The organism is Vibrio chanodichtyis (genome assembly GCF_028863985.1).
Classification (GTDB): domain Bacteria; phylum Pseudomonadota; class Gammaproteobacteria; order Enterobacterales; family Vibrionaceae; genus Vibrio; species Vibrio chanodichtyis.
The window spans coordinates 1-52,341 of sequence record NZ_JARBFT010000017.1; the positions used below are offsets into that span (position 1 = coordinate 1).

The 52,341-nt window shown below is 48.7% G+C and carries 41 protein-coding genes, 6 tRNA genes, 1 rRNA gene and 1 pseudogene; 17 read left to right on the forward strand and 32 right to left on the reverse strand.

Annotated features, from left to right (window positions below; translation table 11 throughout):
• Positions 1–25: 25 nt before the first annotated feature.
• From PUN32_RS12745 to radC, 7 genes are all read right to left on the reverse strand, one after another.
• The gene (locus PUN32_RS12745) at positions 26–439 is read right to left on the reverse strand and encodes a hypothetical protein (RefSeq protein WP_274723558.1); all 414 of its coding nucleotides are present in this window, start codon (positions 437–439) and stop codon (positions 26–28) included.
• Positions 440–561: 122 nt separating this feature from the next.
• Positions 562–1,566, reverse strand: a complete 1,005-nt coding sequence (locus PUN32_RS12750) for an NAD-dependent epimerase (RefSeq protein WP_274723559.1) — start codon at positions 1,564–1,566, stop codon at positions 562–564.
• A gap of 39 nt (positions 1,567–1,605) precedes the next feature.
• Complete coding sequence (gene mutM / locus PUN32_RS12755) at positions 1,606–2,442, reverse strand: bifunctional DNA-formamidopyrimidine glycosylase/DNA-(apurinic or apyrimidinic site) lyase (RefSeq protein WP_274723560.1); 837 nt, start codon at positions 2,440–2,442, stop codon at positions 1,606–1,608.
• A 76-nt stretch (positions 2,443–2,518) separates the two neighbouring features.
• A complete protein-coding gene (locus tag PUN32_RS12760; RefSeq protein ID WP_274723561.1) occupies positions 2,519–3,025 on the reverse strand; it encodes a hypothetical protein in 507 nt (168 codons plus the stop codon).
• A gap of 165 nt (positions 3,026–3,190) precedes the next feature.
• Entirely contained in the window at positions 3,191–3,358 is a 168-nt protein-coding gene (gene rpmG, locus PUN32_RS12765) for a 50S ribosomal protein L33 (RefSeq protein WP_166013921.1), read from the reverse strand.
• A gap of 13 nt (positions 3,359–3,371) precedes the next feature.
• A complete protein-coding gene (gene rpmB / locus PUN32_RS12770; RefSeq protein ID WP_000091952.1) occupies positions 3,372–3,608 on the reverse strand; it encodes a 50S ribosomal protein L28 in 237 nt (78 codons plus the stop codon).
• Positions 3,609–3,918: 310 nt separating this feature from the next.
• Positions 3,919–4,593 carry a RadC family protein gene (gene radC / locus PUN32_RS12775; protein ID WP_274723562.1) on the reverse strand — a complete coding sequence of 225 codons (675 nt, stop codon included), beginning with the start codon at positions 4,591–4,593 and terminating at the stop codon, positions 3,919–3,921.
• A 289-nt stretch (positions 4,594–4,882) separates the two neighbouring features.
• On the opposite strand from radC, the gene coaBC reads away from it, so the two are divergent.
• The 4 genes from coaBC to lpxM all read left to right on the forward strand — a co-directional run bounded on the left by coaBC (position 4,883) and on the right by lpxM (position 8,776).
• Positions 4,883–6,085 carry a bifunctional phosphopantothenoylcysteine decarboxylase/phosphopantothenate--cysteine ligase CoaBC gene (coaBC, locus tag PUN32_RS12780; protein ID WP_274723563.1) on the forward strand — a complete coding sequence of 401 codons (1,203 nt, stop codon included), beginning with the start codon at positions 4,883–4,885 and terminating at the stop codon, positions 6,083–6,085.
• 174 nt (positions 6,086–6,259) lie between these two features.
• A complete protein-coding gene (gene slmA, locus PUN32_RS12785) occupies positions 6,260–6,850 on the forward strand; it encodes a nucleoid occlusion factor SlmA (RefSeq protein ID WP_274723564.1) in 591 nt (196 codons plus the stop codon).
• A 5-nt stretch (positions 6,851–6,855) separates the two neighbouring features.
• Positions 6,856–7,803: a Kdo(2)-lipid IV(A) acyltransferase gene (locus tag PUN32_RS12790; RefSeq protein ID WP_274723565.1), complete on the forward strand. Its 948-nt coding sequence runs from the start codon at positions 6,856–6,858 to the stop codon at positions 7,801–7,803.
• Between the two features lie 10 nt (positions 7,804–7,813).
• Positions 7,814–8,776, forward strand: a complete 963-nt coding sequence (gene lpxM / locus PUN32_RS12795) for a lauroyl-Kdo(2)-lipid IV(A) myristoyltransferase (protein WP_274723566.1) — start codon at positions 7,814–7,816, stop codon at positions 8,774–8,776.
• 91 nt (positions 8,777–8,867) lie between these two features.
• Here lpxM and pyrE read toward each other — a convergent pair whose 3' ends face one another.
• On the reverse strand, positions 8,868–9,509 hold the full coding sequence (gene pyrE / locus PUN32_RS12800; RefSeq protein ID WP_274723567.1) for an orotate phosphoribosyltransferase: 642 nt from the start codon (positions 9,507–9,509) through the stop codon (positions 8,868–8,870).
• 92 nt (positions 9,510–9,601) lie between these two features.
• Positions 9,602–10,318 (reverse strand): ribonuclease PH, encoded by a 717-nt coding sequence (gene rph, locus PUN32_RS12805; protein WP_274723568.1) that lies wholly within the window; start codon positions 10,316–10,318, stop codon positions 9,602–9,604.
• A 289-nt stretch (positions 10,319–10,607) separates the two neighbouring features.
• On the opposite strand from rph, the gene PUN32_RS12810 reads away from it, so the two are divergent.
• Entirely contained in the window at positions 10,608–11,474 is an 867-nt protein-coding gene (locus PUN32_RS12810; protein WP_274723569.1) for a YicC/YloC family endoribonuclease, read from the forward strand.
• Between the two features lie 154 nt (positions 11,475–11,628).
• Here PUN32_RS12810 and fhuB read toward each other — a convergent pair whose 3' ends face one another.
• From fhuB to PUN32_RS12830, 4 genes are all read right to left on the reverse strand, one after another.
• Positions 11,629–13,590: a Fe(3+)-hydroxamate ABC transporter permease FhuB gene (fhuB, locus tag PUN32_RS12815; protein ID WP_274723570.1), complete on the reverse strand. Its 1,962-nt coding sequence runs from the start codon at positions 13,588–13,590 to the stop codon at positions 11,629–11,631.
• A complete protein-coding gene (locus PUN32_RS12820; protein ID WP_274723571.1) occupies positions 13,590–14,513 on the reverse strand; it encodes an iron-siderophore ABC transporter substrate-binding protein in 924 nt (307 codons plus the stop codon). Before PUN32_RS12820 ends, fhuB begins: the two co-directional genes overlap by 1 nt.
• On the reverse strand, positions 14,504–15,289 hold the full coding sequence (locus tag PUN32_RS12825) for an ABC transporter ATP-binding protein (protein WP_274723572.1): 786 nt from the start codon (positions 15,287–15,289) through the stop codon (positions 14,504–14,506). The genes PUN32_RS12820 and PUN32_RS12825 overlap by 10 nt, the downstream gene beginning before the upstream one ends.
• Positions 15,290–15,463: 174 nt before the next feature.
• A complete protein-coding gene (locus PUN32_RS12830; protein ID WP_274723573.1) occupies positions 15,464–17,569 on the reverse strand; it encodes a TonB-dependent siderophore receptor in 2,106 nt (701 codons plus the stop codon).
• A 133-nt stretch (positions 17,570–17,702) separates the two neighbouring features.
• On the opposite strand from PUN32_RS12830, the gene PUN32_RS12835 reads away from it, so the two are divergent.
• Positions 17,703–19,532, forward strand: coding sequence for an ABC transporter ATP-binding protein (locus PUN32_RS12835; RefSeq protein ID WP_274723574.1), 1,830 nt, complete (start codon positions 17,703–17,705; stop codon positions 19,530–19,532).
• A gap of 245 nt (positions 19,533–19,777) precedes the next feature.
• On the opposite strand, the gene recQ is transcribed toward PUN32_RS12835, so the two are convergent.
• Positions 19,778–21,613, reverse strand: coding sequence for an ATP-dependent DNA helicase RecQ (gene recQ / locus PUN32_RS12840; RefSeq protein ID WP_274723575.1), 1,836 nt, complete (start codon positions 21,611–21,613; stop codon positions 19,778–19,780).
• A gap of 161 nt (positions 21,614–21,774) precedes the next feature.
• On the opposite strand from recQ, the gene rarD reads away from it, so the two are divergent.
• The 3 genes from rarD (at position 21,775) to PUN32_RS12855 (ending at position 24,295) form a co-directional block, all read left to right on the forward strand.
• Positions 21,775–22,683, forward strand: coding sequence for an EamA family transporter RarD (rarD, locus tag PUN32_RS12845; RefSeq protein ID WP_166013933.1), 909 nt, complete (start codon positions 21,775–21,777; stop codon positions 22,681–22,683).
• A gap of 70 nt (positions 22,684–22,753) precedes the next feature.
• Positions 22,754–23,572, forward strand: coding sequence for an AraC family transcriptional regulator (locus PUN32_RS12850; protein ID WP_274723576.1), 819 nt, complete (start codon positions 22,754–22,756; stop codon positions 23,570–23,572).
• 60 nt (positions 23,573–23,632) lie between these two features.
• Entirely contained in the window at positions 23,633–24,295 is a 663-nt protein-coding gene (locus PUN32_RS12855; protein WP_274723577.1) for a LysE family translocator, read from the forward strand.
• Between the two features lie 754 nt (positions 24,296–25,049).
• On the opposite strand, the gene uvrD is transcribed toward PUN32_RS12855, so the two are convergent.
• Both uvrD and prlC read right to left on the reverse strand, forming a co-directional pair.
• On the reverse strand, positions 25,050–27,221 hold the full coding sequence (gene uvrD, locus PUN32_RS12860; RefSeq protein WP_274723578.1) for a DNA helicase II: 2,172 nt from the start codon (positions 27,219–27,221) through the stop codon (positions 25,050–25,052).
• A 137-nt stretch (positions 27,222–27,358) separates the two neighbouring features.
• Positions 27,359–29,401: an oligopeptidase A gene (gene prlC, locus PUN32_RS12865; RefSeq protein ID WP_274723579.1), complete on the reverse strand. Its 2,043-nt coding sequence runs from the start codon at positions 29,399–29,401 to the stop codon at positions 27,359–27,361.
• 308 nt (positions 29,402–29,709) lie between these two features.
• On the opposite strand from prlC, the gene PUN32_RS12870 reads away from it, so the two are divergent.
• Together PUN32_RS12870 and gorA are read left to right on the forward strand one after the other, a co-directional pair.
• Positions 29,710–30,549, forward strand: a complete 840-nt coding sequence (locus PUN32_RS12870) for a 23S rRNA (adenine(2030)-N(6))-methyltransferase RlmJ (protein WP_274723580.1) — start codon at positions 29,710–29,712, stop codon at positions 30,547–30,549.
• A gap of 118 nt (positions 30,550–30,667) precedes the next feature.
• On the forward strand, positions 30,668–32,023 hold the full coding sequence (gene gorA, locus PUN32_RS12875) for a glutathione-disulfide reductase (protein ID WP_274723581.1): 1,356 nt from the start codon (positions 30,668–30,670) through the stop codon (positions 32,021–32,023).
• A 70-nt stretch (positions 32,024–32,093) separates the two neighbouring features.
• Here the strand turns inward: gorA and msrQ are convergent, their stop codons facing one another.
• The 12 genes from msrQ to PUN32_RS12935 all read right to left on the reverse strand — a co-directional run bounded on the left by msrQ (position 32,094) and on the right by PUN32_RS12935 (position 41,365).
• Positions 32,094–32,696 carry a protein-methionine-sulfoxide reductase heme-binding subunit MsrQ gene (msrQ, locus tag PUN32_RS12880; RefSeq protein ID WP_274723582.1) on the reverse strand — a complete coding sequence of 201 codons (603 nt, stop codon included), beginning with the start codon at positions 32,694–32,696 and terminating at the stop codon, positions 32,094–32,096.
• A complete protein-coding gene (gene msrP, locus PUN32_RS12885) occupies positions 32,696–33,700 on the reverse strand; it encodes a protein-methionine-sulfoxide reductase catalytic subunit MsrP (RefSeq protein WP_274723583.1) in 1,005 nt (334 codons plus the stop codon). The genes msrQ and msrP overlap by 1 nt, the downstream gene beginning before the upstream one ends.
• A 152-nt stretch (positions 33,701–33,852) precedes the next feature.
• Positions 33,853–34,800 (reverse strand): SPOR domain-containing protein, encoded by a 948-nt coding sequence (locus tag PUN32_RS12890; protein ID WP_274723584.1) that lies wholly within the window; start codon positions 34,798–34,800, stop codon positions 33,853–33,855.
• A 173-nt stretch (positions 34,801–34,973) separates the two neighbouring features.
• Positions 34,974–35,912, reverse strand: coding sequence for an ABC transporter permease (locus tag PUN32_RS12895; RefSeq protein ID WP_274723593.1), 939 nt, complete (start codon positions 35,910–35,912; stop codon positions 34,974–34,976).
• 2 nt (positions 35,913–35,914) lie between these two features.
• Positions 35,915–36,892, reverse strand: a complete 978-nt coding sequence (locus tag PUN32_RS12900; protein ID WP_166013951.1) for an ABC transporter permease — start codon at positions 36,890–36,892, stop codon at positions 35,915–35,917.
• Between the two features lie 135 nt (positions 36,893–37,027).
• On the reverse strand, positions 37,028–38,584 hold the full coding sequence (locus tag PUN32_RS12905) for an ABC transporter substrate-binding protein (protein ID WP_274723585.1): 1,557 nt from the start codon (positions 38,582–38,584) through the stop codon (positions 37,028–37,030).
• A 96-nt stretch (positions 38,585–38,680) separates the two neighbouring features.
• On the reverse strand, positions 38,681–40,396 hold the full coding sequence (locus tag PUN32_RS12910) for a dipeptide ABC transporter ATP-binding protein (protein WP_274723586.1): 1,716 nt from the start codon (positions 40,394–40,396) through the stop codon (positions 38,681–38,683).
• A 356-nt stretch (positions 40,397–40,752) separates the two neighbouring features.
• Positions 40,753–40,829 (reverse strand) — tRNA-Pro (locus PUN32_RS12915).
• A 62-nt stretch (positions 40,830–40,891) separates the two neighbouring features.
• Positions 40,892–40,967, reverse strand: a tRNA-His gene (locus PUN32_RS12920).
• 70 nt (positions 40,968–41,037) lie between these two features.
• A tRNA-Pro gene (locus PUN32_RS12925) sits at positions 41,038–41,114 on the reverse strand.
• A 62-nt stretch (positions 41,115–41,176) separates the two neighbouring features.
• A tRNA-His gene (locus PUN32_RS12930) sits at positions 41,177–41,252 on the reverse strand.
• Between the two features lie 36 nt (positions 41,253–41,288).
• Positions 41,289–41,365: transfer RNA gene (locus PUN32_RS12935), tRNA-Arg, on the reverse strand.
• A gap of 288 nt (positions 41,366–41,653) precedes the next feature.
• On the opposite strand from PUN32_RS12935, the gene PUN32_RS12940 reads away from it, so the two are divergent.
• Positions 41,654–42,061, forward strand: coding sequence for a c-type cytochrome (locus tag PUN32_RS12940; protein ID WP_274723587.1), 408 nt, complete (start codon positions 41,654–41,656; stop codon positions 42,059–42,061).
• 74 nt (positions 42,062–42,135) lie between these two features.
• Here the strand turns inward: PUN32_RS12940 and rep are convergent, their stop codons facing one another.
• Positions 42,136–44,151, reverse strand: coding sequence for a DNA helicase Rep (rep, locus tag PUN32_RS12945; protein ID WP_274723588.1), 2,016 nt, complete (start codon positions 44,149–44,151; stop codon positions 42,136–42,138).
• A gap of 188 nt (positions 44,152–44,339) precedes the next feature.
• Here rep and PUN32_RS14140 point away from each other — a divergent pair.
• From PUN32_RS14140 to ubiK, 4 genes and pseudogenes are all read left to right on the forward strand, one after another.
• Positions 44,340–44,635, forward strand: a pseudogene (locus PUN32_RS14140) (TetR family transcriptional regulator); the annotation flags it as partial.
• A gap of 18 nt (positions 44,636–44,653) precedes the next feature.
• The gene (locus PUN32_RS12950) at positions 44,654–45,760 is read left to right on the forward strand and encodes an efflux RND transporter periplasmic adaptor subunit (protein WP_274723589.1); all 1,107 of its coding nucleotides are present in this window, start codon (positions 44,654–44,656) and stop codon (positions 45,758–45,760) included.
• A gap of 11 nt (positions 45,761–45,771) precedes the next feature.
• Positions 45,772–48,882 carry a multidrug efflux RND transporter permease subunit VexB gene (gene vexB / locus PUN32_RS12955; protein ID WP_274723590.1) on the forward strand — a complete coding sequence of 1,037 codons (3,111 nt, stop codon included), beginning with the start codon at positions 45,772–45,774 and terminating at the stop codon, positions 48,880–48,882.
• A gap of 119 nt (positions 48,883–49,001) precedes the next feature.
• The gene (gene ubiK / locus PUN32_RS12960; protein WP_166013958.1) at positions 49,002–49,253 is read left to right on the forward strand and encodes a ubiquinone biosynthesis accessory factor UbiK; all 252 of its coding nucleotides are present in this window, start codon (positions 49,002–49,004) and stop codon (positions 49,251–49,253) included.
• Positions 49,254–49,380: 127 nt separating this feature from the next.
• Here the strand turns inward: ubiK and ilvC are convergent, their stop codons facing one another.
• The gene (gene ilvC, locus PUN32_RS12965; protein ID WP_274723591.1) at positions 49,381–50,865 is read right to left on the reverse strand and encodes a ketol-acid reductoisomerase; all 1,485 of its coding nucleotides are present in this window, start codon (positions 50,863–50,865) and stop codon (positions 49,381–49,383) included.
• 138 nt (positions 50,866–51,003) lie between these two features.
• Here ilvC and ilvY point away from each other — a divergent pair, with 138 nt between their 5' ends.
• The gene (ilvY, locus tag PUN32_RS12970; protein WP_274723592.1) at positions 51,004–51,897 is read left to right on the forward strand and encodes an HTH-type transcriptional activator IlvY; all 894 of its coding nucleotides are present in this window, start codon (positions 51,004–51,006) and stop codon (positions 51,895–51,897) included.
• Between the two features lie 121 nt (positions 51,898–52,018).
• On the opposite strand, the gene PUN32_RS12975 is transcribed toward ilvY, so the two are convergent.
• Positions 52,019–52,109 (reverse strand) — tRNA-Ser (locus PUN32_RS12975).
• Positions 52,110–52,211: 102 nt separating this feature from the next.
• A 5S ribosomal RNA gene (gene rrf, locus PUN32_RS12980) occupies positions 52,212–52,327 on the reverse strand.
• Positions 52,328–52,341: the final 14 nt, after the last annotated feature.

Consider the following 52,341-nt stretch of genomic DNA (forward strand, 5'->3'; position numbering starts at 1 on the left):
ATAGGAAGAGAGAAAAATGGTAGAGTCAGGTGATCGGAATAAACCGAAACGAGCGATCGCAATCACCGAAATACGCAACATAGCTGCCATAAGTGAGGTAGTAGTAGTGATTAACAACACAGCCCAACACATATAAACACGCAATCACACTATGGTAGCTCACAGCAAAACGCTGCCAACGCAAGTAAGCCTTGCTCGAGCAAGCCGCAATCAAGCCACTCAGCAGGAGTGGGGCATAAGCAATCGCGGTAACTTTGGCATCAAACCGCATGCCAACCCAAAATGCGCGCCAAACATCATCATTTATTGCGACTTTAGGCAGTAGATCATCAATGTGCAGAAAAAATATTACGCGAGCGATCAGCAATAAGCTTATCGAGAACAGGCTAAACTGGATTAGTAACAGACAAAGCTGACGAAGGTGGGCTTGATACTTCATTTAGGCAACAACAAATAGATAACTAACGCTCAGCCAAACAAACTGGGCGCCAAATAGGATAAGAGGCTAGCATTTACAGCTCGGGGTACCAGCCCCGGCTGTAAATGGTGTGGGGAATATCGCTATACGATATAGAATTCTTTGTACCATTTCACAAAATTCGCGACCCCTTGCTTCACACCCATTTGTGGCTTGTATTGGGTTGCGTTGAACAGATCATCGGTATCAGCATAGGTGACATACACATCGCCCGGTTGCATTGGTAGCATGTTTTTATTGGCTTCAATTCCTAATGCCGACTCAAGCGCTTTGATGTAATCCATCAGTTGTACTGGGCTGCCATGACCAATGTTATACACTCGATAAGGTGCCGAACTGGTAGCTGGAGTACCGTTTTCTACCGTCCAATCCGCATTCGGCTGAGGGATCACATCTTTAATGCGCAATACCCCTTCCACGATATCGTCGATATAAGTGAAATCACGCATCATATCGCCATGGTTGTAGACATCGATAGGATCACCGTTAATGATCGCTTTGGTGAACTTAAACAGCGCCATGTCTGGACGCCCCCATGGGCCATAAACCGTAAAGAATCGCAGACCTGTAGTGGGTACTTGGTACAAGTGCGAATAAGTATGCGCCATCAGCTCATTGGATTTTTTGGTCGCGGCATACAAAGAAATCGGGTGATCAACACTGTCTGAAGTATTAAACGGAGTTTTACGGTTTAAACCGTACACCGAGCTAGAAGATGCATAAATTAAATGTTTGATCTTATGATGACGACAACCTTCCAGAATCGCCAAATGCCCCACCAAATTGCTATCTGCATAAGACATTGGGTTATCAATTGAATAACGCACACCCGCTTGTGCCGCTAAGTGGATCACCTTATCAAACTGCTCTGCAGCAAAAAGTTCCGCAACGGCGTTGCGGTCAGCAATATCCATTTTAATAAATGAAAAACGCTCATGGGCAGCTCGCTGGATACGAGCCTGTTTTAACGCAATATCGTAATAGTCATTAAGGTTATCGATCCCAACCACGTCATGACCTTCCGCACATAAGCGTTCAACCACAGCTGAACCAATAAAACCTGCCGCACCAGTGACTAAATATTTCATTACAATTTTCTCTTCTGATCGAAAGCTGTGCAGGTTATATCACAATTTTTCTCTACATTCTTGCCATTCAGGCTGGCACTCGGCGCAGAAAAAACTATTGCGCTGGGCAATTTTCTGCTCACACAGTGGTGCTCCGCAATTAGGGCAAGGTTGATTGGCCTTGCCATATACCTGTAATTCTTGGGCAAAATAGCCGGGCTTACCATCACTTTGGGTAAAATCTTTCAAGGTGGTTCCCCCTTGCTGGATCGCGACTTGCAGCACCTGTTTAATATTACAAACTAAGGTTTGCCACTCAACTAAGCTCAGTGAATGAGCTGGGCGCAGCGGATGAATGCGGGAACTGAACAGCGATTCATTGGCGTAAATATTGCCAACCCCGACCACCGCAGCGTTATCCATAATAAAAGCTTTAATCGCAATCCGTTTATTGCGTGCTTTGTCAGCCATATATTCAGCGGTAAAGGCGGCGCTTAGTGGCTCTGGGCCTAAACGCTGCAACACGGCATGAGTTTGCCCAGGCTCACACCATAACCAAGCGCCAAAACGGCGCGGATCGTTATAGCGCAGCCGTTTACCGTTACTCATCACCAGATCGACGTGATCATGTTTACCAGCCGGAAAATCACCCTCTAAAATCCGCAGCGAACCAGACATCCCCAAATGCACAATCGCGCTACCAAGCGCCGTTTCAATGATCAGGTATTTCGCCCGCCGCTCAATCGCTAAAATCGGCTGTCCTTCCAATTGCTTAAGCTCAGGCGGGATCGGCCAACGCAGCTTAGGGACGCGCAAGATGATCGATTGGATAATACCGCCCACCAGATGCGGAGAAATCCCCAACCGGCTCACTTCAACTTCAGGTAATTCAGGCATTGCGATTCTCTTCCTTACAGGATGATGCGATCAACGGCGCTAAACGGCTTATTTGATCAGCGCTTGCTTGGCCACGTTATTTATTCAGCGTGGAATGGACCGGCAAAGGTGCAGGAAACAGATAATTGGCTTCAACCGAGACGGCAATCCAGTGATCTTGCCAGTTTTTTAGCAACCAAAATTGTGGGGTTTGGTAGAAAGTGATCCGCTGTGGCTCTTCGCTGTCGGCGTACCACACTTCGATGGTCTGTGCGCTAGGTAACGTTGGTTGCAAGGCACGATAAGTGGCGTCCTCGACTTCGGTTCCGGTTAGCGCTTGCCAACGTTGCACTAACTGTTTACCACTCACGCTGAGTTCAGGGCTAGCAAACCACTCTTCACGGCTTTTCTCGAGAGAAAATTGCGGAAAATTCATCGCTTGTAATGTCGCAGCAGGTCGTAATAGTGTTGGAAAACGGCTAGTTGGCTGCGGCACCAGGTAGGTTTTAATCACCGTTGGCAGATTGAGAATCGCAATAAAACCGATCACCGATAAAATCAGGATATTATTCCAACGGCGACGTCGATGGGGAGAAACACGCATAATCACTCCTAGCTATAAGCCAACGCTCACAGAGTAGCAAACTGCGCTATCAGATCCTAGTGGGTAGGATCTCCGCTATCACACGGTAAACCCAAATTGCAGGCAGAAAAAAACCCAACCAAAGGCTGGGTTTTTTCACACACTACAAGAGAGAGATAAAATCAATTACTTGATTTTGCCTTCTTTGTACATAACGTGCTGACGAACTACAGGATCAAATTTCTTGATCTCGAATTTGCCAGGCATGTTACGCTTGTTCTTGTCAGTGGTGTAGAAGTGACCTGTACCAGCTGATGATACTAGGCGGATTTTTTCGCGAATGCCTTTAGCCATTGCTCAATTCCTCTTAAACGTTTTCGCCACGTGCACGGATCTCTACAAGAACAGCATCGATGCCTTTCTTGTCGATGATACGCATACCTTTAGCAGTTAGACGTAGTTTAACAAAACGTTTTTCGCTCTCTACCCAGAAACGATGAGTTTGTAGGTTCGGCAGAAAACGACGCTTAGTAGCATTTTTTGCGTGTGAGCGGTTGTTACCAACAGCAGGACGCTTACCAGTTACTTGGCATACTCGTGACATGAATGTCTTCTCCAAATCGTTTCAGCTCGATATCAACCTTGGTGGCCGAACCTCTCTCTTTCCGAAATCAGAAGTTGAGGGTAAAAACCGTTATGGAATACCCATACAAGGCTATCAAAGGTCGCGCATTATACTAACTTGCCGCACATTGCTCAAGACCCGAACAGATCCTTTTCGCAGGATTTGCTGATCTTTTTACGGTGCGAGCTGAATCAGGGTTAAAAAATGTCGGGGCATATTAGCAGATTCTCGCTAAGTCACAAGTTTAAAAATGCCGCACACTATTAGCTTTGACTATATCTAGCTTTGACTATATCCAGCCTCGTTCAGCAAAAGAGACCACTTCACCATCGCCCACCACAAAATGGTCGAGCACTCGGATCTCGACCACACTCAAGGCATCACGCAGTCGATCGGTGATCCGGCGGTCCGCTTGACTCGGTTCTGCCACTCCCGAAGGATGGTTATGCGCCAATATGACCGCGGCAGCATTATGTGCCAATGCATGCTTAACCACTTCTCGTGGATAAACGCTGGCGGCATCAATCGTGCCTTCAAATAAAATCTCATCGCGGATCACCCGATGTTGGTTATCTAAAAATAAGATATAGAAGGCTTCACGCTGGCGATCCCGCAACACGCTGGATAAATAAAGTTTGGTGTGCTGCGGGCTGGTCAGGGCATCGCCCCGTTTGAGAGTTTCCGCCAAATGGCGCTGCGCCATTTCTAATACCGCTTGTAATTGCACATATTTGGCTTCCCCTAGCCCTTTATGCTGACAAAATTCGGCTTGAGAGGCGCAAAACAGCGCGCGCAGCGATCCAAACTCACGCAGCAATAGATCCGCCAAGACGAGCACATTCATGCCTTGGGTGCCGGTGCGTAAAAAAATCGCCAACAATTCTGCATCACTTAATGCGTGTGGGCCACGTTGCAGCAATTTTTCGCGCGGCATCGATTCGGTTGGTAAAGATTTGAGATTCATAGTGCGCTCTGCCAAGGATTTGGTTTACACAAAGCAGAGAAGCCGACAACTCGCAAGCCGTGTGGCTTAAGTTTCGAACCGCCTCACGGGCTAATGTAATAAGGCTGCAGACAAAAGCTTAAACTTGCTAGCCTGCCCATCGCTTGGCGAAAGGCTATCAATCGTCGTTTTCGGCGAACCTCCAGCGCCACTTTACCACTGGCCACGCGCACGCTATCGTGCCGAGGTGGCTGCAATATTTCCCACTAACTGTGCTAACATAGCGCGCAGATTTTTTGAGGGTTTCGAAATGCAAACATTGGCAGGCAAAAAGATTCTGCTCGGTATCAGCGGTGGTATCGCAGCATACAAATGTGCCGAACTCACTCGTCGATTAGTGGAGCGTGGGGCAAGCGTGCAAGTAGTGATGACGCACGCTGCGCAGCAATTCATTACTCCGCTAACCATGCAAGCGGTATCGGGTCGCCTGGTTTCTACCAGTTTACTTGATCCAGCAGCAGAAGCGTCGATGGGGCATATTGAACTGGCCAAATGGGCTGATTTAGTACTGCTGGCTCCTGCCACTGCCGATCTGATTGCACGTATCGCGGCTGGAATGGGCAACGATTTATTAACCACGTTAATTCTCGCCACTGATGCCCCAGTGGTGATCGCACCAGCGATGAATCAGCAGATGTATCGTAACCTTGCCACCCAAGCCAATCTGGATACCCTTGAGCAACGCGGCTACTCAATCTGGGGCCCCGCTGCTGGTGAACAAGCTTGTGGCGATGTCGGCCCAGGGCGCATGTTAGAACCCATGGAACTGGTAGCGCGTTGCGAGCAATTTTTCACTCCCAAAATTCTGCACGGACAACGAGTGCTGATCACCGCAGGTCCAACCCAAGAAGCGCTCGATCCAGTGCGTTATATTACCAATCATAGCTCAGGCAAGATGGGCTTTGCGCTAGCCAAAGCCGCCGCGCAATTGGGGGCAGAAGTCACGCTAGTCAGCGGTCCGGTACATTTACCCACCCCAGCGGGGGTGACACGAATTAATGTGCAAAGCGCACTAGAAATGCATAGCGCAGTCATGACTGAAGCGACTGCGCACCAGATCTTTATCGCCTGCGCCGCCGTGGCCGACTATCGCCCACAAACCATGGCCGAGCAGAAGATCAAAAAGAATAGCGACAACGATATATTGACCATTGAGATGGTCAAAAATCCCGATATCGTTGCCGCAGTTGCAGCCCTGAGCGAACATCGCCCATTTACCGTCGGTTTTGCTGCCGAAACGCAGCAGGTGGAAACCTATGCTCGCAGTAAACTGCAGCGTAAAAATTTAGATCTGATCTGTGCCAATGATGTTTCACTGCCCGGACAAGGCTTTAACAGTAATGACAACGCCTTGACGTTATTTTGGCGAGAGGGTCAGCAAAGCTTGCCTTTAACCAGTAAGCAAGCGCTCGCTATAGCGGTGCTAGAGCAGATCCATCGATTAATGTCATAGTTCAGTAGCACAGCTAGGCGTTATTTTCGCCACCCAGTTCAACCATTTTTATCAACACGCTTCGAACCACCGTTGAGCTTAGTTAAACTTCATCGGTTTCATCACTACCCTCATTGCGCTGAGGGTAGGGTATTGATTGTTGATCCGCAGTGATAATAAAAAGGAAAACGGTGCATGGCCGGCAATAAAAAAATCAACCGACGCGAAGAAATCTTGCAAGCTCTAGCACAAATGCTCGAGTCGAATGAAGGCGCTTCACGCATTACCACCGCTAAATTAGCCAAACAGGTTGGCGTTTCCGAAGCCGCACTCTATCGCCACTTTCCCAGTAAAGCTCGCATGTTTGAAGGATTGATAGAGTTTATCGAAGAGTCGTTGATGTCGCGCATCAACCGTATCTTTGATGAGGAAAAAGATACCCTCAGTCGCATTCGGCTAGTGATGCAGCTGCTGCTCGCCTTTGCTGAACGTAATCCAGGTTTAACCCGCATTCTGTCTGGACATGCGCTAATGTTTGAAAATGAGCGCCTCCGCGATCGAATCAATCAGTTGTTTGAACGAATTGAAACCTCTTTACGACAAATTCTGCGCGAACGTAAAATTCGTGAAGGAAAATCCTTCCCGGTCGATGAAAATATTCTTGCCGCGCAATTACTCGGTCAGGTGGAAGGCAGCCTGAATCGCTTTGTGCGTTCCGATTTTAAATATCTACCGACCGCTAATTTTGATGAATACTGGGCACTACTGAGTGCGCAGATTGAGTAAGTCACATGAGTAAATCCAAATACAGCCAACCTTCATTTTCCTGCGCTTTATTGCATCCTAAATATTGGGGGGTCTGGCTCGGTTTCGGCCTGCTGGCGCTGCTGGTTAACCTGCTACCTTACGCGCTGTTACTGAACATCGGCCGCAGCATCGGCCAATTTTCCATGCGTTTCGGTAAAAAGCGGGTACACATCGCCAGACGCAATCTGGAACTGGCTTTCCCGGAGATGAGCCAAGCTGAGATTGATACTTTTGTGCTGGAAAATTTCAAAAATACCGGTGCTGCCTTAATTGAAACGGGCATCACTTGGTTTTGGCCAACTTGGCGTTTTAAACGGATTTTGATTAATCAAGATACCCAAGTGGTTCGCGACCATGCGCAAAACGGTAAAGGAGTGTTGCTGTGCTGTGTCCATGCGCTCAATCTGGAGATCACCGCGCGCGCATTTGGGGTATTAGGCATGAGTGGCTATGGTGTTTACCGACCACACAATAATCCCGCTTACGATTTTATCCAACATTGGGGGCGCTCCCACAATGGTAATCAATTGATTGATCGTAAAGATGTAAAAACGATGATTAAAGTCCTCCGCCAAGGTCACCGCTTATTCTATCTGCCCGACCACGATTATGGGCGTAACAAATCGGTATTTGTGCCTTTCTTTGCTGTGCAGCAAGCTTGCACCACCACCGGCACCAGTATTTTGGCTTACACTAGCCACTGTGCGATTGTGCTCGGCTCTGGCTTCCGTAATGCACAAGGGCGCTATGAGATTATCGCGGACACTTCGATTGAAGCGGACTACCCACAAAAAGATGAAACCGCTGCCGCAGCTTACATGAATAAATTTGTTGAACAGCTTATACTGCGCGCCCCCGAGCAGTGGATGTGGCTACATAAACGCTTCAAAACGATGCCGGATACAACCATGAACCATTCACGCTATCAGTAACGAGGCATTTGTGAGCGATAAAGACACCAGTATGGCGCGACATTTACACTCTCCTAAATTTGAGTGGCACTTTTTGCACCCCAAACATTGGGGAACTTGGATTGGAATCGCTTGTGCAGGGCTATTGGCATTTATTCCTTGGCGGTTACGCGATAAATTAGCGCAATCCTTAGTGCCACTGATCATCCGTAACAACGGTCGGATGGTGCGTCGGGCTCGGGTTAACCTAGGCCTCTGTTTCCCGCAGCTCAGCGAAGATCGCCGCGAGCAAATCTTGCATGACACCCTAGTGAAAGCCGCGCAGTTTATGCTGGGCTATTCTGAACTGTTGGTACGCTCAACTCGCTACAATAACGCGCGCGGTGAATTGATTGGTGAAGAGAATTTGCTGCCCTTGCTCGACCGTGGCGAACGGGTTATTTTGCTGGTACCGCACTCTTGGGCGATCGATTATGCAGCAGTCATGCTGGCCGCACGCGGTTATAAAGTCACCAACATTATGAAGCCGCAGCGTAATCCCATCACCGATTGGCTGATGCATGTCCAGCGTATGCAGTATGGTGGGCGAATCTTTAGCCGCGAAGCGGGTATCAAACCTTTTTTGCGCTCAATTCAAGCCGGTTATGTGGGCTATTGGGTACCCGATGAAGATCACGGCCCACAAAACTCAGTGTTTGTACCGTTTTTTGCCACTGAAAAAGCCACCCTCAAAGGCTTTGGCAAAATGGCCAAACTGTGTAAAGCGCAGGTAGTGCCTTTAATGTCATGTTACGACAGCGAATCGGGGCGTTATCAAGTGCACATTTTACCGGCGCTGCAAGATTTCCCAACTGGCGATGAAACCTGCGATGCGCGGGCTATGAACCAAGCGATTGAAGACTTAGTCACCCCGCGACCTGAGCAGTATATGTGGATTTTACGGCTGTTAAAAAGCCAACGTGATGGGCGTAAAACCTATCAAAATTGCCAGTAGCAACCGCTTAAAAACTGATCTCATCTGTAAAAAAACAGCCTCATGATTATGAGGCTGTTTTTCATTTTAGGCTTGGGTTATATCAATTTGCTTAGATGCCGTATTGTGCACGGTACGCTTTAACAGCCTCTAGATGCTCAGCATTACCACCTTGCTGCTCAAGGTAAGTGATCAGATCGCTTAGGCTGATGATCGAAATCACCGCACAACCGAAATCTCGCTCTACTTCTTGAATCGCCGACAGCTCACCCTGACCTTTTTCTTGACGATCAATCGCCACCAACACGCCAGCCAAATCGGCACCATTGGTTTGAATCAGTTCCATCGACTCACGGATCGCGGTACCGGCGGTGATCACATCATCCACCAACATAATCCGCCCAGCTAACTTGCTGCCAACCAGATTGCCACCTTCGCCATGATCTTTGGCTTCTTTACGGTTAAAGCAGTAAGGGGTATCCACCTCGTGGTGATCGGCCAGCGCAACGGCGGTGGTGGTGGCAATCGGAATGCCTTTGTAAGCTGGGCCAAACAGCACATCAAACTCGATGCCTGCATCCACTAATGCCGCGGCATAAAAACGCCCTAAGCGGGCCAAATCACGGCCAGTATTAAACAGACCAGCGTTAAAGAAATAAGGGCTTTTACGGCCTGATTTCAAAGTAAACTCGCCAAACTTTAGCACCTGTTTCTCTAGGGCAAACTCAATAAACTCACGCTGGTACGCTTTCATTACATCTTCTCCATATCTAAGTTTCTAGTTCCTAGACTCTAGTCCCTAGAAAGATAACTAAAAAAATAGCCCCCAACTGGGAGCTATCTAAATCAATTGGCTAATGCCGCCTTCTGCACCGCCACAATATCGGCGATGCCTTTTTGAGCCACGGCTAATAAACTCAATAACTGCTCATGACTGAATGGCTCGCCTTCGGCGGTGCCTTGGATTTCAATCATCTTACCTTCTTCAGTCATCACGACATTCATATCGGTATCGGCAGCAGAATCTTCCACATACTCCAGATCGCACAGCACTTCATCACCTAGTAGACCAACCGAAACCGCTGCTACATGGCCTTTCATTGGGTTTTTCTTCAGTTGACCTTGAGCCACCAAATGGGCAAACGCATCGGCTAGTGCGACGCTTGCACCCGTAATCGAAGCAGTGCGCGTACCGCCATCGGCTTGGATCACATCACAATCCACCGTGATCATAATTTCACCCATCGCTTGTAAATCGACCACTGCACGTAGGCTACGTGCGATCAGACGCTGGATTTCCATCGTCCGGCCGCCCTGTTTACCATTGGCTGCTTCACGGCGGGTACGCGAATGGGTCGCGCGCGGCAACATACCATATTCGGCCGTCACCCAACCTTTACCTTGGCCTTTTAACCAACGCGGCACACCTTGTTCAATACTGGCATTACACAACACTTTGGTGTTGCCAAATTCCACCAACACTGAGCCTTCTGCGTAAGCCGTATAGTGGCGAGTGATTTTGATCGGGCGAACTTGATCCGCAGCGCGGTTATCTGGGCGCATAGTTAAAAGCCTTGTGCGAAAGGGGAAACAGAATTGGGGCGCAATTATACTGGAAGTAGTGGCAAGATCCTAGAGCTGAGGCCGAGCAGCTAGGATCTGCCCCCTGTTTGCCGTATTATGGCTCGATTGCGCTATACCCAAACCACTTGGAGTTGCAGTTAGGCGGCAAGTGAGTGAGTCCCCATGAGCATAAGTAAACTATGTGATTGGGATGAGCGAACGTCGCCAACACCGCTGCAACTTCAAGTAGCAAGAGTATAACTAGCCGACTCAATTGAAGGATATGGTAATGATCTACAGCATGACTGCGTATGCACGTAAAGAAATCAAAGGTGATTGGGGCAGTGCCGTGTGGGAAATCCGCTCGGTTAACCAACGTTATCTCGAAACCTATTTCCGCCTGCCTGAGCAGTTACGCGGTTTAGAGCCTCTGCTGCGTGAGCGGTTTCGTCAGCGCCTATCGCGCGGCAAAATCGAGTGTCATTTACGCTTTGAAGCCAATCCTGCGGCACGCAGCGAGCTAACCATCAATCAAGCCCTTGCTCAACAAGTGATTAATGCGGCCAGCCAAATCATGCACATGACTGGCGAACTAAGCCGCATCAATCCATTCCAAGTTATGCAGTGGCCGGGAGTGATGGAAACGCCAGAACAGGATATGGATGCGATCAATCAAGCCCTACTAAATGGCTTTGATGAAGCAGTGAGTGAGTTTATCACTGCGCGTGGCCGTGAAGGTGACAATATGAAAGCGCTGATTGAGCAACGTTTACAAGCAATCAGTGCCGAAGTAGTGAAAGTACGCGCGCGGATGCCAGAAATTCTCGAGTGGCAACGTGAGCGTCTGCTGAACAAATTTGCAGAAGCGAAGATTGAACTGGATGCAAGTCGCGTCGAGCAAGAGCTGATCCTGCTCGCACAGAAATCCGATGTCGCCGAAGAGCTGGATCGCCTCGATTCTCACGTCAAAGAAGCGCGCGAAGTACTGAAAAAAGGTGGCTCTTGTGGTCGCAAACTAGATTTCATGATGCAAGAGTTCAACCGTGAATCAAACACGCTGGCCTCTAAATCCATCGCCACCGATATCACCGCTTCCGGCGTTGAGCTAAAAGTGCTGATCGAACAGATGCGCGAGCAGATCCAAAACATCGAATAGAATTTTGGCGTTACTTAAAGCTTAGTGACTTTATAATTGCCCCGCTTTGCCGGGGCTTTTGATGATCACTGGCTGCGGTTTTTCTTTTTTCAATCCAGCTATGTCGCTTATTTACCATTTGCAACAATAACCACTGCGCCGTAGCGCTTATCGATTAACGGGCGCGTTGGCTTAGTAGCAGCAATAGGAAATAACTGCCGCCAATGATGGCCACTAGAGTACCGGCGGCGATTTGTGCCGGAAACAGTAACGCTTGGCCTAGCCAATCAGCCCATAACAGCAGTGTGCCGCCGATCAATGCCGCGAGCAGTAATTGTGAATCCGCACGCTGCGCGCCGAGCATCAGCGCCATGTGCGGCGCAATCAAACCGACAAAGCTCACTGGTCCCATAGTAGCGGTGACTAACGCACACAACGTGGCAACCAACATCAGCAGCAATAAGCTCGCCCGACGTGGGCTTAAGCCGCGAGTGGCGGCAAAATCACGCCCAATCGAGAGTAACGTGAGCCAACGCGACCAACTGAGTGCCACCAGCCCACAGCCCACTACCGCCAAGCTGAGCAGCACCGCTTGCTCGCCAGTCACCCGATAAGTAGAACCCGATAACCACAGTAAAATTTGATAGCTGTCGCCACTCCCTTTGGCCAAGGTAAATTGCACTAACGCTTCAAGCAGCGCAGTTAAGGCAATTCCGGTGAGGATCAAACTGGAAGGCGCATAGTGATGGCGACGCCCGAGCAGCAGCAACACGACCAACACCGCCGCACTGCCGATCAATGCCGTTGCCCAGTGGGTAGTTTGCAAACTTTGCCCAAGAAATAGGCTCGCAAATACCAAAGCAAAAGTGGCTCCGGAAGAGACGCCCAAAATATCTGGGCTGGCTAATGGGTTATAAATCAACCGTTGTAGCACAGTCCCAGCCACCGCCAAACCAACCCCAGCAAACAGTGCGGTCAGTAATCGTGGCCAGCGTAGCGGCCATTGAAACTCATTAGGCAGCGCCCAGCTATGAGTTGGCATCTGCCATCCAATGTGCAGTGCCAAACCAAGCAATAACCCAGCCGCAATCCCAATCACAGCCCAGCGTGCTGGAGTAGATCGGCGGGTCGCTAAGCGAATCGACAGTGTATCTTGCGCTTTGAGCGGGCGACGACTAAACCAGATCAGTGCTGGCGCGCCAATCACCGCAGCCGTGATCCCGCTTGGTACCACTTGCTCGCTCCACGCACTAAGCGCCATCGCCAAAATATCGGTCGCCAGCAGCAATAACGCGCCCAGCAGCGCGCTGCTGTACAGCTCAACTTTCGGGGTACGCGCGCCGAAGGCGCGGGCAATATTGGGGGTCAAAAGTCCGATAAAACCGATCACCCCAACCGCGGTGATTGACGCCGCCACCAACCAAATACCACCAGCCATCAATAGCAAAAACGCAGGCAGTACAGCTAAGCCACGCGCCGCCGCCCCTTCATGCCCTAAACGCAATAAGGTTAACACCCGTGGCGCAAACAGCAGTAACGGCACCAGCAAGGCCAAGCGAGGCAAAAGCCAGCTTAACCACTCCCAACCGTTTTGCGCTAAATCACCCGCGCCCCACATAAACACATTCTGGGCAAATTCTTCATGCAGCAGTACCAAAGCGGTCGCGATTGAACCGAGCAGGATATTAACCACCATCCCCGCCACGACCAGCGGTAATCCGGTCAGGTTACGCAACCCAGCAATCGCAATAATCAGCGCAAAAGCCAGCAAGGCACCAGCCATCGCCGCCAGCGCGCTGTAATCGGCCACCCAATCACTAAACCAGATATTAACGATGATCAGTCCAAGCCAAGCACCGGATGAAGTACCCAGCGTCAGTGGCGAGGTCAACCGGTTTTGCGTCAGTTGTTGCATCAAACTGCCGACCAAGCCAAGCACCGCACCCACCACCAGTGCCATCACCGCACGCGGCAATTGCCCGTACACGAAATTCACTTGAGCAAAATTGTGCGCCGCTTGCTTGCCAAGCACCAATTGCCACTGCTCAAGCAGCGTTAAATGGTGCCCGACTTGTACACTCAAAATCGCCACCAGCAAGGTCACCGCGGCCAAGCCGAAAAAATGCCATCCCCTCATCACTGTGGCGCTACCGCCAACAAACTTTCGGTGATCGCTTCTGCGCTATAGCGCAGCGACATCGCCCCGCCATAGCTCCACACCGCGCGCACCGAATTAACCTGTCCCGCTTGCACAAACGGCATCGCTCGCCATAGCAGTGACTGTTGCACTTTTTTCTCTTCGGCAAAGGGCAAAAAATACAGCACATAACCGTGCTCAACATGCTGCAAATCACTTAAGCGTTTTTGCACTATGCCCCACTCTTTGGCTGGCTGAGGCAAAGCCACCGACAAACCTAACTGCTCAACCACATAGTGCGGCGTTGAGTTTTCGGTATACAGAAAAACCGAAGTGGGGTTAGCAAAACGCATCGGCACGACCGCTGGTAAGCTTTCGCCAAATGCTTGTTGCAGGGAAGCTTTCAGCTCAGCAAAACGGGCCTGCATAGCCTGCAACTTTTGTTCGGCCAACGACTGCTGACCAAATAGCGTGGCTAAAGTAGTAAAGTGCGCAATCGCCACTTGCGCGGCGTTATCTTGCTCAGCAAAGTTAGGCAGATAAAGCACTGGAGCAATCCGCCCCAGCATCGGCAATAGATCTTGTTGCGGGCCGGCGGCTAAAATCACATCCGGTTGCAGCGCAGCAATTTTCTCTAAATTCGGTTCGTTGCGAGTGCCAATATCTTGCACTGAATGAGGCAGCGCTGGCTGCACCACCCACTGCGCATAAGAGCTCAACTCAGGCGCGCCGACGGGCTCCACTCCCAGCTCCAACACCTGCTCAAGCAGATCCCAGTTCAACACCACCACTCGCTGCGGAACGTTGGCGAAACGCTGCTCACCTTGGCTATCGGTGATCACGATTTGCGCCTGCACTGGCAGAGCCAATAAACTGAGCACCAGCAAGGCGCGGCCGAGTTTCGATAAACAGATTAAGCACATACAATCGCGACCTTATTTGTTGCAGAGTGAGCCAGCGGATGAGGATGATCGATCAAGCGGATTGGTGAATGATATAAATCCGATAAACGCTGCTCATCCAGCAGCAATTCGCTGCGCCCAGCAAAGGCCACCTTGCCCTGCTTGAGCGCAACAATATGGGTGGCATAGCGCAGCGCCAGATTAAGATCATGCAAAATCACAATCACCCCAACCCCTTGGGTTTGATTCAGCTCGGCTAGCAGCGCCATTAACTGATATTGGTGATGCACATCCAGCGCCGAGGTCGGCTCATCTAAAATCAGCACCGGCGATTGCTGCGCCAGTAACATCGCGACCCAAGCACGTTGCCGTTCACCACCAGAGAGGTCATCAGCCAAACTATCAGCAAACTGACTAACGCCGGTTTTTTGCAACGCCGCATCGATGATCTGCTCATCTTGCTGACGCCAGCGCCCTAAGGTACCACGCCACGGGAAACGGCCTAAACGCACTAATTCGCGCACGGTTAAGCCGGCACTGGTGGGCAATTTTTGCGGCAAAAACGCCACTGCCTTGGCGAGGGTTTTACTCGACAAAGCGGTGAGCGATTGACCGTTGAGCGTCACTTGACCACTGTCCGCCGCTTGTTGACCAGACAATAAACTGACTAAGGTCGATTTACCTGAACCGTTGTGACCCAGCACAACGGTTAGTTGATTGGTTGGAATGGTCAACTCATCGATGGCCAAAATAGTACGCCCAGCGCGCACCATTTGAATATCCGCCAATTGAAACATTGATCCCCTCATCATCACTGATCAACAAAAACAACAAATCCCGCTCTCAGCGGGAATTGCACTAGGCACTAGGCGCTAAGCCAATCTCAACCGCTCACGCCATTATCAGTCGCCGCTTGACCACTATCCTTAGCCCGATGACCAAGGATAGTGGCGAGTATCAGCAAGCCGTGATTACCAACGATAGTTGGCACTGAGCACCGCGCTGCGTGACTGGCCGTAATAGCACCAATAATCACAAGCTGAGACAAACTCGCGATCAAACAAATTACTGATATTCAGCTGCGCTTTCCAGTTTTCGGTAATTTCATAGCCCATCATCAGATCGACTAAGGTGACACTCGGTACGCTGCGATAGCTCGAACGTGGGTTATCTTTCGACTCGCCGATATAACGCACTCCAGAGCCAAACGTCCAACCAGAAAGGCCAAGCTGACTAGCATCATAATCGAGCCACGCCGAGGCTTGATGTTTCGGGATCAAGCCAACCTGCTGTGTACCATTTAGATTGGTTTCATCCGTTTTGGCATTGGTAAAGGTGTAACTGGCGGTCAGCTTCAAGTTATTGCTTAAATAACCGACCGTTTCAATTTCCACCCCTTGCGAGGTCACTTCACCAGTCTGAGTTGTCACGAAATTCTCAGGGTTCGTCACCAGTGCATTTTGCTGAGTAATATCAAACCAAGCGAGATTGAGATAACCATCGTACCACTGCGGTTGGTACTTAACACCGACTTCCACTTGCTCACCTTTGAGCGGCTTATACAGCTCATTGGTTGCACTATCAATGGTACTCAACACATCAAACGATTGGGCATAGTTCACATAAGGGGATAACCCATTGCTGGCCAGATACATCAACCCAGCATTCAGGGAAAACTCTGCATCATTGCGTTTTTTATGCTGGCCGGAGGTTTGGTTGTGGTTTTCAGTATCCACCCAATCCATGCGCCCACCGACGACCCCAATCCACTGCTGATCAAATTTGATTTGATATTGAGTGTAGAGGCTAGCTTGTTGTTTAGTGATGGTGCGATCCGCCGCATTGGCTTCATTGAGCGGCGTGTAGTTACCATACTCAGGATTAAATGGATTGATGGTGCCAAAACTATAGTCATCAGCCTCAGCGCCTTTGGTTTGATGGCGCTGCAACTCTAAACCGAGCAACAGAGTATGCTGTAGGCGCGCGGTATCCCACTTGGCCAGTGCTTTATTATCTAAGCTCAAGCTTGCGGTTGAACCATCACGAAATACCAAGCCTTGCACCAAGGTATCTTTATTCGGATCATCATTAGAAAAAGCATAACTACTGCGTAAATAGAGATCATTATTGCCGTAGTTAAAACTCTGCGCCAGCGCCCAAGTCTGATTCAGCTCATGCTCAAGCAGGTAACCCACCGATATTTGGCGGCGCTGATACTGATCGTAATCTGGCTGACCTAAGTTGGTTGATGGATCGATTTTGCCAAAGTTGGAGTCGATCAGCGTACCAGAAGCAGGGAAAAATGGGTTAGTCGGCACACCGCTATCGTCTAACAAGCTCGCGAGCAGAGTCAGCCGAGTTTGCTCAGAAATATCCATACTCAAACTTGGCGCAAGGTAGTAACGGCGAGCATAAGTGCCATTTAACTGACCATCGTTCTCTTTCACCATCGCAACTAAACGGTAGCGCATTGAACCGTCTTGATTGGCATAATCAGAAATATCCAGATTGAAGCTGCGCAGCGCATCGTTGCCGATTTGCACGCCCATTTCACCTTGCGGAGCATCCGTTGGCTTCTTCTGTACCGCGTTAACCACCCCGCCCGGAGGTGCCTCACCATACAAAATCGAGGCAGGACCTTTGAGTATTTCAATCCGCTCTAACGCGTAAGGCTCAACCAACCAAGTGTAGTAACCATCACGAAATAGACGGCTACCATCTTGATAAGTGGCCGCGTCAAAACCACGCACTTTAAGCCAATCAGTATCATTATCGGCTCCATAAGGCTGAGCCGTCACGCCCGCAGTATAACGCAGCGCTTCATCTAATTTTTGTGGTACGCGAGCCGCTAAATCTTGCTCTGTGACCATTGATAACGCGGTGGGCATTTCTTGAGCGGGTGTTTCCACTTTCAGTGCTGAAGCCGTCACCACCAGCGTTTCCAAGGTTTGGTTCTCGCTTGGCGCATCGTTGGCGGCGATCGCCACCGGAGCCGCCAGCCATAGCACTGAGAACCAGCGCCAATTCAGCGCACGACCAATCTGTTGTCCGAGTTGACTCGGGAGCCTATTACGCATAATAAAACCCACCATATGATATGAGAATCATTTTTATTAGTATTAATTTTACGCAATTTTAGTGATAATCGACTTAATTAAAAAGCAAAAAATTGCGACTTCTATTAACTTTATTCAGTGGGGCATCTTGTTCATGTTTCGATGGTTTGAAAAACTGACCGAACCTTTCCCGGCTCACGAGCCGGCAACGCCGCCGAATTCATTACTGGCATTTTGCCGTTATTATTCGCAAGGCTTTGAAAAACCACTGCTACTGATGTCACTGCTCAGTGGCTGTGTCGCACTCGCGGAAGTCACCTTAGTCCGTTACATGGGCGAAATTGTCGATATTCTCAGCACTCAAAGCCGGACGAATTTTTGGGAAATGCACGGTGAACGACTGTGGATGATGGCGGCACTGATCCTAGTGGTGATGCCGGTTTTGGCGTTAGTACACTCGATGTTGCTGCATCAAACCATTTTGGGTAATTACCCCATGGCGATCCGCTGGTCGACCCATCGCTACTTACTCAAACAGAGTATTGGTTTCTTCCAGCGCGATTTTGCTGGTCGGGTGGCGACCAAAGTGATGCAAAATGCCAATAGCGTGCGCGAAACGGTGCTGAAATTGGTCGATCTGTCGGTCTATATCGCGGTGTATATGGTTTCGATGCTGGTAATGATTGCTGAAGCCGATAAAATCTTAGTGCTGCCGATTGCGATTTGGCTACTGTGCTATATCGTCATTCAGATCTATTTTGTACCGCGCCTAAAAACCATTTCCACCGATCAAGCCAACGCACAATCGCAAATGACTGGGCGCATTGTTGATACCTATACCAACATCACCACCGTTAAATTGTTTTCCCATTCACAGCGTGAAACTGACTATGCACAATCGGGAATGCGCCAATTTTTGCATACCGTCTATCGCCAAATGCGCACCTTAACTGCGCTGCTGTACAGTGTCGATCTGATCAACTATCTGCTGCTGTTTAGCATTGCCGCGCTATCTATCCAATTGTGGCTTGCCGAAACGGTGAGCGTGGGCGTGATCGCGATTGGCATCACCATTGCGCTGCGCATGCAAGGCATGTCGAAGTGGATCATGTGGGAAATTCGTGCGCTGTTTGAAAGTGTCGGTACCGTGATCGACAGCATGCACACCATCGCAAAACCGGTCGAAATTGCCGATGCGCCATCGGCCAAACCGCTGCAAGTCACATCCGGTGAGCTGCGTTTCTCTCAGGTCCGTTTTGGTTATAGTGAGCACAAAACTGTGCTGGATGATCTCAACTTAGTGATCCAAGCGGGGGAAAAAGTCGGTATTGTTGGTCGCTCAGGGGCAGGTAAATCAACCTTAGTGAATTTGCTGCTGCGTTTTTATGATGTGCAAAGTGGCCAAATTCAAATTGATGGGCAAGACATTAGCCAAGTCTGCCAGCAATCACTGCGCCACCACATCGGCATGATCACTCAAGATACCTCACTGCTGCACCGCTCGATCCGCGATAATATTTTGTATGGCAATCCGGATGCGGATCAGCACGCATTGTACGAGGCGGCTCATCAGGCTCACGCGCACGAGTTTATTTTAGATCTGCAAGATGAGCAGGGTCACAGCGGCTACGATGTGCAAGTGGGTGAGCGCGGCGTAAAACTGTCTGGCGGTCAACGGCAGCGAATTGCGATTGCTCGCGTACTGCTGAAAAACGCGCCAATTCTGATCATGGATGAAGCCACCTCAGCGCTTGATTCCGAAGTGGAAGCGGCGATCCAAGACAATTTACACAGCTTAATGGCCGGTAAAACTGTTATTGCGATTGCGCACCGCTTATCGACCATTGCCGCGATGGATCGCCTGATTGTGATGGATGAAGGTAAGATTGTTGAGCAGGGCACCCATCAAGCACTACTGGCGCACAACGGCATTTATGCTCAATTATGGGCCCATCAAACTGGTGGCTTTATTGGTGAAGACTAGCCGTTGAGCTATACCCAAACCATTTGGAGTTGCAGGTAGGCGGCAAGTGAGTCCCGATGAGCATAGTAGACAAGCTACGTGATTGGGGTGAAGGAACGTAGCCAACACCGCTGCAGCTTCAAGTAGGAAGGGGATAAGTAAATTGGCTGATCCGGCCAATCATTCTAAGACCTGCACCAGCCGCGAACTCAGCTGGTGCAGTGAATACGGCCAACTAAAGAGGCGGATACCGGCTAAAGCTCGGCTCAACTATACCCAGTCAAATGTTGTTCGATCAGATCCAAAAACGGATCTGCGTATTTTTCCAACTTACGCTGGCCAACCCCATTCACCGCCAACATTTCACCATAAGAGGTCGGCATGATCTCAGCCATATCAATCAAGGTGGCGTCGCTAAACACCACATAAGGCGGCAAATTATCCTCATCGGCGATCGCCTTACGCAGTTTTCGCAGTTTAGCAAACAGCTTTTTATCGTAATTTTTGCTGGCCAGTTTGTCCGATTTTGCCGCGCGCACCGCGGTATCTAAGCGCGGCACCGCCAGTTGTAAATTCATCTCGCCGCGCAGCAAAGGGCGCGCCTCTTCGGTCAGTTGCAAGGTCGAATTGCGAGTGATGTTTTGATAGAGCAAACCTTTGTGGATCAACTGACGAAAAATGCTCACCCAGTAATCATGGCTGTGATCACGGCCAATCCCGTAGGTGGTGATTTTATCGTGGCCATGTTCACGGATACGGATATTTTGCATACCGCGCAACACTTCCACCGCATAACCAATCCCGAAATTTTGGTTAATTCGATACACACACGACAGCGCCTTACGCGCCTGCTCAGTGGCATCAAAATGTTTCGGCGGATCAAGACAGATATCGCAGTTGGCGCACGGCTGATCTCGGTACTCACCAAAATAATTGAGCAATACTTGGCGACGACAGGTTTGCGCTTCGGCAAATGCGCCCATCGCGGTCAATTTGTGGCTTTCAACCTGCTTTTGCGCTCCATCGGGCTTTTCATCCAGCATACGCCGCAGCCAACTCATATCGGCTGGGTCGTACAACATCATCGCTTCGGCCGGTAAACCATCGCGCCCAGCGCGGCCGGTTTCCTGATAGTAAGATTCGATATTGCGCGGAATATCAAAATGCACCACAAAACGCACGTTGGGTTTGTTGATCCCCATACCAAATGCCACGGTCGCGACCACAATTTGCACATCATCACGCTGAAACGCTTCTTGCACCCAAGCGCGTTGATCGGCCTCCATGCCAGCATGATAGCAGGCAGCACGGATGTGGTTGTTGCACAGTTTTTCGGTGAGCATTTCGACTTTTTTGCGGCTGCCGCAATAGATGATCCCACACTGACCACGCTGCGTTTCCAGATAGCGGATCACTTGTGCGACCGGCTTATGCTTTTCCACCAACATATAGCGAATATTTGGCCGATCAAAACTGCCCAGATATTGATGCGGCTGATTAAGTTGCAGACGCTGGATAATATCGTGCCGAGTCGCATCATCGGCGGTCGCGGTCAGCGCCATCACCGCAACCTGTGGAAAACGCTGCTTCAGTTGACCGAGCGCTGCGTATTCTGGGCGAAAATCGTGGCCCCACTGCGAAATACAGTGTGCTTCATCCACCGCAATCATCGCTAACGATACATGACTGAGCCGTTCAATAAATTCTGAGGACAGCACCCGCTCAGGTGACACGTACAGCAGCTTAAGCTGACCAGCGTGCATCCGCTGGTAAATCGCCTGCAACTCTTCGCGAGTTAACGTTGAGTTGACACATTCAGCCGCCACACCGTTGGCTTTGAGTTGGTCAACCTGATCTTTCATTAACGAAATCAAGGGCGAAATCACCAGCGTTACCCCTTCTCGCACCAGCGCTGGGATCTGGTAACACAGCGACTTACCGCCACCGGTGGGCATGATCACTAAGCTATCACGCCCTTGTAACGCCGCATCAATCACCTCTTGCTGACCAACCCGAAATTGCTGGTAGCCAAACACCTCGTGTAAGACACGTTGTGGTGAAGTTAACAGTGGCGAAGATTCAGCAAGTAAGGTGGCGGTCATAATAATCGTGTGCACGGCGCGTTTAGGTGGTCAATCAGCCGGCTATTGTAGAGGGGATACTCGGTGAATAAAACCGCAAAATGCGTACGCGCTAGCATTCTCAGGTTATACTTTGCTTTCTTCACCAGCCAAGCTGGTCATCATAACCAAAGAAGCGACTCATGACTCCCGAACAACAAGATGCCAGAAAAGGCATGCTACTTGCCGTTAGTGCCTACACCATGTGGGGCATAGCACCAATCTATTTCAAAGCACTTGGCGCAGTTTCTGCCCTTGAAATTCTCAGTCATCGAGTGCTGTGGTCGTTTTTCCTCTTGGCGATTTTGGTCCAACTTGGCCGCCGTTGGGGTAATGTACAAAGTGTGGTGAAAACGCCGCGAAAATTGGGCTTACTGTTGATCACCGCACTCTTGGTTGGGGTTAACTGGCTGATTTTTATCTGGGCGATAAACTCTAATCACCTGCTCGACGCCAGTTTAGGCTACTACATTAACCCACTACTCAACGTGCTGCTCGGTATGCTGTTTTTGGGTGAGCGACTACGCAAATTGCAGTGGTTTGCAGTGATGCTGGCCGCAATTGGCGTAGCAATTCAGCTCGTGGTGTTTGGCTCGGTACCAATTGTCGCCATCGCCCTTGCCACAACCTTTGGTGTTTATGGTTTGCTGCGCAAAAAAATCCAAATCGATGCGCAAACCGGACTGTTTCTGGAAACCCTATTTATGCTGCCTGCCGCCGCGATTTATCTGTTCTGGATCGCTGACACCACCACCAGCAATATGGCGCTTAATCCTTGGCAGCTCAATCTTCTGCTGGTGTGCGCTGGTGTAGTCACCACCTTACCACTGCTGTGTTTTACCGGTGCCGCGGCACGCCTTAAGCTCTCAACGCTGGGATTTTTCCAATATATCGGCCCAAGTTTAATGTTTTTGCTGGCGGTGCTGATCTACGGTGAAGCATTTTCCAGCGATAAAGCGCTCACGTTTGCCTTTATTTGGAGTGCGTTGCTGATATTTAGCTTCGATGGCTTAAAAACCGCACGAGCAGCGCGCCACCAGCGTAACCGCTGAGGATTTTTTACAAGTCAGGGATAATATTACTGACTAAAATAATAGAAAATTAGCCACATTTTTGGTCCCTATGGATAAAGTGAATTATTGCCCAACCGCTTACTCTGCAATTAGTCTGATTAACGCTGACTATCGCCAGTTTGCGTTTGAGCGTCACTACCATCTAAATATCCATATCGGCATGATAACTCAAGGAGTACAACGTTTTTATCACCAAGGCGCTTGGCATCAAGTGGGACAAGGAGGCTTAGTACTGATGCCACCAGATGAACTGCATGATGGCCAAGCGCACAATGAGGCTGGATATCAGGTTCAAGTGTTTTCGATTGAGCCTGAGTGGCTACAACAGACTCTTCAAGCCCAGCATCTTGAGCAAATTATTGGTTTTAAGCAACTCATCGTAGAGGATGCCCAACTGTTTCGTTCACTGTGCCAGCTACACCAGCTAATGCAGCAAGATAATATCAGCCAACTGGCTAAAGATTGCTTACCCTACCAAGGTTTTGCACCGCTACTACACCGCTATAGCCATTTCAAACAGCCTGCGGTCAAACCATTAGGCAAACATAATTTGGCTATCCTCAAAGAGTGGGTTCTCAGCCAACTTGATCAACCGCTCAGACTTGAGCAGTTAGCACAACTATGCCATCTTTCTCCAACTCAATTTCAACGCCATTTCAAAGCACAAACAGGGCTGACTCCTTACGCTTGGCTAAAGCGTTTGCGCCTAGAACAGTCGATGAAATTATTGCAAAGTGGTACATCCGGCACAGATGCTGCCTATCAAGTCGGATTTTACGATCAGGCGCATTTCAGCAAAGCCTTTAAATCAACTTTCGGCCTTTCCCCTTCCGCAGTTCAGCGCCCACTTTTCATTCGTCACTGCTAAAAATTTACAAGCTAGATCGATGCTCTGCGTAGATACTTGGGTCAAAACCAAGGAGAAACTATGAGCGAATTTTCTATCTTACTCACATTAGCAGGCGTACATTGCATCGGCTTATTAAGTCCAGGACCCGATGTGGCTTTAGTGATACAAAACGCCACTCAACATGGTCGCAAAACCGGAGTCATGATCGCTCTAGGCTTATCATGTGGCATTCTTATTCATCTGATCTTAAGCCTGACTGGCATCAGTTACTTAGTTAAACAGCAACCTTGGCTGTTTAGTCTGCTGCAATTGGCAGGTGGCAGTTATTTACTCTATCTTGGTATCGGTGCTTTACAATCCTTCAGCGCGAAAACAAATTCAGCACAACCTGCACCAAGTTCAGTGATTGTACAACTAAACCATCAACGCCAAGCTTTTATCAAAGGCATAACAACCAACCTACTCAACCCAAAAGCCTTAGTGTTTTTTGTCAGTCTATTATCTAGCCTTATTCCCGCTAGCATGTCATTTTCTGGCAAAGTGAGTGCAGCTCTGATCTTGATGGGTTTATCTCTCATCTGGTTCTCTTGCTTAGCCTGGCTACTTACCACTGAGCCCATGCAACAGCGCATGCAACGTATTACTCGCCATATCGATCAGGTATGCGCAGTCGTGTTTATTATGGCTGGTGGCGGCATTTTATGGCAGGCGAGTCAAGCCATGATCCAATCTGCTGGGTGACGAACATTCTACTTTATCCCACCAGCTTGTAAGAGATCTCCTACAAGCGGGTAGGATAAATTCGATTTATTGTGCCAGAACCACCAACCACCAAACCTCAACCTTTTGTTTTTAAACAAAATAAATCATAGATTAATCTTTAAACACTAAAGTAATCGATTTCATCAGCTTGTTCAACCCGCACCGCTGAGTAAGATGAACCTTGTCGGCAGGATACTGACACGGAACAGGAAACCACCAAGGATTGGTGATCTTCAGGAAGAAGAGTCGGACATTCAGGATGAATGGTCGGCAGGGAAAGCGAAACAGGACATTGAACGGACGCAATCGTTGCTAGGATGGTAACGACCAGGATGGGAAATGGACACCTCTGGACGAGGCAGGGATTGAACATCAGGATGATGTCAAGGACACCGCTCAGGGAACAAGTGATGTGTGCTCACTAGGATAGTGAGTGGTAATGGATGACACAGGACACCGCTAGGAAGGCGATGCAAGGATTGAGCTGAAGGATTACAGCCTACTATCAAGGATTTGATGCAGGGAGCACCTTTTTTAGTAGCTGGAATGCTGCGAGTAAGACTCTAACCCCGGTGGGCTTGCCCCCGGGGTTTTCTTTTTTGCGGTTTTCTTTTCTGAGCTGTTATTTTCTGATGGCTTTCTTTTCTGGTGGTTTTACATCGCGGGCAGCCCAACCGCAAACCGATTGCCCCGCTGCAAAAAAGAGGCAATTAATACCACCATGCCAAGCTGCTTATACCTTTTCTAATCTTGCGTAAGCGGTTACCAGCCACTTAATACCTTCACCATTAAACGCCACTTGCACTCGGCTTTGTGGGCCACTGCCTTCAAAATTGATGATAGTACCTTCGCCAAATTTAGGATGGCGCACTCGCGAGCCTAAACTAAAACCGGTTTCGTTAAAGCTCTCTTTGACCACGGTTTGGCTAAAGCGGCCGGTACTGGTTGGGCGGCTGACTTGCGCTTTCATACGCACTTCATCCAAGCAGCTCTCTGGCAATTCGCGAATAAAACGCGATGGCTTGTGGTACTTGTCTTGCCCATACAGACGGCGCATCTCAGCGTAAGTAATGTAGAGTTTTTGCATCGCACGGGTCATACCGACATAGCACAGTCGGCGCTCTTCTTCGAGACGCCCCGGCTCTTCTGCCGACATCTGGCTGGGGAACATGCCCTCTTCGACTCCCACCATCAGCACCAGTGGGAATTCCAACCCTTTCGCGCTGTGTAAGGTCATCAATTGCACCGCATCGCTGTGCTCATCAGCTTGCCCTTCGCCCGCTTCAAGTGCCGCATGAGTCAAAAATGCGGTCAGCATACTCATCTCTTGCGCTTCTTCTGGCTTATCAAATTGGCGCGTTGCACTGACCAGCTCTTCCAAGTTTTCAATCCGCGCTTTGGATTTTTCGCCTTTCTCTTGCTGATACATATCAAACAAGCCTGATGTTTTCACCGCATGGTCGGTCAGCACATGCAGCGGCATCTCAACCCCTTCATCTTCCAGAGCATTAATCAGTTCGACAAAGCGACTCAGCGCACCCGCCGCGCGACCGGTCAACACTTGCTCACTGAGCAAGCTAATACTGGCTTGCCATAAGGTGCAACCGCGATCGCGCGCAGCAAAGCGCACGGTTTCCAGCGTTTTGTCACCTAAGCCACGCGGAGGAGTGTTGATCACCCGTTCAAACGCGGTATCGTCATTGCGGTTATTGATTAAGCGCAGATAACTCAGCGCATCTTTGATCTCTTGTCGCTCGAAAAAGCGCATTCCGCCGTAGATCCGATAAGCCAGGCGAGCTTGCAGCAGCGCTTCTTCCAACACCCGCGACTGGGCATTGTTACGATACAAAATCGCGCAATCGGTCAGGCTGCCACCTTGCTCGTGCCAGGCTTTGATTTTGCTCACCGCAAAGCGCGCTTCATCCAGTTCGTTATACGCCGAGTACACCGAAATCGGCTCTCCGACTACGCCATCGGTCCACAGCTGTTTACCCATCCGCTCACTGTTGTTAGCGATCAACGCGTTGGATGCCTGCAAAATGGTTTTGGTCGAACGGTAGTTTTGCTCCAGACGAATGGTATTCACGCTCGGGAATTCGCGGGTAAATTTCTCAATATTTTCCACGCGCGCGCCACGCCAACCGTAAATCGATTGGTCATCATCACCGACGATCAGCACATGGGACTCGGCACCAGCCATCATGCGCAGCCAAGCGTACTGAATGGCGTTGGTATCTTGAAACTCGTCGACCAAAATGTGTTTAAAACGTGTTTGATAGTGCTGACGAATATCTTGATTACCTCGCAGCAGCTCTAGGCTGCGCAGTAAAATTTCCGCAAAATCGACCAAACCGGCGCGATCGCACGCATCTTGGTAAGCGGTATACAGCTTAAGGTAGGTTTGTGTGACCGGATCAAACGCATTGATGTGCGCCGGACGCAATCCTTCATCTTTTTGATTGTTGATCCACCACGCGACTTGGCGGGCCGGCCACTGTTTATCATCCAGATTGTGCGCTTTGATCAGCCGTTTGAGCAAACGCTGCTGATCGTCACTGTCGATAATTTGGAAATCTTCCACCAACTTGGCATCGAGATAATGGGCGCGCAAAATGCGGTGACAAATGCCATGGAAAGTCCCACACCACATGCCAGAAGCGGTGCCATGCATCAGCTCTTCAATCCGACCCCGCATTTCGGCCGCGGCTTTATTGGTGAACGTCACCGCCATAACCGAAAATGGTGATGCTTGCTCCATCGTCATCAACCATGCGATGCGATGAACTAATACCCGAGTTTTACCACTGCCAGCACCCGCTAAGATCAGCAAATTTTCCAGTGGCGCAGCCACCGCTTCGCGTTGTTTATCGTTGAGACCATCGAGTAACAGAGAGGGATCGATCATGACTTCGCCACTGGTTATTTATACATAATGGCGACGATTATAACCCTAATTGTGGAATATCCCCAAACGACTTGGAGCGGTAAATAAGAAGCAAGAAAGTGTTCAGCCCACCCTGAAGTGGGCTGATTGGCAAGGGTTTAAGCGGCAATACCGGCATGACGCAGCAAGGCATCAATTTGCGGCTCGCGGCCACGGAAGCGCTTAAATAGCTCCATCGGCTCTTCACTACCGCCCATTTCGAGAATGTGGGTCAGGAAGCTGTGGCCAGCCTCAGGGTTGAAAATGCCTTCTTGTTCAAAACGCGAAAAAGCGTCGGCGGAAAGCACTTCTGCCCATAAGTAGCTGTAGTAACCCGCGCTGTAGCCACCAGCAAAAATATGGCTAAAACTGTGCGAGAAGCGATTCCACTCTAAGCTCGGCAGTACTGCGACTTTACTTTTCACTTGCGCCAAGGTTTCTAACACTTGTGGCCCCACTTCTGGGTCGTAGGTGGTGTGCAGCGTAAAATCAAACAATCCAAACTCCAGCTGACGCAAAATAAACATCGCCGATTGGAAGTTTTTCGCAGCCAGCATTTTATCCAACATCGCTTTAGGTAGCGGCTCACCCGTTTGGTAATGGCCGGAAATAAAGGCCAGCGCCTCTTCTTGCCAACACCAGTTTTCCAAAAATTGGCTTGGCAACTCGACGGCATCCCACGGCACGCCATTGATACCGGACACCGCACCGATCTCCACTTGGGTCAGCATATGGTGAATGCCGTGACCAAATTCGTGGAACAAGGTAGTGACTTCATCGTGAGTAAACAGCGCCGGCTTATCGCCGACTGGGCGGTTAAAGTTGCAGGTTAAATAAGCCACTGGCGTTTGCAGCTCACCGCTGGCGGTGCGACGACGCACCCGACACTCATCCATCCACGCGCCACCGCGCTTGTGCTCACGCGCATACAGGTCGAGATAAAAGCTACCGCGCAGGGTGCCTTGCTGATCAAAAATATCAAAAAAGCGCACCGACTCGTGCCATACCTCAACCCCTTGCCGCTCTTTAACTTGCATACCAAACAAGCGGTTGAGCACTTCAAACAGGCCATTCACCACTTTTTGTTCAGGGAAATAAGGGCGCAGCTCTTCATCAGAGATGTCAAACAGGTGCTGCTTTTGCTTTTCGCTATAGTAGGCAATATCCCACAGCTCAAGCTGGTTAACACCAAACTCACTTTGCGCAAACTGACGTAGCTCTTCCACTTCGCGCTCACCTTGCGGTTTGGCTTTGCTGGCTAAATCGTTTAAGAAACCGAGCACTTGATCGGTGGTTTGCGCCATTTTGGTCGCCAGTGATTTTTCACTGTAAGTGCTAAAACCAAGCATTTGCGCAATTTCATGGCGCAGCTTTAGTTGCTCGGCGATGATTTCACTGTTGTCCCATTGACCGGCATTCGGGCCGCGATCCGAAGCGCGAGTCACATACGCTTGATACACTTCTTGCCGCAGCGCTTGATTATCACAGTAGGTCATCACCGGCAGGTAAGAGGGAATGTCTAACGTCAGCAGATAGCCCTCTAAACCTTTGGCCTCGGCCGCCGCTTGCGCCGCCGCCAGTGCCGATTCTGGCATTCCCGCCAGCTGATTGACCTCAGTGATCTGCTTGCTCCAGCCCATAGTCGCATCCAGCACGTTATTGGAGAATTTAGAACTCAGTTCCGACATGCGTTTGCTGATTTCGCCATAACGTTTTTGCTGTTGTGCCGGCAGACCAATCCCGGACAACTCAAAATCACGCAAACTATCACTAATGGTTTTTTGCTGAGCGCGACTCAGCGTCGCAAACTCCGCACTCTGTTTAATGGTTTTATAGGCTTCGAATAGCTTTTTGTGCTGTCCAACCCAAGTGCCATATTCAGACAACAACGGCAAGCAGCTTTCATACGCTTCGCGCAATGCATCGCTGTTCAGTACCGAATTAAGATGACTGACCGGCGACCAAATACGGCTCAAACGATCATCGATCGCTTCAATCGGTGCGATCACCGTTTCCCAGCTCGGCTGCGGGTGATCCGCCACCACCTGATCGATGGTGCGGCGACAATCCGCGATGGCCTGCTCAACCGCTGGCTTTACGTGCTCCGGTTTTAGCGCCGCAAACGGCGGCAGATCCGTAAAGGTAACAAGTGGATTTGACATAAATGGATTCCTGTTCAGCATCAAGGCAGGCCGCAATTCGACCCGAGGTTAATTTCATAAATATAGGTGGCAGCCTGTTTTTTCAATAGGTGAGCTGCATTGTTGAGCGCGATTCAATCCACCAACGTGGTTCACGTGCCAGCCACTCTACGATTCAGCCCGCCTTGGCGACATAAAAAAGCGCACCGCACCGCTGCGCGCTCGGTGATAAATCGGTATATAATCGAGCCAATATGTGATGTCTATTGCTGGCGGTCATTGCCTACACCGCCACTACACTACCGCTCAAGCGGATTTGAGAGCCTATTTTGTTAAGTTACCGACACAGTTTTCATGCGGGCAACCATGCCGATGTGCTTAAGCATATTGTGCAAAGCCTGATCCTGACTTCTCTGCAGCAAAAAGAGAAACCGTTCGTCTACCACGATACTCACTCTGGTGTGGGGCGTTACGATCTGACCCATGAGTGGTCGGAAAAAACCGGCGAATACAAACAAGGGATTGCCCGTGTGTGGCAACAAGAGACGATTCCAGAGCAGCTCGAGAGCTACTTCGATGCCATTCGTCAACTCAATCAAGGTGACACGCTGCGTTACTACCCAGGTTCACCACGCGTTGCACGCGCTCATCTGCGTGAACAAGATCGCATGGTGCTGACCGAGCTGCATCCGAGCGATTACCCACTGCTCGAACAAGAATTCCACCGCGATCGCCAAGTTTCAATCTATAAAGAAGATGGCTTTACCCGCCTCAAAGCCAGTTTGCCACCGCGTGAACGGCGCGGTTTAGTGCTGATTGATCCGCCGTATGAGCTGGCAAAAGAGTATCGCGATGTGGTACGAGCGATCGCACACAGCCACCAACGTTGGGCTACTGGCATTTACGCAATTTGGTATCCGGTGGTCAATCGCTGCGATATTGATGACATGCTACAAGGCTTACAAGACTTAGGCATCCGTAAAATTTTACAAATTGAGCTTGGCGTATCTCCGGATACCAATGAGCGCGGTATGACCGCCTCAGGCATGATTGTGATTAATCCGCCATGGACGCTGGAAAGCCAGATGCAAACCATTTTGCCGTTTCTCCAGCAGGCGATTGCCCCAGCCACTGGCCATTACAAATTACAATGGATCGTACCGGAATAAGCCGCTATTTTGCGCAAGGCTAGTGAATTATGCCCGTGCCGCCCCGATATAAAAAAGACAACAAAAGAGAGTGAAGTGGCTATTTTGCCCACTTCACGCAAGATAATTGGAGAAAGTAATGGCAACACATTTTGACTACCTGTGCATTGGCGGCGGCAGCGGCGGGATCGCTTCTGCTAACCGCGCAGCGATGTACGGAGCGAAAGTTGCGCTGATTGAAGCGCAAGATTTAGGCGGCACTTGTGTCAACGTCGGCTGCGTACCGAAAAAGGTGATGTGGCATGGGGCGCAAATCGCCGAAGCGATGCATCTATACGCCAAAGACTACGGCTTCGATGTCGAGGTGAAAAACTTCAACTGGGCGACACTGATCGCAAGCCGCCAAGCTTACATTGGTCGTATTCATCAATCTTACGATCGGGTACTGGGCAACAATAAAGTCCAAGTGATCAAAGGCTTTGCTCGTTTTATCGATAGCAAAACCGTGGAAGTGAATGGCGAGCACTATACCGCCGATCATATTTTGATCGCCGTAGGTGGTCGTCCGACAATTCCCAATATTCCAGGCGCAGAATACGGCATTGACTCTAACGGCTTTTTCGAGCTGACCGAGCAGCCGAAACGCGTAGCCGTGATTGGTGCTGGCTATATCGCGGTCGAAATTGCTGGCGTGCTCAACGCGCTCGGCACTGAAACCCACCTGTTCTGCCGTAAACAGTCGCCACTGCGCAGCTTCGATCCATTGATCATCGATACTTTGGTCGAGGTTATGAACGCGGAAGGGCCACAACTGCATACCCATAGCGTGCCAAAACAAGTAGTAAAAGAAGCCGATGGCAGCCTGACTCTGCATCTGGAAAATGGCCAGACCTATAACGTCGATACGCTGATTTGGGCAATTGGTCGCCATCCCGCTACCGATGCAATCAATTTGGCGGCTACCGGTGTGGCAACCAATGAGCAAGGCTATATCAAAGTCGATGCGTGGCAAAATACCAATGTGGCCGGCATTTACTGCGTCGGAGATATTATGGATGGTGGTATTGAACTCACGCCAGTGGCAGTAAAAGCTGGACGTCAACTGTCTGAGCGACTGTTCAACAACCAACCAAATGCCAAGATGGATTACCAGCTGGTACCCACCGTGGTGTTTAGCCACCCGCCGATTGGCACGATTGGTTTAACTGAGCCACAAGCGATTGCCCAATACGGCGCTCAAAACGTCAAAGTGTATCAATCGAGCTTTACCGCAATGTACACCGCGGTCACCGCTCACCGTCAGCCATGCAAAATGAAGCTAGTGTGTGTCGGACCAGAGCAAACCGTGGTCGGTCTACACGGCATCGGTTTTGCGGTGGATGAGATGATCCAAGGTTTTGCAGTCGCCATCAAAATGGGCGCCACCAAAGCCGATTTCGATGCTGTGGTCGCGATCCACCCGACGGGCTCCGAAGAGTTTGTGACCATGAGATAATTAAATCATCTGGTACTGAAAAACATACCTAATTCGAATCCGTATTGGGTATGTTCTTTTTTGCCTTTGCTCACGGTTTAATCATCCAAGATTTAAAGGTTCGCCAACGAACTACCAATAAGCTAATCGCAATCAAAATGTAAATGATCGCCTCTGCGACCTCTGACTTGACCGACCAATAATAATGGATAGGGGCCAGTATGACAGCCAGATAAATCCCATTATGTAGCTTTTGCCATTGAGTCCCCATACTACGCTGTATCACTCGTATAGAAGTCACCGCCAACAATAGTAAGATGACCCATACCACCATCCCAATCGTTAAGTAAGGACGTTTAATCACTTCAACAGCCAATAAGCGCCAATCTAGCCCCAAGTCGAGTACGGCAAAAGCCATCAAGTGTAAGATAGCCCAGAAAAAACTGTATAATCCAAGCAATCGACGCACTCTAAATAGCAAGCCTTGCTTACTCCATCTGGCTAAGGGAGTAATCAATAGGGTGATAAACAGAGTATTTAGAGCACTCATTCCGGTGTAGTGAATGATCGCTGGTGTAGGATCACCACCTAAACTACCAGCATTAACAGCCATCACAAGCCAGAGCAAACAACCTAATGAGATGGTATGAATCACAACTTTCAGTGCAATAATCCGCTTAGGTGTTAGCATCATTAATAAAACTTCCTCAAATCCATATTGTTGTATAAATGTGCTACTTCTTGCTCATAACCATTAAACAATAACGTCGGTTGCCTACGGCTACTCAATACATTCCCTTCACCAATAAAACGTTCACTGGCTTGGCTCCATCTAGGGTGATCAACCTTCGGATTTACATTGGCATAAAAACCATATTCATTCGGAGCTAAACGATTCCATGTCGTGGGTGGTTCACGATCGACGAAGCGGATACGAACAATAGACTTGATACTTTTGAAACCATATTTCCATGGTACAACAAGCCGCAAAGGTGCTCCATTTTGTGGTGCAAGTGTTTTGCCATATAAACCAACAGAAATTAAGGTCAGTGGGTTGATGGCTTCATCTAAGCGCAACCCTTCAACATACGGATACTCAATATTGCTGAATGCGCCTTGGGCAGGGAACTGTTTTGGATCGTAGAGCGTTTCAAATGCGACATATTTAGCGCTGCTTTTAGGATCCACCATCTTAATGATGTCAGCGAGAGGAAATCCAATCCATGGAATATTCATTGACCATGCTTCAACGCAACGTAAGCGGTAAATTCGCTCTTCTAGTGCAAATTTCTTAAAGATATCCTCATAATCGAGTGTCAATGGATTATTGACTAAGCCATCAATTTCAACTTTCCAAGGGTCTGCAATAAATCGGGATGAGTTTTTAGCAGGATCAGATTTACCGGTACCAAATTCATAAAAGTTATTGTATGTCATAACCTTACTTTCCGGCGTAAGCGCTAGATCAGCTTGATATTGTGCTGGCTTCGCGGCGAAAAGATTCGTTCTATTATCTAAAACAGGTTTTTCATTTGCAGAAAAAAAATCCAGAATTCCAGCTTGGGTATTAGCCGCAATTGGCATACCAACAACTGCAATCCCTAACTTTTTGAGTATTTCTCGACGCTCTTGGTAGACGGATTCTGGAGTCACTTGATTATCAGACAGGGTCCAGCGGTAATTCTTCTTAATCCACATAAATTTCCCCTACTACTATTTCCGTTTAGGTAGACAGCAAATACATGATATTTTGCTTTAATATGGACCATATAAATCAATATTTGTTTCAAAAACCAGGCCATTCATTCACGCGGAGAATAAATTGTCATCCTAACAGCTTGTCCTCCCACTTATAAATCTGACTTCACGCACAGCACATTGAGCAGTGACGAGCCGTTTAGCGGATTGACTTTGCCGGTCGCAAATAGCCCTTTGCGGCCTTCTCCCCAGTAGGGAAGTTGCACTGGCCAACGCTGCGCTTGCATCTGCTGGCTATTGAGTAAGGCTGACCACTCTTGCTCGCTTGGTAGGCGCATGGCAAGCTGCTGGCACACACTTTGTGCTGCAGCATAATCAAGCCGATTCCACGCTAAATCGTATTCCATATAAAATGGCACTTGTGGATTGCCGGTATACGGCAGGGCAAAGGTTTGACTGCCGACTTTGATTGACTGGCGTAGCACAAAGTCGTTATTTGCCGATGGGCGAGGCATGCTGTTGAGTTTGACGAGCGACTGAGTGCTCGCCGCGGTCGGAGCGGAAATTGGCTTATTGGGCGGCGTGCTGAGCGATTGATTGACCGGAGCTGGTTGGCTCACCGCCTGAGCTACAGTGGGCGTTGCACTGCGCAACTCTTTAGCTTGCCGCACTGGCTGTGGCGCAGTGTTTTTGATCACTTGACGTATAAAAGCTTGTTCAAAACTAGCCAGTTTTTTTATCTGTTTTAACTCCTGACTGGCGACACTAAAATCGTGGTAAGGGCCAATTAAGCAGCGCGAGCCTTCCGCCTCGGGTTTTAGCCAAATGTCGGTCGAAATATGCTGATAGAGGGTTTTAACGCTGGCAAGCGGCATTGGCTGGCTTAGCATGCCACACTGGATCCAAAACAGAGAGCTCCCCGCTTGTGGTGCTTTTCCCCATAATCCCTCACCAATCGGGCACGCCGGATCGAGCACTGGCAATTGATTGATCGCCGCTTGCTGCGCTTCACACCAATATTCACTACTGGCAAACCCGGTCAGCGGAGCGAGCAACAGCCAAACCAAACTTAGCTTGCGGTATTCCATCCATTTCAACATCCACTGCTCTCCTCATCATTGATCACCCATCGCCTTTGCCCTACGCCATCGCTGCACAGCTTGAAGGGCATCGGTACCGAAAACAGATGCAAAAACAGTGCAAAAAACCGCCGAGCATTCAGCTTCGGCGGCGAGTTTATCAAGAGTTTGTGAAGCTCATCGATTCGGCAGGCTTAGCCCTTATAAATTTTTGGGTTAAACACATCGCGTAGCCAATCACCGAGCAGATTAATCACCAAAACCAGCAGCACCAGCACTACCCCAGGAAAAGCGGTGATCCACCATGCGCCGGAAAAAATATAGCTAAAACCGATGCTGATCAGCGAGCCTAAGGAGGGTTGATCAACCGGTAAACCGAGGCCAAGGAATGACAGTGCGGCTTCGGACATAATCGCATTGGCTACTTGCACAGTTGAAATCACTAATATCGGCGATAAACAGTTCGGCAAAATATGCCGAAACATGATACGTGGCGCTTTAAAGCCCATCACGCGCGCCGCTTCAACGTACTCCTTTTTCTTTTCGGCCAATACCGAGGCTCGCACAGTACGCGCGTATTGTGGCCATTCGGCAATGCCGATGATCACCACCAACATCACCACCGCATATTGACCGAAAAATTCGCCACCAAAGCTGGCTTTAAAAATTGCCGAGACAATGATGGCCACCATCATGGTGGAAAATGAGAGCTGAATATCGGCAAAGCGCATCAAAAAACTGTCAATCCGACCACCGAAATAGCCTGCCGACAGGCCAATCACAATGCCTAACGCCAGTTGTAAAGCGACCGCCAAAAAACCGATGGTTAACGATAGACGTGAGCCATACAGAATCGTCGAAAAAATGTCACGCCCTTGCTCATCGGTGCCAAGCAGAAAATGTGCTTCGCCCCCTTCCATCCAGGCTGGCGGCAATTCAGCATCCATAATATCGATCGCCGATAGATCGTATGGATTAGTCGGTGCCAGCCATGGTGCCCCTAAAGCCACCACCACAAATAATAGAAATACGCTAAAGCTACCGATCGCGACTTTATCGCGCATAAAATAATACAAAAAGTCCGACTGCTGAAAACGCTGCCAGCGCGAAAGAGCACCAGATACTGCACTCATCATTACGCTCCTTTGCCCGTAAGATTGACGGTGGGGTTAATCAGACCATACAGCAGATCAACAATGGTATTGGTCACTACGAAGATCAGCCCGACAAAAATCACATAAGCGGTGATCAGTGGCGTATCGACTCGATTAATCGCCTCTAGAAATAGTAAGCCGGTTCCCGGCCACTGAAAGACGGTTTCGGTCAAAATGGTGTACGCCACCATAGTGCCAATTTGCACCCCACCGACGGTTAATACCGGCAGCAAGGTGTTTTTCAATGCATGCTGGTAATAGATTTTATTGAGTGGCAAACCTTTGGCTTGGGCAAATTTAATATATTCCGAACCAAGCACTTCCAACATTTCCGAACGTACTAATCGGATAAATAGCGGCAACATGATTGAGGCTAAAGCGATTGAGGGCAGCACCAAATGACGTAGGCCATCGAGCGTAAAAAAGCCCGATTGCCATCCCAAAACATTGGCCGTGGCACCGCGCCCATAAGAGGGCAACCAACCCAGTTCAATTGAGAAGACGTACATCAACAGGATAGCGGTCAGAAACACCGGGATCGAAATCCCAATACTACTCCCTGCCATAATGATTTTAGTTATCCAGCTTTTAGGGTGAATTGCTGAATAGACGCCAAGTGGGATGGAAAAACACACAATGATCAGCGTGGCCCCAAATACCAATTCTAGGGTGGCCACCAACTTATCCAAAATGACATCCAACGCAGGGCGCTTAAAGAAATATGAGGTCCCTAAATCACCCTGAACTGCCGCGCTAATAAAACGCGAGTATTTAACCATGAACGGATCATTGAGCCCTAAGTGGTCACGCAATGCTTGGCGTTCAGACTCTGAAACCGATTGCCCCACCAACTCACGCAATGGATCACCGAGATTATCCTGAATGGCGAAGGCCACCAAACTGATCACCAACATCACTATCAGTGCCTGATACAGGCGCTTGACCAGAAACGAAAACATTCCCTGCCCCTTTCATTTTTATATCGCTATACCCTTCCGACTTGGAACTGCAGCGCCAAGTCGGAAGGGTATATTTTATTTTTATATCGATTGATTACGCGCTAGAGTCAACTAAGCGAGATGTGTCAGCGCTGATTACTCTTTCACCACCAGATCACCAAAATAAGGGAAATCCATCCCATTGATGATCGGAGCGATATCGAGTGTGGTTTTCGCTGCCCAAGAGGGATCTTGGAAGTGCAGTGGTACGAAGGCCGCTTCGTTATATAAGATCGCCTCCACCTGCTTGAGCATTGCGCTGCGTTTGGCAAGATCGGTTTCGGAGTTGGCGGCATCAACCAGCTTATCCACCTCGGCATTCGAGTAATAACCACAGTTGTACTGACCTTTACCGGTATTGGCATCACGCGTCATAGTCAAAAACTCGGTAAAGTTGGCCGAATCTTCAGTATCAGGATGCCAACCTATCATCAGCATATCGGCGGCACACTTATCAAACTCTGGCCAGTATTGCGCTTTAGGTAAAGTTTTTAAATCGACTTTGATGCCAATTCGCGCCAGCATTGCCGAGGTTGCTTGGGCAATTTTCTCATCATTTACGTAGCGGTTATTCGGCGCAATCATGGTCAGATTAAAACCCTGTTCATAACCAGCCTCTTTCATCAGCTGCTTGGCTTTCGCCAGATCAAAGCGTGGCTTGAGGTTTTCATTGTAACCGGCATAACCAATAGGACTTTGTTGGTTGGCCACTGTCGCCGCACCTTTCATCACTTTGTCGACAATCCCTTGGGTATTGATCGCGTGCACAATCGCTTGGCGTACACGCACATCTTTCAAGGCTGGATTGCTATTTTGGTTCATTTGGAAAGTGATCACGCGTGTACCGGGCATAGTAAACAGCGCTACGCCTTTGGCGTTTTGGATGCGTTGGTAATCATTAGGCGCGACAGGAGCAATCATATCCACCCCACCAGACAACAGTGCAGCAACCCGAGTCGCGTCTTCTTTGATCACCGAGAGAGTTAGCTTGTCGACATTGCCTTTTGATGCGCTATCCCAGTAATTGGGATTACGTTGCAGTACCAGATTAATCCCTTGCTCACGACTGCTCACCATAAATGGGCCAGTGCCTGAGATATGCTCAGAGGCGAAGGAGTTACCATGCTTGACGATTTCGGCTTTATCTTTGCCATCAGCCGTCAAGCCGGTATAAAACTTACTGTCCATCGGGAAAATATAGGTCGCCACGTTTTCAATCAGCGGATAAGTGCCAGCGGTTTTGATTTCAATCGTGTAGTCATCGACTTTGGTCAGCGCGACCAGCGGCTCAAAAATACCTTTAAAATCCGCTGACTGCTTCAAGCGGTTAAAGGTCCACACCACATCATCGGCACTAAAATCATTACCGGATTGAAATTTGACCCCTTGGCGCAAGGTAAAGCGCATGGTTTCGTTATCAATACGCTGCCAAGATTGTGCTAAACGTGGTTCGAACTCCATGGTCTGCGTGAAACGGATCAGCGGATCGAGCACCATGTGCGAAAGCTGTAATGTGGCACCAGAGAGCTGCTCATGGGGATCCATCGAGACTGGGTCGGAATCATAAGCGACGGTAATATCTGCCGCCAAGCTACCAAAACTCAAGCCAGCCGCGATCAAGGCCAACGTTAGTTGGTTTTTTATGGTTTTCATTGCATAACTCCTTATGCGGGAATCCAATCCCTTGTTGATTGTGTTTGCTTCTGTCACTACCGCCAACCAAACGGCATGGTTGGCGAAATTTAACGGCTATGCTGCCGTTGTCGTTTCGCGTAAGCCTGTAAATTCAGGCATTAAGGAAATCAATTTTTTGCTGTACTCATGCTGTGGATCGGTAAACAGTTGCTCAGTCGGTGCAACTTCCAACAGCCTGCCCATCTGCATCACTCCGACGCGATCACACATCTGGCGGATCACCGGTAAATCGTGGCTGATAAATAACATGGTCAGATTGAGCTCATCTTGCAAATCTTTGAGCAAGTTCAGAATTTGCGCCTGCACCGAGACATCGAGCGCCGAGGTCGGTTCATCACAAATCAGTAGGCGTGGACGGGTCGCTAAAGCGCGAGCGATAGAAATTCGCTGCCGCTGACCGCCGGAAAACTCATGGGGGTATTTTAATCCTGCCATCGCGCCTAAACCGACATGCTCGAGCAGATCGTTGACGATGTGCCGCGTTTCACTTTCACTGCGCGTCAGTTTATGAAAACGGATCGGTTCAGCGATGATGTCGAAAATTTTCATGCGCGGATTCATTGAGGTATACGGATTTTGGAATACCATCTGCATTTGACGCCGTAAAGGGCGGCGTTGGTGTTCCGATTTCAGCGCAGTTAAATCAATCCCTTCAAAGCTCACTCGCCCGACATTGGGTTGGTACAAGCCCGCGATCACTCGTGCAATGGTTGATTTTCCTGAGCCAGATTCGCCGACTAAACCAAACGTTTCCCCTTCATGGACTTCAAAACTGACATTATCGGAGGCTTGTACGTATTCGCGGCGGCTGGCGAATAAAGAATCCTTAGTGATAAAACGCAAGCTCACATTATCCACTTTGAGTAGCGGGCCACGGTATTGACGCTGATCTTGACTCTGCCCTAGCCAGTGATTTTTCACATCCAAAGGCTGTAACTGTTGCGCTTGTTCGATGTAACTCACGAGTGGAAAACGATCCAACTTGCGATCAGAACGCGGCACTGCTGAAATTAGGCTGCGAGTATAAGGGTGCTGTGGTGTGCCAAGCACTTTGCCAGTGGGGCCAAACTCGACCAAATCACCACGATACATCACCGCAACGCGATCGGTTACATTCGACACCACGCCCATATCATGCGTCACCAACATACAGCCGACATTGTTTTGCTTACATAGCTCACGGATCAGGGTCAAGATTTGGTCTTGAATCGAGACGTCAAGCGCGGTGGTTGGCTCATCAGCGATGATCAGATCAGGCTCACCCGCCAGCGCAATCGCAATCACCACCCGTTGACGCATACCACCAGAAAATTGATGCGGATACTGTTTGAGGCGGTTTTCGGGTTGGGGGATGCCAACTTGCTGCAACAAAGATAATGCGCGTTGATAGGCTTGCTGATCGCTCACCTGCATGTTGGCATGAATGGTTTCGGTTAATTGCTGCTCCACCGTAAACAGTGGATTGAGTGAGGTCATCGGATCTTGAAAAATAAAGCCGATTTTGCTGCCACGCACTTCACGCATCGCTTGGGGCGATAAACCGGAAATTTTCTCACCGTTTAAATAAACTTCACCGGCCGCAATCGTGCCGGGAGGGCTAAGCAGATCAATCACGGCATTGCCTACCGTTGATTTCCCAGCCCCAGATTCACCCACCACTCCAACAATTTCACCCGCTTGGATATCCAAAGTGAGCGATTTGACTGCGACATGCACCCCATGCCGCGAAGGGTATTCAATTCTAAGATTTTTAACTGCTAAAAGTGACATTCCATCAGACCTCTACCGCTGAGGCAATTTTGCCCTGTCTGAAGCACATCAGCGCATAACTGAAACTGATGTGCATTTGCATCCATTCGAATCAGAATTATCTTCTGACGATTTACAAGCCTCTCAATTTGGCAAATCTTGCGCGTAAAAGCAACAAAGCTGGGGCAAAAAAACGCCAACTCTAGCTAAAGTGCAATATGAAGAGATCAAGAGAAAGGAACTGCCGGCCGATTTGCAACTGAGGGCAATGGCGTTTAGCCGAGCTAATACCAGCCAATCACTGCGTATAAAGTCGAGTTAAATTTGCGATAGATAAAATGCAAAAAAGCCCCAGCAGATGCTGAGGCTTTGAAAAGTGGTCGGTGAAGAGGGATTCGAACCCCCGACCCTCTGGTCCCAAACCAGATGCGCTACCAAGCTGCGCTATTCACCGACTTAATTTTGCTTAAGCTCTACAACTTAAGACCGGAGATAATTAATTATCACCAAAATAAATGGGGTGGCTAATGGGGCTCGAACCCACGACAACCGGAATCACAATCCGGGGCTCTACCAACTGAGCTATAGCCACCACTGAAATTTGTAATAACCGCTTGCCTGCCGTTATTTAAGACCACGCGTTTGCCTAATCTTGAAATAAGTGGTCGGTGAAGAGGGATTCGAACCCCCGACCCTCTGGTCCCAAACCAGATGCGCTACCAAGCTGCGCTATTCACCGACTTAATTTTGCTTAAGCTCTACAACTTAAGACCGGAGATAATTAATTATCACCAAAATAAATGGGGTGGCTAATGGGGCTCGAACCCACGACAACCGGAATCACAATCCGGGGCTCTACCAACTGAGCTATAGCCACCACTGATATTTATTACCGATATTCCCCAGGCGATTATGGCGCGCCCGAAAGGATTTGAACCTTCGACCTTTGGCTCCGGAGGCCAACGCTCTATCCAGCTGAGCTACGGGCGCATGCCCTATCGGCGGAGTGGAATAATACGTAGATCACCTAAGGGCGTCTAGTGTTTTTTTTAGTTTTTTTACTGATTGGTGCCTTTTTCATCAGGCGTTTGCTGCTCTTCTGTTGGTTAAGAGGGTGATTCACGGCGGGAAGATGGTATTTGCAGGTTTGTTGCAACATATTACCGCGCTATACTCAATTTACTTTTCACATCTACTTAACATTAATAATGTGAAATTTAAGCTGGAAAAAGGATGGGTAAGCCACACTTACCTTAATTATGTAAAGTGAGTTTAGATATGTTGCGAACACTCTTTAACCTGCTGGTGATAACGCTTGGCTCAGCGCTGTCAAGTGGCACATGGGCGATAACCGATGCCGATAAACATGCGATTGCGGAGCGGATCAAACCGGTTGGCAATGTTTATCTGGCCAGTAACGAACCGACCCCAGTCGTGGCCACGGGTCCACGCGATGGTGCGACAGTCTACGGCACCTTTTGTATTGCTTGTCACTCAACTGGCGTATCAGGTGCTCCTAAAATCGGCAGCGCTGCCGAATGGGGACCGCGTATTGCACAAGGTAAAGAAGTGCTAAAAAATCATGCACTGCATGGCTTTAATGCTATGCCGGCCAAAGGTACCTGTGTCGATTGTTCGGATGCTGAAATCGTAGCGGCGATTGAACATATGATTGCTGGGTTGTGATCAACTGTACTCCACAACCCAGCCAGTGGCGGCTCTCTCGCTTACTGGATTTTCCAATCGATAACCAGTTGCGATTATTTCTTAAACATCGCGCGTAAATTGGCAATATGTGCTTGGCCCTTGGCCATGCGCTCTTGTTGACTAACCGGCTTTTTCTTGAGCTCCCACTCAATATCATCTTGTGGTAATTCATCCAGAAAACGGCTGTGCTGCGGCTTGATCAGCTCACCAAACTGGCGACGCTCTTTACACACCATAAAGGTCAGCTCACGCTGTGCACGAGTGATGCCGACATACATTAAGCGGCGTTCCTCTTCGACATTTTCCTCATCGATACTGGTTTGGTGCGGTAAAATGCCCTCTTCCGCCCCCATCAGATACACGTAAGGAAACTCCAACCCTTTTGATGCGTGCAGCGTCATCAATTGTACAGCATCGCTATCATCGTTCTCTTCACCGCGCTCCATCATGTCACGCAAGGTCAAACGCTGAACCACTTCTTTAAGGGTTTTCGGTTGTTGATCCGGGTTATCGCCGGACAAGTCGGCCACAATCCATGAATAAAGATCAGAGACGTTTTTCATGCGCATTTCCGCCGCTTTAGGGCTCGCAGAGGTCTCATACAACCAGTCTTCATAATGAATATCACGCACCAATGCGCGCACGGCCTCAACACTATCACCGCGCTGTGCGTTATCGGCCACCGCCACCAACCACTCGCTAAAACGGCGTAAATTATCGAGTCCACGCCCAGTGAGATGCTGCTCCAAACCCAGTTCAAAGCTGGCCGCCAGCAGGCTCTTACCACGCATATTAGCGTAGCTGCCGAGCTTTTCTAAGGTGGCAGGGCCAATCTCGCGCTTTGGGGTATTCACGATACGTAAAAATGCATTGTCATCATCAGGATTCACCAGCACACGCAGGTAAGCCATCATGTCTTTAATTTCCGCTCGCGCAAAAAAAGAGGTGCCGCCCGATAACTTATAGGGCACTCGGTTTTGGGTGAGCGACTTTTCAATTAGGCGCGATTGATGATTACCCCGATACAAGATTGCGTAATCGCGATATTCGGTACGGTTGAGAAACTTATGCGCGATAATCTCTGCGGTAACTCGCTCTGCTTCATGATCGTCATTGTTGGCGAGAATAACTTTGAGTTTTTCACCCTCGACCAATTCTGAAAACAACGCTTTTTGATAGACATGCGGGTTATTGGCAATCAAGATATTCGCCGCACGCAAAATACGCCGCGTTGAGCGATAATTTTGCTCCAATTTGACCAATTTTAAATCGGTAAAATCTTCACCTAACAACACTAGGTTTTGTGGCTTGGCGCCGCGCCATGAGTAGATCGATTGGTCATCATCACCGACCACGGTTAAACGGCCACGCTCCCCTACCAACAGTTTTACTAATTCATACTGGCTGGTATTGGTATCTTGATATTCATCGACTAACAGATAGCGGATCCGATTTTGCCAACGCTGGCGCACTTCTTCACTACTGCGCAGCAGCAATACCGGCAGTAAAATCAAATCATCAAAATCTAGAGCGTTATAAGCCAGCATCTGTTTTTGATAACGTTCAAAACAGTGCGCAAACAACTGCTGCTGTTCGCCTTGTGCCCGCGCCATCGCCTGCTGCGGGGTGAGCATGTCGTTTTTCCAATTGGAAATTGTGCTCAGCAGTTGGCGCAGCAAGTCTTTATCGCCATCGAGCTGCTTTTCAGTCAACTCTTTGAGTAGTGCCAGCTGATCTTGATCATCAAATAATGAAAACCCCGCTTTTAAGCCCAGTGCTTTGAATTCACGGCGAATAATATTCAAACCTAAGGTGTGAAAAGTGGAGACCATTAAGCCTCGTGATTCCGCTTTACCCAGCGTTTGTGCCACGCGATCTTTCATTTCACGCGCCGCTTTATTGGTAAAGGTGACCGCCGCAATATTGCGCGCTTTATAGCCACATTGCTGCACCAAATAAGCGATTTTATTGGTGATAACCCGCGTTTTGCCCGAACCCGCCCCTGCAAGGACTAAGCATGGGCCAGAAACATATTTGACCGCTTCATCTTGTCTTGGGTTTAACTTCATAGCGATCTCAATCCTATTTATTCAGCCGCTCATCATAATCTGCTCACCTCAGATCACCAACAAAGAAACCATCTGCATTAAATTTTGCTGTACAAGTGTATTGCAAAACAGGGGGGGTTAGCCGCTATAATAAGCAAACGTTCACTGGCTGATAAACCTGATGCCTCAAATTAGTCCACAGCTCCGATGTGGCTAATGCTTATCGAGACATTATGCGTAATAGAGTACAGTATGACCGTTTATCAATAACTTGTTGCTACGCAAGGGAACTAGAGTAGAAAATGTGTGCCCAAGTCGAAGGTTATTCGACCAAGGGAAACCACCGCAGGGACTGTTCAAACCTCTCGACCATCATTTTCGGTGCTGAGTTTTGAAATCGCTGGCTCTTGCTTGTTTGTCAATACGCTTTAGGTTTTATCAACTGGATGATTTGGCTCTCGATGCTATGATTGAATCTAGTTGTAATGCTATTACTCAACACTAATTTGGAGTTCGCACCAGAATGAAAAAGTGGACATTCTTTATGTTGCTTATCGCGATCCTGCTGTTCGGCAGTGTGATAGGTTTCAACCTGTTCAAACAACAGAAAATTGCCGAGTACTTGGCCAATCGTCCTGAATCCGAATTTCCGGTGACAGTAACCACCGTTAACTCCGTTGATTGGGTGCCAGTGATTGAAGCAATCGGCTTCATTGAGCCTAACCAAGGTGTAACTCTAACCAGCGAAAGCTCTGGCGTAATTAGCCAAATTCTATTTGAATCAGGCACTCAGGTGGCAAACCAGCAACCACTGGTGTTACTTGACTCTTCGGTGGAAAAAGCCAACCTAAAAAGCTCAGAAGCTCGTCTGCCAGCCGCCAAGGCGAAATATGAACGTTACAAAGGCTTATTTGCTAAGGGCTCAATTTCTAAAGAAGCGTACGATGAAGCAGAAGCGAACTACTACGCGTTGGCTGCTGACATTGAAGGCTTGAAAGCCAGCATTGCGCGCCGCGAAATCAAAGCACCGTTTGCCGGCGTGATCGGGATCCGTAACGTGTTTTTAGGCCAATATCTACAACCTGGTACCGATATTGTTCGTCTGGAAGATACCAGCGTGATGCGCCTGCGCTTCACTGTGCCACAAACCGATATTTCGCGGATTTCAATGGATCAGGAGGTCGATATCATCGTCGATTCTTATCCACAAGATTCATTTAAAGGTTCAATCTCTGCGATTGAGCCAGCCGTTAGCGTGCAGAGTGGCTTGATCCAAGTCCAAGCGGATATCCCTAATAGTGATGGTAAGTTACGTAGCGGTATGTTTGCCCGCGCTAACATTATTCTGCCGAAACTAGAGAACCAAGTGACTCTGCCACAAACTGCCATTACCTATACCCTGTATGGTGACAATGTTTACCTGGTGGCCGAAGAAAATGGTGAGCAACGCGTGCAGCAACATGTGGTAAAAGTCGGCGAACGTTCAGAGTCAATTGCGCATATCCTGGAAGGTGTAAAACCGGGCGATGTAGTAGTCACTACTGGTCAAGTTCGTCTAAGTAATGGTGCTAAAGTTCGTATTGTCGAAAGTGATGCGACCAAAGTACCAACAGAAACCCCAATGCTGTAAGCGGAGGCATCATGCGCTTTACTGATGTTTTTATAAAACGTCCTGTTTTAGCGGTATCGATCAGCTTTTTGATTGTGTTGCTTGGTCTGCAAGCCATTTTCAAAATGCAGGTGCGTGAATACCCTGAAATGACCAATACCGTAATCACGGTAAGCACCAGTTATTACGGTGCCAGCGCTGATTTGATCCAAGGTTTTATTACCCAGCCATTGGAGCAAGCCGTCGCACAAGCCGATAATATTGACTATATGACCTCACAGTCGGTGTTAGGCAGCTCGACCATTACGGTTACGATGAAGCTCAATACCGATCCTAACGCTGCATTGTCAGATGTATTGGCGAAAACCAACTCAGTGCGCTCGCAGTTGCCTGGTGAAGCAGAAGACCCTACGGTCACCATGTCAACCGGTTCAACCACCGCAGTAATGTACATTGGTTTTACCAGTGAAGAGTTATCTTCTAGCCAGATCACTGACTACTTAGTGCGAGTGGTTAACCCACAGTTTTATGCGGTGAATGGTCTTTCCAGTATCGACCTGTATGGCGGTATGCAATACGCACTACGTGTCTGGTTAGATCCAGCCAAAATGGCAGCACTTAGCCTGTCAGCATCTGATGTGATGAGTGTTCTTAATGCCAATAACTACCAATCCGCGACGGGTCAAGCGATTGGTGAATTCGTGCTATATAACGGCAGTGTTGATACCCAAGTTTCCAACGTAGAAGAATTGGAAAATCTGGTGATTAAGGCAGAAAAAGGCAACGTTACCCGTCTTGGTGATATTGCCAAAGTCACCTTAGAAAAAAGCCATGACTCTTATCGGGCCAGCGCCAACGGTCGTGAAGCGGTCGTTGCGGCAGTCAATGCGGCACCAAGTGCCAACCCAATCAATATTGCCAAAGATGTGTTGGAGATCCTGCCTGAGCTACGCAAAAACATGCCAAGTAATATCCAAATGAGCGTGTTGTATGACTCAACGGTTGCGATCAACGAATCCATCCATGAAGTAATCAAAACCATCATTGAAGCTGCGATTATCGTACTAATCGTGATTACCCTGTTCTTGGGTTCTCTGCGTGCGGTACTGATCCCGATTGTCACTATTCCACTTTCTCTTATTGGGGTGGCAATGGTAATGCAGATGATGGGTTTCTCTTGGAACTTGATGACTCTGCTCGCGATGGTGTTGGCTATCGGTCTGGTGGTTGACGATGCGATCGTGGTGCTAGAGAACGTTGACCGCCATGTCAAAGAAGGCGAATCACCTTTCCGTGCTGCAATCATTGGTACCCGCGAGATCGCCATCCCTGTTATCGCAATGACGCTGACCTTAGGTGCGGTGTATGCTCCGATTGCGTTAATGGGCGGCATTACCGGTGCGCTGTTTAAAGAGTTCGCGCTCACTCTGGCCGGGGCGGTGTTTGTCTCTGGTATTATCGCGTTGACTTTGTCGCCGATGATGTGTTCAAAAATGCTCAAGGCTAATGAAGCCCCAAACAAATTTGAACTAAAAGTACACCATCTGCTCGATCGCATGACGGCACGCTATGAAGGTATGTTACAAGCGGTTATGGCTCATCGCCCAGTGGTGATTGGTTTTGCGTTGATCGTATTTGCTAGCCTACCTATGCTGTTTAAGTTTATTCCAAGTGAATTAGCTCCAGCAGAGGATAAAGGGGTATTGATGCTGATGGGTACAGGCCCGTCAAATGCGAACCTCGATTATCTGGCTAATACCATGGCGGATGTCAATGATATCCTGTCCAACCAGCCTGAAGTTCAGTTTGCGCAGGTATTTACCGGAATTCCAAACTCCAACCAAGCATTAGGTATCGCTTCTATGGTGCCGTGGAGTCAACGGCAAGCCAGCCAAGCCGAAGTGACCAACCGAGTTGGTACTTTAGTACAAGACATCCCTGGCATGGCGGTCACTGCTTTCCAGATGCCTGAACTTCCAGGGGCAGGCTCAGGTTTACCGATCCAATTTGTGATCACGACACCAAGCAACTTTGAAAGCCTATTTACCATCGCAACTGATGTGCTGACCGAAGTAAAAACCAATCCAATGTTTGTTTATTCAGATCTTGATTTGAACTTCGATTCAGCGACCATGAAGATCAACATTGATAAAGATAAAGCCGGTGCTTACGGTGTGACCATGCAAGATATTGGTATCACTCTCAGCACTATGATGGCGGACGGTTATGTTAACCGTATCGACCTCAACGGCCGCTCTTACGAAGTGATCCCACAAGTGGAACGTAAATGGCGTCTCAATCCAGAATCAATGAACAGCTACTATGTTCGCGCAGCCGATGGCAACGTGATCCCGCTTGGTAGCTTAGTAACTATTGATGTGGTGGCAGAACCTCGCTCTTTACCACACTTCAACCAGCTCAACTCAGCCACCGTCGGTGCTGTACCATCACCGGGTACTGCAATGGGCGATGCGATCGACTGGTTTGAAAATCTCGCCAGCAATAAGCTACCGAAAGGCTACAGCCATGATTACATGGGTGAAGCACGTCAGTATGTGACCGAAGGCAGCGCGCTATATGCGACCTTTGGCCTGGCATTGGCGATCATTTTCTTGGTATTGGCGATTCAGTTTGAATCTCTCAAAGATCCACTGGTGATCATGGTTTCGGTGCCGCTGGCGATTTGTGGTGCATTAATCGCACTCGCTTGGGGTACGGCCACCATGAATATCTACTCACAAGTTGGTTTGATCACCTTGGTTGGTTTGATCACCAAGCACGGTATCTTGATTTGTGAGGTCGCCAAAGAAGAGCAGTTACATAACAAACTGAATCGTATTGATGCGGTCATGCATGCAGCCAAAATACGTTTACGTCCGATCCTGATGACTACCGCTGCGATGATCGCCGGTCTGATCCCGCTGATGTACGCCACTGGTGCTGGTGCGGCTCAACGCTTCAGTATCGGTATCGTGATTGTTTCAGGCTTGGCTATCGGTACTCTGTTTACTCTGTTTGTACTGCCAGTGATTTACAGCTACTTGGCTGAAAAACACAAACCACTGCCGATCTTTGTCGAAGATAAAGATCTTGAGAAATTGGCACGGATGGATGAAGTGAAAGCGGCACACCGTCAGCTGTGATCCAATCTCTCATCACCCACTCACAAAAGGCCATTTCGATGGCCTTTTTTATTGCCGAATCTAACGACATTGTCGGCTGAATTGCATAGAATATTGCCAACCTAACAGGAGTAATCAGTATGTTTGATGCGAAAAAACTCGAGCAGATCGCCAAGCAAATTCATGAAGCGATGCCACAACCGGTCAAAGAATTAGGCGCAGATGTAGAACAGAAAGTACGCCAAGTCATCCAAGGCCAACTCAACAAACTTGATGTCGTCAATCGAGAAGAATTTGATGTGCAAACCCAAGTATTATTGCGCACTCGCCAAAAGCTTAGCGAGTTAGAACAAAAAATGGCTGAGCTTGAAGCCAAACTCGCCGCTAAATAAACACGCTAAACACACCGCCAACTTTAGCTAGTAGCGTATACAAAAAAGGCTTAGTCAGTAGACTAAGCCTTGTTGGTTTTTCTTATATGGTGTTGTTGTGTTTGCTGGCGGAAAACCGATAACGAGATTAATCACCCACTGCGATACGCTGCATATCTTTCATATAACCGCGCAGCTCTTCACCAATGTACTCGACCGGGTGATTACGAATAACGCTGTTGACTTCAATCAGAGTGGCATTATCGACTTGATTTGATGTGCTAGCCAAACCTTTGCCAATCACATCGACACCTACATTGGGCATGAATTGCTCACGCAATAGTGGTACTGCGATGTTCGCAAACAGATAATTACCGTATTCCGCCGTATCAGAGATAACCACGTTCATTTCATATAAGCGTTTGCGAGCCACAGTATTAGCAATCAATGGCAGCTCATGCAAAGATTCATAGTAAGCCGACTCATCAATAATGCCTGAGGCAGTCATCGCTTCAAACGCAAGCTCAACCCCTGCCCGCACCATGGCAATCATCAAAATACCGCGATCAAAATATTCTTGCTCAGTAATTTTCACATCGCTCGCAGGGTAGTTCTCAAATGCAGTTTCAGCGGTGGCAGCACGCCAGCCAAGCAGTTCCTTATCATCATTGGCCCAATCCGCCATCATAGTACTGGAAAAGTGGCCAGAAATAATGCCATCCATATGCTTGTTATACAGCGGACGCATTAAGTCTTTGAGCTGTTCAGAGAGTTCAAACGCTTTAATTTTGGCTGGATTAGAGAGACGATCCATCATATGGGTAATGCCACCAAACTTTAGTGCTTCGGTAATCGTTTCCCAGCCAAATTGCAGCAATTTACCGGCATAACCAGGTTCGATACCCTCGGCCAGCATTTTCTCGTAACAAACGATTGAACCTGCTTGCAGCATGCCACACAGAATGGTTTGCTCACCCATCAAGTCTGATTTCACTTCTGCCACAAAAGAAGACGCCAAACAACCTGCACGATGGCCGCCTGTTGCAGCCGCCCACGCTTTAGCGATTTCCCACCCTTCACCTTGTGGATCATTTTCAGGGTGTACCGCAATCAGTGTCGGAACACCAAAACCACGCTTATACTCTTCACGAACTTCTGTGCCAGGGCATTTTGGCGCAACCATCACTACGGTAATATCTTTACGGATCTGCATGCCTTCTTCCACGATATTAAAACCGTGTGAATAGCCGAGCGCCGCCCCCTGCTTCATCAGTGGCATCACCGCATTGACCACACTGGTATGTTGCTTATCAGGGGTTAAGTTAATCACCAAATCAGCATCAGGGATCAGTTGTTCGTAACTGCCCACTTTGAAGCCATTATTTTTAGCATTTTTGAATGACTGACGTTGCTCATCGATCGCCGCCTGACGCAAGGCATAGCTAACATCTAAACCCGAATCGCGCATATTCAGACCTTGATTCAGTCCTTGCGCACCACAGCCCACAATCACAATTTTCTTACCAACCAGATAATCCGCTGCGCTGGCAAACTCTTCACGAGCCATAAAGCGGCAGCGTCCCAGTTGATCCAACTGTTCACGCAGATTCAGTGTATTGAAATAGTTTGCCATGTGAGTGCTCCTTAATAAGTGATTCCGTTAAGTCGGTGTGATATGACCGAATAAACTCATACTAAGTGAGCGACAAGATTGCATAAAGTGATATATTCACAACCAAGTATTGCAATAGATGCAACATGGAATTGTGTTATGAACATCAAAACGTTACAGATTTTTATCCATCTGTGTGGCAGCAAAAACTTCAGTCATACCGCAGCAGCAATGCATCTGAGCCCTTCTGCTTTAAGTCGACAAATCCAAAAGCTTGAACAGGATTTAAATCATACGCTATTTCTGCGTGATAACCGCAGCGTTGAACTGACTCCGATTGCCCATCAATTACTTCCCGTGGCGGTGCGTATGATTAATGATTGGCAACAATTCAGCACCCAGCTCAATGAGCATGGCCAAGAATTACGTGGCGAAATAAAACTCTTTTGCTCTGTCACCGCAAGCTATAGCCATCTACCGGATCTCCTCAGCGCATTTCGCCTCCAGCACCCTTATATTGAGTTTAAATTATTGACCGGTGATCCCGCGCAAGCCATCGATAAAATCCTACATGATGAAGCGGATATTGCGATTGCCGCAATGCCAGAACAGTTGCCAAATCGAATTGAATTCGCAACCATCGGTGAAATTCCACTCTCGATTATCGCTCCGCGTGGTAGCAGTAGCTTTAGCGATGAGTTAAAAAAACAGCAGCCCAGTTGGCATGAAATTCCATTTGTGATTCCAGAATCCGGGACAGCTCGTGAACGAGCGAATGCTTGGTTTAAGCAAATGAAGATTAAACCCAATATCTACGCACAAATCGCAGGCCATGAAGCGATTGTCAGCTTAGTGGCTCTAGGGTATGGGGTGGGAATCGCGCCAGATGTGGTGATCAACAACAGTCCTGTTCGCGATAAAATTCAGCGCTTAAACTTTGTGCCAATCAATCCCTTTAAACTCGGAGTTTGCTGCAAACGCTCGCAACTAGATAATCCCCTAGTTCAAGCATTATGGCGGGTAATTTCAACTAATCAAAAGATTGTGAATTAAAAAAACTGAGGGAGCATCTAAGGAAACCGAGTTCTCAGCCACTAATCATAATCCATAAATTAAAATTGAATACACTGAAATGCAAAAAGGCCGCTGACTAATCAGCGGCCTTTTCTAATAGTGGCGGAGAGATAGGGATTTGAACCCTAGGATAGCTATTAACCATCGCCGGTTTTCAAGACCGGTGCTTTCAACCACTCAGCCATCTCTCCGCAAATTTTGTGCTAACAGTATGTTTACACTACTAGCTTAGACGTTTCGTCTACTTTTTTGCCTTTAGATTTTTCTTAACAATCTAAAAACAACAAATCAAAGCCTGGCGATGTTCTACTCTCACATGGGGAAACCCCACACTACCATCGACGCAGTTTCGTTTCACTTCTGAGTTCGGAATGGAGTCAGGTGGGTCCAAAACGCTATGGTCGCCAAGCAAAATTCTGTTTT

What these genes read in the sequence shown, in the direction of transcription:
- rarD (WP_166013933.1), top strand. Translation starts at nt 21,775, where the DNA reads ATGACTCCCGAACAACAAGATGCCAGAAAAGGCATGCTACTTGCCGTT.
- ilvC (WP_274723591.1), bottom strand. Translation starts at nt 50,865, where the DNA reads ATGGCAAACTATTTCAATACACTGAATCTGCGTGAACAGTTGGATCAA.
- PUN32_RS12760 (WP_274723561.1), bottom strand. Translation starts at nt 3,025, where the DNA reads ATGCGTGTTTCTCCCCATCGACGTCGCCGTTGGAATAATATCCTGATT.
- PUN32_RS12905 (WP_274723585.1), bottom strand. Translation starts at nt 38,584, where the DNA reads ATGAAAACCATAAAAAACCAACTAACGTTGGCCTTGATCGCGGCTGGC.
- prlC (WP_274723579.1), bottom strand. Translation starts at nt 29,401, where the DNA reads ATGTCAAATCCACTTGTTACCTTTACGGATCTGCCGCCGTTTGCGGCG.
- msrQ (WP_274723582.1), bottom strand. Translation starts at nt 32,696, where the DNA reads ATGATGCTAACACCTAAGCGGATTATTGCACTGAAAGTTGTGATTCAT.
- gorA (WP_274723581.1), top strand. Translation starts at nt 30,668, where the DNA reads ATGGCAACACATTTTGACTACCTGTGCATTGGCGGCGGCAGCGGCGGG.
- PUN32_RS12745 (WP_274723558.1), bottom strand. Translation starts at nt 439, where the DNA reads ATGAAGTATCAAGCCCACCTTCGTCAGCTTTGTCTGTTACTAATCCAG.
- PUN32_RS12835 (WP_274723574.1), top strand. Translation starts at nt 17,703, where the DNA reads ATGTTTCGATGGTTTGAAAAACTGACCGAACCTTTCCCGGCTCACGAG.
- rpmB (WP_000091952.1), bottom strand. Translation starts at nt 3,608, where the DNA reads ATGTCACGAGTATGCCAAGTAACTGGTAAGCGTCCTGCTGTTGGTAAC.
- PUN32_RS12950 (WP_274723589.1), top strand. Translation starts at nt 44,654, where the DNA reads ATGAAAAAGTGGACATTCTTTATGTTGCTTATCGCGATCCTGCTGTTC.
- PUN32_RS12790 (WP_274723565.1), top strand. Translation starts at nt 6,856, where the DNA reads ATGAGTAAATCCAAATACAGCCAACCTTCATTTTCCTGCGCTTTATTG.
- PUN32_RS12810 (WP_274723569.1), top strand. Translation starts at nt 10,608, where the DNA reads ATGATCTACAGCATGACTGCGTATGCACGTAAAGAAATCAAAGGTGAT.
- PUN32_RS12825 (WP_274723572.1), bottom strand. Translation starts at nt 15,289, where the DNA reads ATGTTTCAATTGGCGGATATTCAAATGGTGCGCGCTGGGCGTACTATT.
- slmA (WP_274723564.1), top strand. Translation starts at nt 6,260, where the DNA reads ATGGCCGGCAATAAAAAAATCAACCGACGCGAAGAAATCTTGCAAGCT.
- PUN32_RS12890 (WP_274723584.1), bottom strand. Translation starts at nt 34,800, where the DNA reads ATGTTGAAATGGATGGAATACCGCAAGCTAAGTTTGGTTTGGCTGTTG.
- PUN32_RS12830 (WP_274723573.1), bottom strand. Translation starts at nt 17,569, where the DNA reads ATGCGTAATAGGCTCCCGAGTCAACTCGGACAACAGATTGGTCGTGCG.
- radC (WP_274723562.1), bottom strand. Translation starts at nt 4,593, where the DNA reads ATGAATCTCAAATCTTTACCAACCGAATCGATGCCGCGCGAAAAATTG.
- PUN32_RS12850 (WP_274723576.1), top strand. Translation starts at nt 22,754, where the DNA reads ATGGATAAAGTGAATTATTGCCCAACCGCTTACTCTGCAATTAGTCTG.
- rep (WP_274723588.1), bottom strand. Translation starts at nt 44,151, where the DNA reads ATGAAGTTAAACCCAAGACAAGATGAAGCGGTCAAATATGTTTCTGGC.
- rpmG (WP_166013921.1), bottom strand. Translation starts at nt 3,358, where the DNA reads ATGGCTAAAGGCATTCGCGAAAAAATCCGCCTAGTATCATCAGCTGGT.
- pyrE (WP_274723567.1), bottom strand. Translation starts at nt 9,509, where the DNA reads ATGAAAGCGTACCAGCGTGAGTTTATTGAGTTTGCCCTAGAGAAACAG.
- PUN32_RS12895 (WP_274723593.1), bottom strand. Translation starts at nt 35,912, where the DNA reads ATGAGTGCAGTATCTGGTGCTCTTTCGCGCTGGCAGCGTTTTCAGCAG.
- uvrD (WP_274723578.1), bottom strand. Translation starts at nt 27,221, where the DNA reads ATGATCGATCCCTCTCTGTTACTCGATGGTCTCAACGATAAACAACGC.
- vexB (WP_274723590.1), top strand. Translation starts at nt 45,772, where the DNA reads ATGCGCTTTACTGATGTTTTTATAAAACGTCCTGTTTTAGCGGTATCG.
- PUN32_RS12940 (WP_274723587.1), top strand. Translation starts at nt 41,654, where the DNA reads ATGTTGCGAACACTCTTTAACCTGCTGGTGATAACGCTTGGCTCAGCG.
- recQ (WP_274723575.1), bottom strand. Translation starts at nt 21,613, where the DNA reads ATGACCGCCACCTTACTTGCTGAATCTTCGCCACTGTTAACTTCACCA.
- PUN32_RS12855 (WP_274723577.1), top strand. Translation starts at nt 23,633, where the DNA reads ATGAGCGAATTTTCTATCTTACTCACATTAGCAGGCGTACATTGCATC.
- PUN32_RS12900 (WP_166013951.1), bottom strand. Translation starts at nt 36,892, where the DNA reads ATGTTTTCGTTTCTGGTCAAGCGCCTGTATCAGGCACTGATAGTGATG.
- msrP (WP_274723583.1), bottom strand. Translation starts at nt 33,700, where the DNA reads ATGTGGATTAAGAAGAATTACCGCTGGACCCTGTCTGATAATCAAGTG.
- PUN32_RS12750 (WP_274723559.1), bottom strand. Translation starts at nt 1,566, where the DNA reads ATGAAATATTTAGTCACTGGTGCGGCAGGTTTTATTGGTTCAGCTGTG.
- fhuB (WP_274723570.1), bottom strand. Translation starts at nt 13,590, where the DNA reads ATGAGGGGATGGCATTTTTTCGGCTTGGCCGCGGTGACCTTGCTGGTG.
- PUN32_RS12820 (WP_274723571.1), bottom strand. Translation starts at nt 14,513, where the DNA reads ATGTGCTTAATCTGTTTATCGAAACTCGGCCGCGCCTTGCTGGTGCTC.
- mutM (WP_274723560.1), bottom strand. Translation starts at nt 2,442, where the DNA reads ATGCCTGAATTACCTGAAGTTGAAGTGAGCCGGTTGGGGATTTCTCCG.
- rph (WP_274723568.1), bottom strand. Translation starts at nt 10,318, where the DNA reads ATGCGCCCAGATAACCGCGCTGCGGATCAAGTTCGCCCGATCAAAATC.
- ubiK (WP_166013958.1), top strand. Translation starts at nt 49,002, where the DNA reads ATGTTTGATGCGAAAAAACTCGAGCAGATCGCCAAGCAAATTCATGAA.
- coaBC (WP_274723563.1), top strand. Translation starts at nt 4,883, where the DNA reads ATGCAAACATTGGCAGGCAAAAAGATTCTGCTCGGTATCAGCGGTGGT.
- ilvY (WP_274723592.1), top strand. Translation starts at nt 51,004, where the DNA reads ATGAACATCAAAACGTTACAGATTTTTATCCATCTGTGTGGCAGCAAA.
- PUN32_RS12910 (WP_274723586.1), bottom strand. Translation starts at nt 40,396, where the DNA reads ATGTCACTTTTAGCAGTTAAAAATCTTAGAATTGAATACCCTTCGCGG.